Raw genomic sequence first — 57671 nt, 5'->3', positions numbered from 1 at the left:
AATATTAGCCTTACAGTCATCATATTGAACACATTCCCGTAGTATAAAAATTACTTATTTTCAAATTACCACATTTTCAAATTAACACCTATCTTTGCACCCACGAGAAAGTCGGCTTGTTGATCTTTGTTTCGACAGAGGTAGGAAAGTCCGGACACCATAGAGCAGCAAAGCGGATAACATCCGTCACCCGTGAGGGTAGGACAAGTGCAACAGAAAGCAAGTACAGTTCGGCTGTAGTGAAACCAGGTAAACTCTTTGCGGTGCAATGATAAGTATATCGGTTCTTTTCAGAAATGAGAATAGGAGTTGCTCGCTCTGAAAGCCGAGGGGTAATCAGCAAAAGTTTTGCAGCAATGTAAGACGCAGATAAATAACAGGCACTTCTTTGAAGTACAAAATCCGGCTTATAGATTTTCTCGTGATTTTTTTTGTTTAGATTTTAAAATTACATTGCCACCATCCACTCCTAACTTCCATTACGATATTTTTTATTCCTTTTCTAAAATCTTTTTAGATTCTTCTAAAGCTTTTACATCTTTTTCAGAGGGTTGAGGATATTTGAGATCCATTTTTTCTAAGGTATCAATGATAATCTGAATAGCGGCTACTCTTGCAAACCACTTGTTATCTGCCGGAAGTACATACCATGGTGCATACTCTTTTGAAGTTTCATTAATAGCTGTTTCATAAGCAGTCATATATTGATCAAATAATGCTCTTTCAGGAAGATCGGCAGATGAGAACTTCCAGTTTTTTTCGGGTTCATTAATTCTGTCTAACAGTCTTTGTTTTTGTTCCTTTTTTGAAACATTCAGGAATATTTTGATAACTGTTGTTCCATTTTGAGAAAGATGCTTTTCAAAATTCCTTATACTTTCATATCTGTTTTCCCAGAATTTATTATCAAATTCTTTTACAGAATTCCATGTCTTTTCGCTAAGATTATATTCGGGGTGTACTTTACAAACTAAAACACTTTCATAATGAGAGCGGTTGAAAATACCAATCATTCCTTTTTGAGGTAAAGCCAAGTATTGGCGCCACAAAAAATCATGTGAGTATTCCTTTGAGCTGGGAGTTTTAAAGCTCGTCACATTGCATCCTTGTGGGTTTACCCCTCCAAAAACATGTTCAATTAAACTGTCTTTTCCTGCTGCATCCATTGCCTGCAGGATGACAAGAAGAGATTTACTCCCATCCGCATATAATTTTTCCTGAAGATTACGAAGTTTTTCTTTTTCTATAGATAATAATGCCTGCCCCTCTTGTTTAGTAAGTGGTCCTTGATATTCTGTTGATGTTTTTTTGATAGAAAATTTTCCTTTTATTTCAAAGTCATCCGAGAAATTGGTGTCCATAATTTGTTTATTTGAAATAAATGTAATAAAAAAACCGTCTACATGTAGACGGTTTTTATTTTTTCTGAGTAAAGCTTATTTTGCGATTGTTACTTTTTTAGCTTCCTTAGCAGCTTTTTTAGCAGCTTTAGCGTCTGCCGGAGTTTCTACTTTTGCCGGAGCAGCAGCAGTAACCTGAGGAGCGGTTCCTTGTACATCACCTTTAATGTAAATTACTGTTCTGCTGTTTGCAGGGTCATTAGAAAATACCTCGATCATTTTGTTGAATGGCGAAATAATAGTGGTGTTATATCCAACCTTGATTTTAGCAGATTTTCCCGGCATAATAGGATCTGTACTGAATTCTGGAGTTGTACATCCACAAGAAGGTTTTACATTAGAAATAACCAAAGGCTTATCACCAGTGTTAGTTACTGTAAAAAATCTTGTACCATCAGAACCTGGCTTAATAACACCATAGTCAAAAGTAGTTTTATCAAAAGTGATAGTCTGCGCAGATGCAATAGCAAATGTTCCAAATAGTGCAATTCCTGCAATTAATTTTTTCATATTCTTGAATGTTAATACGTTTGTTAGATAAATTTTGAGAAACAAAGTTAAAAATTATTTTAATTCATACTGAAAATATTTTTTCTTTAAGCTATTTTTGCAAATTGTAAGCTAAAGAAATAGAATTTATGCAGATTTCAGAAAAGTATAATCCACAGGAAACAGAACAAAAATGGTACAACTTCTGGTTGGAAAATAAATTTTTCCATTCAGAACCTAATGATAAGCCACCATATACTATTGTAATTCCTCCGCCAAACGTTACGGGGATCTTACACATGGGTCATATGTTGAATAATACCATTCAGGATGTTCTGGTCCGCCGTGCAAGAATGCAGGGCTTTAATGCCTGCTGGGTCCCTGGAACAGATCATGCTTCGATTGCTACTGAAGCTAAAGTTGTTGCTAAATTGAAATCTGAAGGAATTAATAAATCAGATATTACCCGCGAGGAGTTTTTAACACATGCATGGGAATGGACCAACAAATATGGTGGGACTATTCTTGAGCAGTTAAAAAAATTAGGTTGTTCTTGTGATTGGGACAGAACCAGATTTACCATGGAGGACAAGCTTTCTGCACAGGTTATCAAAAGCTTTGTTGATCTTTATAATAAAGGTTTGATCTACAGAGGATACAGAATGGTTAACTGGGATCCGGAGGCGAAAACGAATATTTCTGATGAAGAAGTAATATTCAAAGAACAAAACGGAAAATTATATTTCCTTAAATATAAAATTGAAGGCTCAGAAGAATTTCTTTCTGTAGCAACAACACGTCCTGAAACTATTTTTGGGGATACTGCCGTTTGTATCAATCCGAATGATGAAAGATACGCTCATCTGAAAGGTAAGAATGTAATTGTACCAATCGTTAACAGAGTAGTTCCAATTATTGAAGATGAGTATGTAGATATCGAATTTGGTACAGGTGCATTGAAAATTACGCCGGCTCATGATACCAATGACTACGAAATCGGACAAAAACATCAGTTAAAAATGATTGATGCTTTGGATGATGATGGAAATCTTAACGAGCATGGATTACATTATGCAGGGAAGAACAGATTTGAAGTTAGAAAACAAATCGCAAAAGAATTACAGGAAAATGACCTTTTGCTAAAAGCAGAAGATTACGTAAATAAAGTGGGAACTTCCGAAAGAACAGGTGCTGTGATTGAACCTAAAATTTCTGTTCAGTGGTTCTTGAAAATGTCTGAACTTGCTCAGCCAGCATTGGATGTGGTAATGGATGATGAGATCAAATTCTATCCTGAGAAGTTTAAAAATACTTATAAGCACTGGATGGAAAACATCCGTGATTGGAATATTTCCCGTCAGCTGTGGTGGGGACAACAAATTCCCGCTTATTATTATGGCACTGGAGACGAGGATTTCGTAGTTGCTGAAACAAAAGAAGAAGCTTTAGAGCTAGCAAAACAAAAAACAGGGAATCAAGAGCTGACAGCTGACAGCTTAACACAGGATCAGGATGCTTTAGATACATGGTTCTCTTCTTGGCTATGGCCTATGTCTGTGTTTGATGGGCTATTGGATCCTGAAAATAAGGATATTCAATATTATTATCCTACCTCAGATCTGGTTACCGGTCCGGATATTATTTTCTTCTGGGTAGCCAGAATGATTATGGCAGGATTGGAATACAAAAAGACAGTTCCTTTCAAAAATGTTTATTTTACGGGTATTGTAAGGGATAAGCAAAGAAGAAAAATGTCAAAATCTCTTGGGAACTCACCGGATCCTTTAGAATTAATTGAAAAATATGGTGCTGATGGTGTTCGTGTAGGAGTATTATTAAGTTCTGCTGCAGGGAATGATCTTCTTTTTGATGAAGATTTAATGCTTCAGGGAAGAAATTTCATGACGAAAATATGGAGCGCCTTCCGATTGATCAATATGTGGGATCATGAAGACAAACCAGCTAATGAAGCCGAAACTAAGACTATAGAATGGTTTGAAAACAAGTTGAACAAAGTTATTGTTGAAATTAATGATCAGTTTGAAAAGTTCAGAATCTCTGATGCTTTACATTTAATTTATAAATTAATTTGGGACGATTTCTGTGGTTGGTATCTGGAAGCGATAAAACCGAATTATGGGGAGGGTATTTCTAAAGAAGTTTATCTGAAAACAGTTGCTTTCTTTGAAGAACTAATGAAGCTTTTACATCCATTTATGCCGTTTCAATCAGAAGAAATATGGCAATTAATTTCTGAAAGAAGTATAGATGAAGCTTTGGTGGTTGCCCAACAAAAAAACGCAGGAGAATTTAATGAAACCATCATTAAAAACTTTGAAACAGCTCAGGAATTAATTTCGGGAGTTAGAAACTATCGTCAGACAAAAGGGATCTCTCCTAAAGAAACGGCTGAAGTTTATACCAATGCAACTCATTTTGTCAATGAAGCAGTAATTAAAAAACTGGCTAATATCTCAGAAATTCATTTTGGAGAAAAAACGGAGAAACCAAGCTTTACTTTCCTTGTTGGATCAACAGAGATTTCCATTCCATTAAGTGAAAACCTTGATCTTGGTGAAGAGAAAACGAAAACTGAAGAAGAAGTAAAATACTTAAAAGGGTTTTTAATTTCTGTTGAAAAGAAACTTTCGAATGAAAAGTTCGTAGCCAATGCTAAAGCTGAAGTGGTAGAAGCAGAACGCAAGAAGCAGAAAGATGCCCAGGATAAAATTGCAATTTTAGAAGAGAAGCTAAAGAGCTTATAGATCTTTAGGTACTATTATTGTTTTATTTACTCTTTTCGGCTGAGTATAAATTTATACTCAACCGAAAAGAGTAAACAATTATAAAAGAAATGACACACATAGAAAATATAAAAAAACTATTCTCAAGGGATTTTGTAGAAAGTCCTGTGCTGGAAAGTTTTGAAGTTGGAAAGATCTATCTTTCCAGTGGGAAATTAGTGGCTTGTGATCCTTTGATCACAAATGATATGCAACCTTTTTCTACAGAATTTCCAAAAGGAGATTTTTCTGTCTTATTACACAAAGAAAGAGAAAGCAATTGTGTGGCATATGCTGAAATCATTTTCAGTAATTCCGAAATCACGGAATGGAAATTAGCCACTACTGCCGGTCAAAATATAAAAGATCTTGCTGAAGAGGAAATTTTTGGTTATCCTGTGGAAAGTGGGATGGGGTGTTTTATGGATGTAGATACCCAGGAGAAACTTAATGATCTTGAAAAAAGATTATACCATAGTAAAGGGGTTGATTTTATGGGGATCTATGAAGAGTTTTTTCATGAATATTTCTTTGATGAAAACGGAGCAATTGACCAATATGCCTTCTTAAAACCTGCTGAAGAACATCCCGGAACTATTTTTGCTTTTGAGACAGGATATGGAGAAGGTTTCTATGCCAGCTATATCGCATATGATAAAAATAATGCTCCAGTAAAGGTAGTTACAGAATTTATTGAAATAAGTTAATTATTCTTATATTAGTATTCCTATTTTTATATTTTTGTATAAATCAATTTAAGCACAATGAACTTCTCTTCAGTACAACCCAAAATTATAGTTGTTGGCAGCTCTTCTATCGACTTAGTCTTAGAAACTGAAAAGCTTCCAGCTCCTAACGATACTGTTTTAGCCATTAATTCAGATAGTTATTTTGGAGGAAAAGGGGCAAATCAGGCGGTGGGAACTGCACGATTGGGGGCAAGTGTTTATTTTATAGGATGCGTAGGAATGGATCCTCTGGGACAGCAGATCATGCGAAATCTTGTAAACGAGAATGTAAATGTTGGATTTGTTGCAGAAACGGATAGAGAAGCAACAGGAACTGCTTATGTAACGACATCTGAAGGTAATGCTGCAATCGTAGTGGTACCAGCTGCCAATAAACTTTTAAGTACAAAACATGTTGAGGATGCTGATCGATATTTTCAGACAGTTGATCTTATTCTAGTACAGCTTGAGGTTTCCTTAGAAGTGGTGGAGTATACCATAAAAAAAGCTAAGAAATACGGAAAAAAAGTTGGTCTTTACGCGTCACCAGCAATGAAGGTAAGCGAAGAGATCTTAGAAAATGTAGACTTTGTAGTTGCAAAAAGCAGTGAATTGTATATCGTTTTTGGTGAAGAACAAAAGGAGCAGGTTCTTGAAAAATACTTAAATAAAGTTTTTGTAAGAGACGATACCAATTCCACCATTTATTTTGATGGTACAGAAATGAAATACTTTAGAAATCATAATGACAACAAAACGGCACACAAAATGGGAATGGGAGATGCATTTACCTCTGGATTTGCCATTGCTTTATGTCATAACAATTCCATAGAGGAATGTGTAAAGTTCGGTAATGAAGTTTCTTTAAGAGTTTCTACTATGCAAGGATCACAGACGGGATTACCAAGAATGTCAGATTACTTTGCTTAAAGCTATTTACTACATATCGAAAGTATATCAATTAACATATAGATGAACAGTAAAATTTCCACTTTTGAGTGGATTTTTTTCTTTTAAAATATGGAAAAGCTAGTTCTTACAACAACAGATCATATCTCTATTGTAGCACACCTTTTTATGCCAGAGAATAGTAATGAAAAATTGTTACTGATCAATTCTGCGACGGGTGTAAAACAACATGTTTACTTTTCTTTTGCAAAATATTTTTCTGAAAAAGGCTTTACGGTAATCACATATGATTACCGTGGAATCGGACTTTCAAAACCTGATCATATGAAAGGGTTCAACGCATCCATGCGTATCTGGGGAACTGAAGATTATAAAACAGTAACGACGTATATCAGAACACGCTTTGCAAAATATGAGAAATTTTGTCTTGGACATTCTGTAGGTGCATTGATCCTTGGAATGAATAAAGATTCTGAAATTTTTAAAGAACTGTTTTTTGTCGGGACTCAAAATGCTTTCGTCGGTAACTTAAAATTTAAAACCAAAATAGAAGCTTATCTGGGCTTTGGGATCGCACAGCCACTGGCTACACAGCTGTTGGGTTATTTTCCAGCACATTGGTTTGGTTTAGGAGAAAGTCTCCCTAAAAATTGTGCTTATGACTGGAGAACCTTAATTTTGAATAAAAAATCAACCAACGGTTTGTTGGAAAAAATTGATGATTATTCTAAGAAATTAACGCAGAAAGTTTTTGTGATCTGGGCAGAGGATGATGTTTGGCTTACGGATAAAGGAGTAAAGAGTTTATTGAACGATACTTATCCTAACCTCAGTCCAACATATAGGCTTGTACGGGCATCCGAATCAGAAAAAGGAGAAATAGGCCACGTTAATTTTTTTAGAAACTATAACAAGAAGCTTTGGAATATTATTTTAAATGAATTAATAAAGAATGAGTAATACAATTGAAAACACAATAGTGTTTGTAAAAGAAAAGTTAGAAGGTGCAGAAGCCGGACACGATTGGTTTCATATTGAAAGGGTGTGGAAGCTTTCAAAAAAGATCGCAGAAAGTGAAAATTGTAATGATGAGGTTGTAGAATTGGCAGCATTACTTCATGATATTGCTGATCCTAAATTTCATAATGGTGATGAGACTATTGCTTTAAAAGTTTCACGCGAATTTTTAGAAAGTGAGAATGTTTCAGAAGATATCATAGGGCAGGTTTTATTTATTATTAAAAATATTTCGTTTAAAAATAGAGGTGAAGCACCAAAGGATCTTCCGATTGAGCTGAAAATTGTTCAGGATGCAGATCGACTGGATGCTATTGGAGCGATAGGCATTGCAAGAACATTTAATTTCGGAGGCTTTAAGAATAATTTAATGTACCATCCCGATATCGAGCCGAAACTGAATATGTCCAAAGAAGAATACAAAAAATCCAACGGAACAACGATCAATCATTTTTATGAGAAATTATTGCTTTTAAAAGATCTCATGAATACTGAAAAAGGAAAAGAACTTGCTCAGGAAAGGCATGATGTCATGCTGAAATTTCTGGATCAATTCTATAAAGAATGGAATGTTGATTAACATTCCTTCTGAAAATTCTTAAAACAGTATATTTGCAATATGGGATTAATCATCTTTGTTATCTTTCTCTGCTCTATTATTTCTCTTATTTTATCTAAAGTAAAATCGGGAAAAGGTGCTGAATGGGCAAAATTATTTCGTATTGCTACACTTATTTTTTCAATATCAGTTTTTAGCTATTGGTTTATAAAAAAAAGTGCTGTAGGTGTTGTGAACAACTCTGTAGGTTTGCAGGTTGTCAATAAACTTCCACAGACATTAGATTTTTATGTCATTAATGTGAATAATCCGGAAAAAAATGTGAAGCACGAAGCCAAACATATCGGAAAAATCCGCCCGGAATATTACAGAATTGAATACCTTAAAATGGATAAGTCCGATGAATATTGGATTATCGGATATTTAGGAAAAAAGAATCTGGTTTATTTTTCTCAGCACTCAGTTCCTAACAAGAATATTGATCAGATTGTGGAAGTAAAGAACTATATCAACCAAAGCGCAAAGTTATCTGAAGTGGCTAAAAAACAAATTGATGCTTATAATTATGAAAATGTAAAGCTTGGAATTTGGGTAACTCTGGATTTTCTATTGCTATTTCTCAATTTGGTACTACTCCTTAGAATAAAGAAATAAGAAAAGTATCTTTCGAAACATACAATAAAAAAAATGATCTGCTTATTGAGCAGGTCATTTTTTTATGAATTATTATTTTTAAAATCTTAGCAAATCATGGATAATTTAAGATCAGCATGATTTTTTCTTTAAGTTCTTCAGGACAGTTTTTAACAAGTTTGTCTTTACTTTGGCTACTTATCTGATCATTCGTCAGCCACTCTGTAATATCTAAATGTTTATTGTTGCTGTCGTAAATTCTTTTAATGGTTTGATTTTCATAGAAAGTGTAATTATCACCAAGCGAATTGTTTGCGATACTTATCGTACATATTTCTTTTTCCATAGTTTTAATTTTTTACAATTTAATATAACGGGTTGTGTTCTACAATATATCATTTATTAGTGAAAAAATTAGCTTTTGTAAATAAACTTTTTTTTCACACTAAACAGTGAAATAAATTTTGTAAAAAATTAAAAATTTCTATAAAATCTCAAAAAAATGATCAAATAACTGGTGATTTTTTTGGTGTTAAAATAAAGTTCCATTATTTTCAGTAGCCATTTTTGGAACTTGCAGATCAGTTTTCCAATCGTCGTTCATATTTTTTATCAAATAGGCAGATAATAATGGTGATGCTTTTTCAATATTCTGGTGAACGAAAAAATACAGATTCTGAAGACCCTCTTTTTTCCATTCGGTGGCGCGCTTTAACCAATCGTCTAATCTTTCGTAGTCACTTTCTGCATTAGCTCCTACGTAACGGATGAAAGCATTTGGAGTGGTGAGCCTCATATGAAGCATATCTCTTCTTCCTGCCGTGTCTACAATAATATTGGTAATATGATGAGCCTCAAAAAGATCGCAGGTGGTATTAAAGATCTCTTCGTCCGTAAACCATTCAGTGTTTCTGAGTTCTATGGCTAAAGGAACCTCTTTTGGCCACTCTTTAACGAATTTCTCCAGCCTGTCATAATCTTTAGGTTTAAAGTTATCATGTAACTGTAGAAACACCATTCCGAGTTTCTCATTGAAGTTAAGAACTGAAGTTGCAAATTGAGTAACCGGTTCAGTGACATCAATTAATCTTCTGAAATGCGAAACCGTATTGGTAATTTTCGGAAAGAATTTAAAACCTGCCGGTGTTTTCTCTTTCCATGTCAATACCTGATCCGGCGTAGGCATTCCATAGAATGTTGCGTTGAGTTCGATAGAATTAAATTGAGTAGCATAGTAGGTCAATTCATCCTTTGTTCCTTTGGGATAAAATCCTTTAAGATCAGTTTTATTCCATTTAGCACATCCAATAGAGATATTTTCCAATCCCTTTTTATTTTTCTTAAGAATTTCTTTAGTTCTGCTGTGATCTTTTGGTAATGTAAAATCTATTTTTGAAGGATCTTCTACTTGTCCGAATTTCATATTTGAAGTTTTTATGATTGATACTATTATAACAAATATAAAACAAAAAGCAGACAAATATTTTATGATTTCAGATGAAAATGATGAGTTTAAAAAGTGACTAATCTTTCAGTATCTTTTTTGAGATTTCTGTTTTTTCTGTTTTTATTTTTACGATATAAATTCCCTTTGTGTAATTTGAAATATCAATTTTGAAGACTTTTTTATTGAAGTTCCGATCCAGTAATAATCTTCCCAGGCCGTCAACTATTTTTACATTCTTAACCAGATCTGATGATTTTATTTGAAATGTATCTTTTACAGGATTGGGAAAAATATTGGTATTCGTGATCATGTTATCCAGTTTGGAACTCTGTGTCTTTATTGTATTGGGACAATTGGCAGTAAAGCTAATGTCAGGATATTCAGCTTCCAGATTAGTAAGTTGATCAGGATCAACGCATATTGTTAAATTGCTGCCATAACCGAAGAATTCGCATCCTTCCAAAGAACTGTTTTTAATATTTACATGAGTTAGTCCCGACATATTATAAAAACCTACACCTTCTAAAATACTACTGTTTGAAAAATCTAAGTTGGTAACAAGGGGGCAACTTCGAAGTGTCACATACTTTAACATGCTGTTTTGTGAGGTGTTTATACTTGCCAATGAAGAATTATACTCAAAATCTATAGATTCAAGTTGTGGACATTGGGAGAGCTCTAGATTAGGAACTTTTGTATAGGTAAGACCTAAATCTCTCAGTGCTGTACATTGATTTATGTTCAAAGTATTTAATTCTGAGAAATTGTCAAAAGGTGAATTTCCAGGTAAGTTAGAACCGAGATTCAAAGTCTGTATGCCGGAACAGTTTTGAAGATTTAAGCTTTTTAGATCTCTGTTTCCATTTATGCTAAGGTTGGTTAAAGCAGTACAGTTTTGTGCCATGATCTGCTGTAGGTCAAAATGAGCGTTTGATGAATTTAAATCATTGGGAATATCTGCCTTCAGAGTGTTTAGATTTGATAAATTGCTTACATTCAGAATAGCCATATAGCCAGAGGAGTTTGTAATATCTATGTTTTCTAATGCAGTTGCATCACTGAAGTTAACCGTATTTGTGATCGGCTGATTGAATACTTTTAATAGTTTAAGATGGGGAAGACCTGAGAGGTTTAATGATGTCACATTTCCGAAATAAACTCCTGATGTTGTATTATAACCATATCTGTTGTAGAATGATGCATCGAGTTCTTCAAGATTGATTAATCCAGTATTTGAAAAATCAATAGTGGGTACATTAAGACCTTTGACTTTTTTTAATGAAGAACAGCCATTTAGATTTACTGATGTAAAATAAGCTCCCGTTGTATCATAATGATCAGTATCTGCTATGATTTCCTGTAAATTTGTACAATTATTAGCAACAAGATTTATGTCCTGATTTGTATTGGTAAGGGTTATTCCATTTGAACCTAAAACGGATATTTTTGTTAATGAATTTATATTAGGTACGATTATTTTATCTAAACGATTACATGAGGTAAAAGTTAGTGTTTTGATATTACAGCTTTCAATATGGAGCTCTTTAATATTTTTATTATTTAAAATAATATCATCTTTAATCTGAGGACAGTTTTTAAATCTCAGGATTGTAGCTGGATCATAGGGAGCCAAATTAATGTTGGCTACAAAATCATTAACGTCCTTTACTGAGGAGCAATTATTAAATGAAAAGTCAATCGGAACAATATGACTCATTCCCGAATTGTCTATAAATCCTCCTGATCCTTCATAAAGTACTTTTTTAATCACATTATTATTGGTAAAGTTGATCACAGCAGATTTAGAATCCCTAATGTATAATTCCTCTAAATTTTGAAAAAGAAGCGCATCTGCTACAGAACCTGGAAGATTATTAAATGCAGGAATTCCTATTGATTTTATATTTAAAATTTTTACCTGCTGTGCCTCGGATATTTGTATTTCTCCATCACCATTTGAATCTACAGCCATAGGATTTCCATTTAGGTCCTTAGCTATCTCGTTGGAAGGTGTAGAATTTACTATTAAAGCTTTAAACTTTGAATCAGTAAAATTAAGATTTTGTGACTGAGCTATAAAAGAAAAGCTTACACAAAGAGTGAATAAGATTTTGTACATATTGTGTTTTTTAAAACGGTTTTAATTCTTATCAGATTTATTGAGGGAATAATAAATTCTGACATCACAAAAGTAATATTTTTTTACAACCAGTAACTTAGAATTAGTACTATAGTAATTATACTATATTTTTTAACCGTAGTAATACTTAACGACTCATTTCAAATGTTCTCCTATTTTTTAAATGGACATTAATTTAATAAAACTGAAGTCGTTCATATTTGGTTCATTTACAATAAAATATTATTAATTGAATAAAGTGCTTATTTTCAGGAGAATTAACAAAGGACGATATAGTGAATTATGAGAAAGTAATTAAGTTTTTTTTAAGGAAATATTAAACATTATGTGATGTAATGTTAATTGTATGTTACCGCAGTTGCTGTTTGTTGCTTCTAATTTTGCCATACAATTTAGAAGTATAAAAAATATGAAGCGAAAAATAATCTGTGCTTTTGCTCTTCTGTCATTTGGCTTGGCATTTTCACAGGAAACCAGCTCTAAAATTTTCGGAAGATTAAAAGGAATTAATTCTGAAGTTACTGTAAAAGTAATTCATGTTCCTACCAACAGTACCTTTGAAACAAAAAGTAATAACAAAGGACAATTCAGTTTGGATAATCTACAGCCCGGAGGACCTTATACAATAGAAATTTCCGATGGTTCACAAGTTATCTATTCGAATACAAATGTGCAACTTTCACTGGGAAGTAATGACTTACCGGTTGTAGAGATTAAAGACAGAGAAAAAGTAATAGATGAGGTAAAGCTCACTTCTAAAAGAACAACTGTAAAAAATGGTGTTGGAATTACCCAGGCACAAATTTCTGGACTTCCAAATATAAACCGTGGAATTCAGGACGTTACCAAGCTTGTTCCACAAAGTGCCAATAACTCTTTTAACGGAACTAACTTCCGTTATAACAACGTTACGATAGATGGATCAATTAATAATGATGCCATTGGTTTCAGTCCATCATTAGGAGGACAAACCGGAACATCGGGGATGCCGGGAAGTAGTACCCGTTCCAATTCAATAAGTTTGGATGCCATTCAGGACGTACAGGTATATATTGCTCCTTATGATGTTAAATTAGGAAACTTTCTTGGAGGAAGTATTAATGCTGTTACCCGCAGTGGTAGTAATAATGTAGAGGGATCTTTTTATGTGTATGGGCGTAACGCATCTATCACAGGAAGAAACAGAGCAGGTGATAATTCAAAAATGCCAAGTTCTTTTGAAGATTTTATTTATGGGGGTAGAGTAGGTTTGCCTATCGTAAAAGATAAAGTATTTTTATTCACCAATCTTGAATATACCAAAAGAACAGACCCTGTTTTCTATAATGCAAATGATCCCAACGGACTGGTTAATGACGCGGTTGCCCAGCAAATTTCTGATTTTGTACGTACCAAATATGGCTTTAATACAGGAAGCTTTAACCAGTATAATAACTTTTCAGAAAGTGCTAAGCTTTTTAATAAAATCGATTGGAAGATCAATGATAAACACACGTTATCAATTAAGAATAATACGGTGTTTTCACAAGCTTCAAACCTTGAAAGAGATGGTGCTAATTTCAGATTTTCAAGCATGGACTTTATTCAGAAAAACAATGCTTCTACCACTACTTTAGAGCTGAAGAGCCGTTTTAATGATAAATGGAATAATAATTTGGTGCTAGGATACTCTTCTATAAATGATTACAGAGACCCTACTTCTTCCAATGCGATGTTCCCACAGGTGGAAATAGGATATAATGGCGGAACTATTTTATTAGGAAACGACAGAGAGGCTACGGTTTTCAATATGAAACAAAAAACGTTTGAAATTACCGATAACCTAACTTATAAAACAGGTAATCATACTTTCTTATTAGGAACACACAATGAATTATATAATATCGATTATGGTTTTGTAAATGCTCTTAATGGCAGGATTTCTTATAAGAGCCTTGCAGATTTCTACAATTCAAATCCTGCAAGAATAAGAGGAACCTATCCATTTAATGGAGACAGCAGAGAAACGATTTTCAATAACCCATACGCTTCATATAAAGTTAATCTTCTTTCATTATACTTTCAGGATGAGATCAACTGGGGAAGATTACGTTTGTCTCCTGGTGTAAGAGTAGATTATACTGATCTTCCAAATAAACCACTTTTAAGTACAAAGGTTAATAATTCTCCACAGGATCCTAATATCGGAAATACCTATAATTATACACCTTTAAGCCAGCTTACAAATAAATATCTTAATAAACCGACATTGTCTCCAAGATTAGGATTTACGTATGATCTTACAGAAGATAGATCTGTAGTATTAAGAGGAGGTTCTGGTATTTTTGTGGGAAGAATTCCCTTTGCATGGTTAGGATATGCTTATTATAATGATGGGGTAGGTTTTGGAAGCTATGATTATAATGCACCAACTACAGCACAGCTTGCAGCTAATGGTGATCCATTGGTAAGTGATAATTTTGCTAATTGGCAAAACTCTTCAAAAGTTCAGGTAGACCTTATTGATAATAATTTTAAAATGCCAAAAGTTTGGAGAAGCTCATTGGGCGTAGATTATACTGTTGGAGGATATAAACTGACATTAGAAGGTATCTATACTAAAGTACTTTATGATCTGAAATTCCAGCAGGTTAATAAAACAGATAATGTAACGTATTATAGCTATGATGTGAATCATCAGATGCCAATCTATACCACAAATATCAATAGTAATTTTTCTAATGCCTATCTTTTATCCAATACCAAGGAAGGGTATCGATATAACGTAACAGCACAGATTTCCAAGTCTTATAATTTCGGGTTTAACTTCTTTGCAGCATATACGTATGGAGATGCAAAAGATATTACAAATGGTATCAGAAACTCTATGGAAAGTAACTGGCAGATGAATCAGTCTCTGACTCCTAATGATCCTCAGTTAACGACCTCTAATTTTGCCATTAAAAATAGAATTGTAGCAAATCTTGGCTATGGTTTAAATCTTTCTCAATCAAATAAATTATCAGCTAATGTATATTTCAATGCTCAATCGGGGAATCCTTTCTCTTGGGGCTTTGTGAACAGTACCATTGCTAATACAGGACAGGCTGCGGGATTGGCATATATCTTCAAAGATGCTACTGAAGCAGCTAAGTATATAGTTCCTATAAAAGATGCAGGAGGAACTGTTTTAGTAACGGCTCAACAGCAGATTGCTGATTATGAGAATTTTGTTAATAGTAATAAATATCTAAGCAGTAGAAGAGGAACATTTACTCAAAGAAATGGAGACGTTACACCATGGAACATACAGGCTGATATCAGAATTATGGATGAGATCAGATTGAGTGAAAAGTCTAAAAATACCTTACAGATTTCTTTAAGCATTATCAACTTTACAAATCTTTTAAATAAAGATTGGGGTAAAGTGTATTTTGTACCTAACACCTTCAACTCAACAGCCAGTGTGGGTCTTACGAAAGTTGGAAATGTAGCGACAGGGCAACCTGGGGCTGGAGATCCTACTTACAATTTTAAATCTCCGGGTTTACCTTATACCATTGATCAGTTTGCATCAAGGTTTCAGGCACAAGTGGGGGTTCGATATAATTTTTAATTTTTACTTTATATATTCTTTCAAGAGTCCAGATTTTCTTTCTGGGCTTTTTTATTTTATATAACCCTGTATTAAAGAATTTAATAAAAATAAAAAAAGCACGCTTTTAAACGTGCTTCATATATAAATGTTTATTATTTGTGGTCTAAGCTTCGCAGCTTGAACATGATACAAAGTTCACCATCATTTCTTTAGATACAGATGAGCTTCTTTGATAATATAATGTTTTTACTCCTTTTTTCCATGCTTCGATATATAGATAGTTTACATCTTTTACAGGCATTGTGGATGGAATTTGTAAATTCAATGATTGAGCCTGATCGATATACTGCTGTCTTTGAGCAGCCTGAGAAATAATCTCCATTGGAGAGATCTCCTTGAATGTTTTAAATACCGCTTTTTCTTCCTCTGTTAATTCAGTTAAATGCTGAACAGAACCATGATTCAACATGATCGTTCTCCATGTTTCTTCATTATCTAATCCTTTTTCTTCTAATAATTTTGCTAGATACTTGTTCTTACGCATAAAGTTTCCTTTAGCCAAACCAGCTTTATAATAATTAGACGCAAAAGGCTCAATTCCAGGAGAAGTTTGACCTAAAATAGCAGAACTTGAAGTCGTAGGAGCAATAGCCATTGTGGTTGTATTCCTCAATCCGTAACCTTTCAACAATTCAGGTTCTCCATAGATATTAGCTAATTCTCTTGAAGCTTGTTCTGATTGTTCTTTAATATGTTTGAAAGCTCTTGCATTGAATTGAGTTGCCTCAAAGCTTTCAAAAGGGATCATATTTTTTTGTAAATAAGAATGATATCCTAAAACTCCTAATCCAAGAGCTCTGTGGCGCATTGCAAAGTTTCTTGCTCCCTGTAGGTAATAGTTTCCTTCTGTTTTGTCAATAAATTCAGTTAAAACAGCATCCAGGAAATAAACAGCAAGTTTTACAGCATCAGTATCTTTCCATTCGTCATATAGTTCCAGGTTCATGGAAGATAAACAACAAATAAATGATTCTTCTCTTGTAGAAGGAAGCATGATTTCAGAACAAAGGTTACTTGCATTTACTGTTAATCCTAAATCCTTATAAACCTGTGGCTTGTTTCTGTTAACGTTATCTGTAAAGAAAATATAAGGAAGCCCTTTTTGTTGACGGCTTTCTAAAACTCTCGCCCATATTTTACGCTTATCCATATCACCATCGATCATATCCTGCATCCAGTAATCAGGAACGCAGATTCCCGTAAATAAATTCTGGATAGGACTTCCGATGTCTTTAATAGATAAAAATTCTTCAATGTCACCGTGGTCAATATCCAGGTAAGCTGCAAAAGCACCCCTTCTCACACCTCCTTGAGATACTACATCCATTGCTGTATCAAACAATTTCATGAAAGAAACAGCTCCCGAAGATTTTCCATTGTCAGTTACAGCAGTTCCTCTGTTACGAAGTTCTCCGAAATATCCTGAAGTTCCACCTCCAATTTTTGTCTGCATGATCACCTCACCCATTTTATGAGTAATTCCTTCAATACTATCTGGAATATGAACGTTGAAGCAAGAAATAGGAAGGCCTCTCTGAGTTCCCATATTTGCCCAAACCGGAGAAGAGAAACTGATCCAACCCTTAGTGATCATTTCTTTAAAAGCCGGTTGTAATTCTGGTTTATATAATTTTTTGGCAGCCGCAGTGGTAATTCTGTCGATAGCCCCGTCTACAGTTTCCCCTTTTAACAGATATCCTCTGTTTAGCATTTGCTCAGACTCCTCGTTGAGCCACCATATATTGGTACTTTGTTCCTCCATAGTTGTTATATTTTCGAATTCCAGGATGCCTATATCGTATATCCAGAAATTTTGTGTTATTAAATTGTTTGTAAGAATTCTACTTTGTGGGAATCATTCAGCCCACTCTCATCTCTTCGTTTTTGGAACTCTTTAAAAGATGGTGTATTCAAAACCTCATGTTGTACTTCTTCATTGATGTAATTGGAATAATGCAAAAATGTTACACCATCCTCTTTTACATATACTTTGTATTCAAATGTTGACTGATCCAATTGCTTGAAATCATCCAGAAACTTTTGAACATTCACTTTATTTTCTGAAACAAATTCAGGTTTTACAGTATAAGATACAATTACGTTGATCATCGTTTGTGCTTTGGTTATTATTACTCGGAATAACAGATTGCTAATAAAGTTTTTGTAAGGAACCTGTTTTCAATTAAAACAAATCGTTTGCTGTAATACTCTTATCGTGTTTTGTGTAATCTACGGGTCTTTTAGCAAAGAAATCATCCATAGAGTTAGCGAAAACTTCTTCTTCAAACCATTTCATTGGTCGATACTGTTCAGGAGAAATGTTGTAACGAGTGTCCATATTGATTTTCTTTAAGCTGTCATCAACACGGTATTTCATGAAGTTTAACAAATCTTCTTTTGAGAAGACAGTTAATTCCCCTAATTCGAAGATCCAGTCTACAATTTCCCCTTCTAATTCTACAGATTGATCTACCAATGTATAGATATCTTCAATATCAGAATCCGTTAATAATTCCGGTTGTTCCTCACGGATTTTATTGATTAAATAAATTCCTGCATTAGCATGAATTTGTTCATCTATTGAAGTCCAAGCGATGATATTCGAAACATTTTTCATATACCCTTTAAATCTTGTGAAAGAAAGGATGATCGCAAATTGCGAGAAAAGAGATACGTTTTCGATCAGTATACTGAACAATAAAAGTGAAGAAACATATTCTTTCGGTGTTGAAGAATTAGCATGCTTAAGAACGTTTGACAAGAAGTCAATTCTCTTCTTCACAGCAGGAACTTCTATTACATTTGTGAATTCTTCATTATATCCTAGTACCTCTACTAGACGGGAATAAGCTTCAGAATGGCGAAATTCGCATTCTGCAAAAGTAGCTCCAAGACCGTTCAATTCAGGCTTTGGTAAGTGGTTGTATAGGTTTCCCCAGAATGTCTTTACAGACACCTCTATCTGTGCAATTGCTAAAAGTGCATTTTTCACAGCATTTTTTTCGTGCGGTTCTAACTGCGAATGAAAATCCTGAACATCTGCAGTAAAATCCACTTCCGAATGCACCCAAAACGATTTATTAATCGCTTCTACAAATTGAAGAACCTCAGGGTATTCAAATGGCTTGTAACTTACTCTCTTATCAAAAATTCCCATATTAAAATGTCTTTAAATTAAAATAATTAGATCACTGTGGATAAAAATCAAAGAATAAATAACGGCTTGATTTGTTGGAACTTATATTTAAAAGTTTTTCACAAGAAAAGTGTTTTTATTATTTGCTAGTGCGAAGCACAAAGTTCGAAAAAAAGAACTGATTTTGAAAGGGGTAAATACTAATTGGCTGACTTTTAACCGTAAAAGTTTTCCACATTTACATGAAACAAGCACTGATATTGGTTTACATAGAATAATACACCTGAAATAAATATTTTTGATAAGTTACAGTTAAACACATGTTCTTAAACATCTATTAATAAAGCTTTAATATATTAAACAGTAAAATATTATAATAAATTTTTATTCTTGTAACAAAATCAAAATATCTTCTACTTATTGAGTATAAAACATAGATCACTTAATGTTAGTAATTCAGGATTTAAATAAATCATACGATACAGGCAAAAGTAAACTGCACGTTCTCAAGGGTATTAATCTTAATATCGCTGAAGGTGAGTTTGTTTCCATCATGGGAAGTTCAGGTTCCGGAAAGTCCACACTCCTTAATATTATAGGTATTCTGGATGAAAAGGATTCAGGTACTTATGAGCTGGATGGAGTTCCAATCGAACATTTATCTGAAATAAAGGCTGCTGAATACAGAAGTAAATTCCTGGGGTTTATTTTTCAGTCTTTTAACTTGATCGGATATAAAACAGCTTTAGATAATGTTGCCCTTCCTTTATATTACCAAAATGTACCAAGGAAAGAGCGTAACCAGAAAGCAATGGAATATTTGGAAAAAGTAGGTCTTGCTCAATGGGCGACCCACCTTCCAAACGAACTTTCAGGAGGACAGAAACAAAGAGTAGCTATTGCAAGAGCTTTGATTACCAATCCTAAAATTGTATTGGCAGATGAGCCTACGGGTGCTTTGGATTCAAAGACCACACATGATATTATGAAGCTGCTTCAGGATATTAATGATGAGGGAAAAACCATCATTGTGGTTACTCACGAACCAGACGTTGCGGCACAAACCAAAAGAAACGTTATTTTAAAAGATGGAATCATTGAAAGTGATGAGTTTATAAAGCAGGTTGTTTTGTAAATAGTGAATACTAAGGAGACTTTAAAAAAGTAAAAAAAGTAAAATTATGTTTGACCTGGATCGGTGGCAGGAAATATTCAGTTCTATTCGCAGTAATGTATTGCGAACGGTACTTTCTGGATTTACGGTAGCGTTGGGGTTATTTATCTTTATCGTTCTTTTTGGAATTGGTAAAGGTTTGCAAAATGCTTTTACAGAGGGTTTTGCACGAGATGCTCAAAACCTGATTTCCATTTTTACAGGAAAAACCACAGTTGCTTATAAAGGACTACAGTCTGATCGTACCGTTACGATGAATAATGATGACTATGATTTCCTGGTTAATGAGGATAAAGAAAAAGTAGGCTATTCTACTCCGAGATATCAGACTAGTTTATTAGTGAAGTATGGTAAGGAAAGTGGCAACTACCAGGTTAATGGAGGAGATCCTGAAGAAAAATTTATAGAGAACAGAAAGATTCTTGAGGGTCGTTACCTTAATCCTTCAGATCTTGACAGGAAACAAAATGTCGCTGTAATAGGGAGAATGGTGCAACGTGACTTGATCAAAAATGGAAGTCCTATAGGAAAAGACTTGAATATTAATGGAACCATGTTCAAGGTAGTTGGTGTATTTTCTGATGATGGTGGAGACTGGGATGAAAGACATATTTCGGTACCTATTACGACTTTACAGCAAATGAAGAAAGGGTCGGATACCGTAAGTACTGTGTATATTGCCTATAATGAGAAACTAAATCCTCAGGAAGCCATAAAATATGGTAATGAGCTTAAAGATAGATTAAAAGCCAGAAAAAGTGTTTCGCCAGATGATGAAAACGGAGTCCGGGTATGGAATAATGCCGAGAATATGAATGATACATTCATGTTTATGGCTGTACTTACAGGGATTGTAGGTTTTATTGGAATGGGAACCCTGATTGCCGGAATTATCGGAATCAGTAATATTATGGTTTACATTGTTAAAGAAAGAACCAAAGAAATTGGCGTGAGAAAAGCTATTGGTGCAAAACCCAGAAGTATTGTTGCTTTAATTGTTCAGGAAAGTGTAGTGATTACAGTAATTTCAGGACTTGTTGGAGTTGGCTTAGGAATATTGGCACTCAGCTTAATGGGAGACCGACTTGAGGAATATTTTATAAAAAACCCAAGTGTAGGAGGGACTGAGATCTTCATGGCATTTTTAGCTTTGGTATTTTCAGGGCTTATAGCAGGCTTTGTTCCCGCCTATAGAGCATCGAAAATTAAACCTATAGAAGCATTGCGATCAGAATAAAATCTGACAACTTATTTGATAATAATATAAAACGTATAATTCAAACTCATAACTAGCATCAATGAACATCTTATTTAAAAAGGATACCTGGCAGGAAATTTATTATTCATTGAGAAATAATAAACTTCGGACATTCCTTACCATGATCGGTGTGGGTTGGGGTATGTTTTTATATGTAAGTCTGCTTGGAGCAGCAAAAGGAATGGAGAATGGTTTTGATAAATTATTCTCAGGCTTTGCTACAAATTCTATTTTTCTATGGGCTCAGAAAACTTCCATTCCTTATGAAGGTTTTCCAAAAGGAAGAGAGATGAAACTACATCTGCCTGATATGGAAATGTTGAAGAGAAAAGTTCCTGAAATAGATTATATATCGCCACAAAATGCAAGAGGAAGTTTTACAGGAACACCTGGAGAAGCGATGTCAAAAAATGGTAAGAGTGCTACCTATTCACTTACTGGAGATTATCCTGTAGGAAATAAAATTTCTGAGAAAAAACTTATTTTCGGACGCTATATTAACGATGCCGATTTATCAGGAAATAAAAATGTAGCTGTAATTGGTGAGGAAGTGTATAAAAACTTTTTTGACTCTAAAAAGAAAGAAAATCCGATCGGAAAATCAATAAATATCAAAGGACTCTTTTTTAATATCATTGGTGTTTTCAGAGTGAAAAAGGGAGGCGGTTTTGAAAATGACCGTACCGTGTTTATTCCACTTTCTACCTACACGAAAATGTATAATGCCGGAGATAATATAGATATGTTTGCGATTGTAGGAAGGTCGGAAGCAGATCTAAAAGTGGTAGAGGAAAAAGTAAAACAAGTTTTAAAGCTTAAAAATAAAGTTTCACCAGAAGATACTAATGCTTTCGGAAGTTTCAATCTCGGAAAAGAATTTGGAAAATTAACCGGATTTTTAACAGGTATGCAGCTTTTGACGATTATTGTAGGAACATTAACGATTCTTGCAGGCGTTATTGCGATTTCAAATATCCTATTGATCACGGTAAAAGAAAGAACTAAGGAGATAGGAATCAGGAGAGCTTTAGGAGCAAAGCCTTCTGAGGTAAGAAATCAGATTTTGCTGGAAAGTGTTGTTATAACACTGTCTTCGGGATTACTCGGGTTTATGTCTGGAATATTTGTGCTTATGATTCTGAATATGATAACGCAGAATCAGGATGCCTTTCCATTTTATAATCCCACGGTAAATTATGGGAATGTATTTGCCGCGATGGCGGTGATGGTGATTTTGGGACTTATTATTGGAATGATCCCTGCCCAGAGAGCTGTAAAAATAAGACCTATCGAGGCATTAAGATCTGAATAATTTGAAATTAATAATTGCAAGATTATCTTAAAATTTTAAACCATTTAAATAAAAAATAAACTAGATATATGAAAAAGAAATTCACTTGGAAAAAAGCCATTTATATACTGTTTGGGCTTTTATTTGCAGTGGCATTATTCTCAGGAATTGGTTATCTTATAAAATCTAATTCTAAAGAGAGTGAGGCTTTCCTTACGCGGAAACCAACGATCCAGAATATGGATGATAAAGTAATGGCGACAGGAAAAATTATCCCAAAAGAAGAAATTGAAATCAAACCGAACATTGCAGGTATCATTGATAAGATTTTAGTAGATGAAGGAGATAAAGTGGTCGCTGGACAATTGGTTGCTACAGTAAGGATTATTCCAAATATTGCTGATGTAAATAATGCGCAACAAGAAGTTGAAAACTCTCAGCTTCAGATCAATAATGCTAAGATGAATGTAGAAAATATGCAGAAGCAATTTGATATGCAGCAGAAATTATATAGTCAGGGAGTGATCTCAAAACAGGATTTTTTAAACTCTCAGCAGCAATTATATTCTCAGCAACAATCTCTTAAAAATGCAAATCAGCAATTTCAGACAGCACAAAAAAGATTGCAGATCGTGAAAACAGGTGCTACACCGGAATTGCAAGGTTTTGCGACAACTCAGATCCGTTCTAAAGCAGCAGGAACTGTTCTTGAGGTTCCTGTAAAAGTAGGAAGTCAGGTAATTGAGGCTAACTCTTTCAATGCCGGAACTACGATTTGTTCTATTGCAGATCTTAATTTGTTAATCTTCCAAGGGGAAATTGATGAAGCTCAGGCAGGAAAACTAAAGCAGGGAATGAATATGAATATCGTTATCGGTGCTCTGCAAAATAAAACATTCCCAGGGAAATTAACGATGATCGCTCCTAAAGGAAAAGACAATCTGGGTACCATAAAATTCCCGGTTGAAGGTGATGTATTTAATCCAAATAATGAGTATATCAGAGCAGGTTTTTCAGCCAATGGAGAGATCGTATTGAATTCTCAGAAAAATGCTTTACTATTGGATGAGTCACTTGTTCAATATGAAAAGAGTAATGGTAAGGACAAATCTTTTGTTGAAGTAAAACAGGCAGATGGAAAATTCAAAAAAGTATATGTGAAATTAGGTGCTAGCGATGGTATCAATGTACAGGTGCTTTCAGGAATCGATAAAAATTCTGAAGTCAAAGTTTGGAACCCTTCTGATAAAGACAAAGAAGAGCTTAAAGAAAAGAAAAAATAATAAACTAATCAGATAAATTTTATCTTGTCCCGGGAATTCTTTTCCGGGATTTTTTATGAGAAGTATTCCAGGGAGTATTCTTAAAATAATTATCTTAGATTTTAAAGGTTTTAGTAATGAAATTGAATTTTGAAATGTTTTACAAGAAAGGATTTTATAAATTTGAATTATTCATAATAACATAATTATGTGTAGATACGCAGGAAAAACATATAAATCTAATTACGCCTGTTTTAAATGTAGAAAATCCTTTAAACAAGTGAATCCTAATGATATTCTATTGAGAATAAAGAAGGATAAAGTCTTTCATGAGCTTAATGGAAAATCGATAAGGAAGGTCGGGCAAATTTTCACAAAAGCAGAAAGAAGTAAATTATTAGAATTGATTAATGAAATAGAGTCAAGACCAATAAAATGTCCCCAATGTGGAAGTCTTATGGCGGATTTAGGGAAGGATTTTAGAGTGCCTAGAAAAGCGGCAATTAAAGAATGGGAAATTGTAGAAGGGCTTTTTAGAACAGGTAGGTACTTTTATAGTTGTGGTTGTAATGGAATTGGATATATCCCACAAAATTTAAATGATTATAAGGATTATTTAAAAAAAGCATTGAATAAATATCAGGGTTGTATTATATATTATGAAGGTAAAACTGAGATTGAATATCCAGATAAAATGGAAAGGATAGATTATTGGAATCAGAAAATACACAATGTTAAAGATGAAATGATAAAACAGAAATTTGATATGAATTAATTTAGTGAATGATGAAAAAAAATATCCTCATTCTTTTTCTTTTTGTTGTGATTAAGTTTGTTCTTCAATATTCTTTGATAGGACCAGAATATGAACTGCATCGCGATGAATATTTGCATCTTGATCAGGCCAACCATTTGGCTTGGGGTTATTTATCAGTGCCGCCTCTCAATTCATGGTTAGCTTGGCTGGTTCAGCTTTTTGGAAATTCTGTTTTCTGGGTTAAATTTTTTCCCGCTCTGTTTGGTGCTTTAACGATTGTTGTGGTTTGGCAGATTATAGAAGAATTGAAGGGTAGTTTATACGCTCAGATTTTAGCTGCAACAGGGATTTTACTCTCCGTACTTCTTCGGTTAAATATGCTTTTTCAACCTACTTCTTTAGAAGTATTACTGTGGATATTAATGTATTATGTTCTTATTAGATATTTTAATACTGAAAAAGTGAAATGGCTTTATATTGGGGCTGTTATTTTTGGTCTGGGCTTTCTAAATAAATATAATATTGCATTCCTGCTCCTTGGTATTATTCCTGCTTTACTGATAAGTAAGCAAAGGAAGATATTTCTGAATCCTCACCTTTATTCAGCCAGTTTCCTTGCATTGCTTGTTATTTTGCCTAATCTATTATGGCAGTATCATAATGATTTTCCTGTGATTCATCACATGAAGGAGCTTTCAGAGAGACAGCTGGCCCATGTTGATCGGTTTGATTTTCTAAAGTCTCAGATTTTATTTTTTATAGGTTCTGTTTTTATCATTTTTGCGGGATTCTACGCATTGCTTTTTTATAAACCTTTTGAAAGATTCAGGTTTTTCTTTTGGAATTATGTATTTGTAATTGCATTATTCCTGTTTTTTAAAGCTAAAGACTATTATGCAATTGGTTTGTATCCTATTTATATTGCTTTTGGCTCTGTATATTTAGGCTGTCTTTTTGAAAAAGGCCGGACAAGAATTTTGCGGGCGATAGCGATAATGTTGCCAATACTGTTGTTCCTACCATTATATCAGGTGGCTTTTCCAAACAAAAGTCCTCGATATATTCTTGACCATCAGGAAAAGTATAAAAGATTTGGACTGCTACGTTGGGAGGATGGGAAAGATCATTCATTGCCACAAGATTTTGCAGATATGCAGGGGTGGAAAGAATTAGCTCAAAAAGTAGATAAAGAATATTCCAAATTATCAAAGACAGGAAAAACGCTAGTTCTATGCGACAATTATGGCCAGGCTGGATCTATTAATTACTATTCAAAGATGGGAATAAAAGCTGTCTCGTTTAATGCCGATTATATCAACTGGTTTAATCTGGACCAAAAATATTCTAACCTGATAAGAATAAAAGACAATGATCATAATGATGAATTAAAAGAGACTGGTCCATATTTTGAAATTTCAAAAAAGGTAGATTCGATTACCAATCCTTTTGCCAGAGAAAAAGGTACTCTTATTTTTAGTTTCAAAGGAGCGAAAATAGATATCAGGATGAAAATAAAAAAAGAAATTGATGATACTAAAAGTGAGTATTAAAAGTTTTATTTTTACTGAAAAGAAGTAAAAATGAAAGCATTTTTTAAAGTCCTGTGTTTATTCGTAATAACTGTTTTAAGTTGTAGTTTTCAGAAAGCCAAATCAATAGATCCTAAAGTTGTTTATGAGTCTGAAAATCTGGTTGTCAGACAGTTATCTAAAAATGTTTATCAACATATTTCATATCTTAATACTGAAACATATGGGAAAGTTCCTTGTAACGGGATGGTTGTGAAAGATGGAAATGAAGCTGTCATTTTCGATACTCCGTCCGATGATACAAGTTCTGCAGAATTGATCAAATGGATTAAAGGTAGTCTGAATGTTAAAATTAATGCTGTCATAGCAACTCATTTTCATAATGACTGTGTAGGAGGTTTAAAAGAGTTTAAGAAGAATAATATCCCTTCTTATGGCAGTAATAAGACTATAGCATTGGCAAAAAAGAATAAATTTAATGTTCCTGATCGTGGATTTGATAAGACTTTAACTTTACATGTTGGCAAGCAAAAAGTATATGCAACATTTTTTGGTGAAGGACACACCAGAGATAATGTGGTGGGATATTTTCCTAATGAGAATGTGATGTTTGGTGGGTGTTTAGTTAAAGAAGTTGATGCGACTAAAGGATATCTTGAAGATTCTAATGTAAAAGCATGGTCTGAAACTGTTGAAAAAGTAAAAAAAGCATATCCGGATGTAAAAATAGTAATTCCCGGGCACGGAGAAGTTGGAGGACAGGAATTACTGGATTATACCATCAAGTTGTTTAAAGTAGAGTAGTTCTGCTAATCGGGATATGAGAAGTTTACGATTTTAACTGATTGAATGCAATCAGTTTTTTTTGTGATTATTTTATTATTGCAATTTAGTTGCATTATTTAAAATTTATTCTATCTTTGTCATTGTAATTTTATTTAAAAACATGGAAAACGACAACTTTGATGTTATTATAATTGGAGGAAGTTATGCTGGGCTTTCTGCGGGAATGGCTCTGGGAAGATCCCTAAGAAATGTTTTAATTATTGATAGTGGAAGACCGTGTAATGAGCAAACGCCACATTCTCATAATTTTCTGACTCAGGATGGTAAAACACCACAAGAGATTAGTAAGGAAGCAAGAAGACAGGTTGAAAAATATAATTCAGTACAATTTGACGATGATATCGTGGTAAGCGCAAAAAAAGCCACAAAAGGTTTTGAAGTGAAGACGTTGTCAGGAAAAAGATTTAAATCTAAGAAGCTAGTTATTGCTACGGGAATTAGAGACGTAAAACCCGATATTCCAGGTTTTAATGAATGTTGGGGGATTTCTGTTCTGCATTGTCCGTATTGCCATGGATTTGAAGTTAAAAATGAAACCACAGGAATTATAGCCAATGGAGATTTTGCTTTTGAGTTTTCAAAAATGATCATTCACTGGACTAAGGATCTCAGTTTATTCACTAATGGAAAATCAGAGCTTACAGAAGATCAAATAAGACAATTGACCAGGAAAGATATTCAGATCAATGAAAATAAAATTGATCAATTAGAACATACGAATGGGAAAATTAAAAATATACTTTTTAAGGATGGAAGTAAACACCCATTAAAAGCTATTTATGCGAAAGTTCCTTTTGAACAAAACCTAAACGTTTCAGACGATTTAGGAGTTGAACTCACTGAATTTGGCCATATCAAAACAGATCCATTTTATAAAACAAATGTTTTCGGAGTGTATGCTTGTGGTGACAACTCATCCATGATGCGTTCTGTAGCTAATGCTGTGGGATCAGGAAATACAGTGGGTGCTATGGTAAATAAGGAACTAATTGAAGAAGAATTTTAATTAAATTTTAAGTGTTTTAGTAATTCCCTGTTGGACTAATACAACAGGGAATTTTTTTGAAAAAATACATAAAATGATATTGAAATTAAAGATATTTTATGAAATTTTATTCCAAAAATCATATTTAACCGTACTAAATTCTTGGAGGAAATTCCGTACATTTGGGGTGAAAAATCTCAAAAACTTAAAGTAAAATGGATATTATTTTCGACCTGATTGAAAAAGAAAGACAAAGACAAACCCATGGATTGGAGCTGATAGCATCGGAAAATTTTGTTTCTGATGATGTAATGAAGGCAATGGGTAGCGTATTGACTAACAAATATGCAGAGGGATACCCTGGTAAAAGGTACTACGGTGGATGTGAAGTAGTAGATGAGGTCGAAACTTTAGCAATAAACAGAGCAAAAGAACTTTTTGGAGTTGATTATGTAAATGTTCAGCCTCATTCCGGTTCACAAGCTAATGCTGCAATTTATCTTGCAGTTTTAAAACCTGGAGATAAAATTATGGGGATGGATCTTTCTATGGGTGGACACTTAACTCATGGATCAGCCGTTAATTTTTCAGGAATTCAATATAATGTTGTTTCTTATGGTGTACAACAGGAAACTGGTTTGATTGATTATGATCAAATGAGAGAAGTTGCTTTAAGAGAAAGACCAAAAATGCTTATCGCTGGTTTTTCAGCGTATTCCAGAGATTTAGATTATGCAAAATTTAGAGAAGTTGCCGATGAGATCGGAGCTACTCTTTGGGCTGATATTGCACATCCTGCAGGTTTAGTTGCAAAAGGATTGCTGAATTCTCCTTTTGAACATTGTCATGTTGTAACAACAACTACTCATAAAACACTAAGAGGTCCTAGAGGTGGAATGATCATGATGGGGAAAGATTTCGAAAATACCTATGGACACAAGACTCCAAAAGGGGAGACCAAAATGATGAGCCAGGTTTTAGATGGTGCTGTTTTCCCTGGAATTCAAGGGGGACCGCTTGAGCATGTTATTGCAGGTAAAGCTATTGCTTTTGGAGAAGCTCTAGATGTGAAGTTTGAAATATACGCTAAACAGGTTCAGTCGAATGCTCAGGCTTTAGCAAAAGCCATGATCAGTAGAGGTTTTGATATTGTAAGTGGTGGAACGGATAATCACTTAATGTTAGTAGATCTTAGAAACAAGGGAGTAAATGGGAAAGAGACAGAAAAAGCGTTAGTACTGGCTGACATTACCTGTAATAAGAATATGGTTCCTTTTGATGACAAATCACCGTTTACTACATCTGGTATTAGATTAGGTACTGCTGCTATCGCGACAAGAGGACTGAAAGAACAAGATATGGAGACTATTTCAGAATTGATTTCTGAAGTTGTTGATAATATTAAAAATGAAGAAGTTCTTACATCTGTAAGAAAGAAAGTAAATGAATTAATGGAAGGAAAAGCTTTGTTTAATTACTAATTCTTACCTGAACCAAATATAAAGAATGAGCGATTGCTCATTCTTTTTTTGTAAATATATGGAGAAGAAGTCTTATACTTTTGAGGAGATTAAACAGAAACTGGTAAACTATTGTGTTTATCAGGATCGCTGTCATGCCGAAGTGGAGCAGAAGATGAGGGAATTTTTATTGATTCCTGAAGCTAAGGAAGAAATTTTTTTATATCTGCTAAAAGAAAATTACTTAAATGAGGAAAGGTTTACCAGAAGTTATATCAGAGGGAAGTTTTATATAAAACATTGGGGGCGAAATAAGATCAAGATCAACTTAAAACAAAAACAGATCTCTGAAAAATTGATCAGTTCATGTTTTGATGAGATAGATGAGGCAGATTATCATAAAGCTCTTAAGAAGGCATTTGAAGATTACTACTCTAAACAGAAAGGCTTAAAAGAATATCAAAAAAAATCTAAGACCATAAAATATCTGATGAGTAAAGGTTTTGAATATGAAATTATTCTTGAAATATTAGAAAATTAATAAATAAATAATTTACTAAAAGATTGTTTTTAGTTAAAAAAAAAATAGTTTTGCTAGAATTTTAAATATACTATTTATATAATAAAGATGACTATATTACTTACTGCGTTTTTAGATTAAATAATTGGGGTTGAAATTATAAGCCTTTTATATGTAATATCTTACATGATTTTATTAAAAAAAAATTAAATTTTTAAAGAGAAGATACCATAAGTGGCACGAAAAATGCATGTGGTTTGCAATATTTGTATTTTGGGATTTGTATCTGGAAAAGAATAAAAATAAAATATAAATTAGACTAAAAAAATGTGGATTATATATAATATTACTATTATATGTAATAATATTAGAAAGAAGATGTTTTAATAGGAATAGATGATGAAAAAAAAAGAATTTAATTATTGTGTTTAGAATTATGAATATTATCTATTACCTTTGCCAAGCTAATAAAATCACTTAATGTTGAATGAAAAAGTTGCATGACGCTTTTAATGCTCTTTACAATGGCGATAACATTGTGAAAATCACCAAATTGAGATATATACCGAGGTGGTTGGTTATTCTTATTGATATCCTGATTGTTTTGATTTCCATACTGCTTTCACGCCTTTTCTTAAGAAATTTGGATGTGAAGGTTAATTTTCCGGAATATACAGTTCAAAAAAGGTTTTTACTGATCGGAACGAATATTTTATTTATGTATGTTTATAAAACGTACGCTGGGATTATTAGACATTCCACTTTTTTCGATTTCTTTAAAATTATTTTATCTTCTGGAAGTACACTGGTTTCTCTTTTAGTGATTAACTATTTGTGGCAATTAGGAGTGGGGAGATCATTATTTTTATATCCTAATCTGTTTTTGTATTTCCTTATCTCGGTTTCTATAATGTTCTTTTTTAGAATGGTAACAAAACAGTTCTTTAATATTCTTATTGATATTAAGGGGGCATCTTCTAAAGTTAGAATAGCTGTTGTTGGTGTTGGTGAAGCTTCTGTAGCTTTAGCACGAGCAATTATGCATAATCCAAATTATCCATATCGACTACAAGGATTTCTTACGGGAAGATCTGATTCCAATCGAGCCTTATTATTAGGATATAAGATATATAATAAAAGTCAGTTCTTTACTAGTGAAAAGCTTATAAAACAATTTGATGCTGTCTTACTGATTAAAGAAATTATGACAAAGCAGGAGATTGAAGAATGGATGACACTGGCTTTAGATAATGGACTTAAAGTACTAAAAGCACCTACGCTTAGCAAAATGCGAGATAGTGACTTAGTGGGTGGTATTAGTCAACTTCAGATTGAAGATTTACTAAATCGTAAACCTATTAAAATAGAAAGTGAGGATGTTACAAAAAGACATTTTGAAAAAAATGTATTGGTAACTGGAGGAGCGGGTTCTATTGGTAGCGAAATCGTAAGACAGGTAGCACAGTTTAATCCTTCATTGATTGTTGTGCTGGATCAAGCTGAATCACCCTTATATGAGCTGGAATTGGAACTTTTGGAAAAATTCCCAGATCAAAGGTTTAAGTTTGTATTGGCTGATATATCTAATAGTTACAGATTAGAAAAAGTATTTGAAGATTATCAGTTTTCTATGGTTTATCATGCAGCGGCATATAAACATGTGCCACTAATAGAAGAAAATCCTCATGAAGCTATTTTTGTGAATATTCTAGGAACTAAGAACCTATCCTTACTATCCAAAAAATATAAAGTAAATCGTTTTGTAATGGTTTCTACAGATAAGGCGGTAAACCCAACTAATGTAATGGGTGCTTCAAAAAGAGCTGCGGAATTATTTGTGCAATCTCTACAAAACTCACCTGGAAATACCACAAAATTTATTACAACTCGTTTTGGAAATGTATTGGGATCCAATGGTTCAGTAATTCCACACTTTAGAAAGCAAATTGAAAAAGGAGGTCCCGTAACTATTACACATCCTGATATCATTCGATATTTTATGACAATTCCAGAAGCTTGCGAGTTAGTACTTCAAGCTGGAACAATGGGGAATGGTGGAGAAATTTATGTATTCGATATGGGTGAACCCGTTAAGATCTTAGATTTAGCAAAAAGAATGATAAGATTATCAGGCTATACTCCTGATGTAGATATTAAAATTACGTTTATTGGATTGAGACCTGGTGAAAAACTATATGAAGAGCTTTTAAGCAATAATACAGTTACAATTCCTACCCACCACGAGAAAATTTTAATTTCAAGAGATCCTTTAATGGAATTTGATGAAGTAGATGTCTTAAGTAAACAGATTATTCTGGCTGCTGTAAAAAGAGATAAGTTACAGGTGGTTAGGATACTTAAAACGATTGTTCCTGAATTTATAAGTAATAATTCGGAATTTGAGATTTTGGATAAAGAACCTGAGGTTAACAGCTCAATATAATATATTATTTGTAATAAGAAATCATAGCAAATTTTGCTTAAAAATTAATTATCCTATTTTTGTGGAAAAATTATAAAGAATGAGTTTGAAATATTTTATTTATGGAGCTGTGAGTTTGGTGATATTTTCTTGTGCAGCTAAACAAGACATTAATTATATGAAAGATATTGATGGTATTGTGCTGGAAAATTCAATAAAAAATAGCAGGGTTGATTTCCAACCTGGAGACCAGTTGATTATAACTGTTACCGCAAAGGATCTGGATGTTGTAAAACCTTTTAATCAAAATTATTCTTCAGGGACTACGGTTTCACAATATTCAATACCAAGTTCTAATAATCTTGCACAGCAAGTTCCTGTATCAGGACCAACTTATACTATAGATACTAATGGAGATATTATTTTTCCTCAAATCGGACAGGTAAGTACTAAAAATGAAAATATCGAAACATTAAGGATGAAATTAAGTAATCTTATTAAAGATTATGTGAAAAATCCTATAGTTGATATTAGACTTATTAATTTTAAAGTTTCTGTTTTGGGAGAAGTTACAAAACCGGGAACTTATGTGATACCTGATGGAAATACTACATTGTTAAGTGCATTAGGTCTGGCAGGAGATCTTACACCTTATGGAGTTAGAAACAATATTTTAATTGTTCGGAATAATGATGGACAAATTAACAAGGAAAGAGTAGATCTTACAAGCGCTAATTTCATCAATTCTCCTTATTACTATCTTAAACAAAATGATGTTGTTTATGTTCAGCCGAATTCAAATAGAGAGAAGGCTGCAAGAGTGGATCCAAATACAGGACTTTATATTTCAGTAGCCTCTGTAATCGCTTCAATTACTGTGGGAATATTGGCTTTAATTAAAAACTAGAAATTATTTTAGATAAATAAAAACATCACCATTTTGGTGGATACTATATCACAGTTTAATAGAAAAGTAGTTTATTCAATCATAATATTTTTATAACATATTGAGAACCTACTTACAGTAGACTTAAATAACATTATGAATAAAAAAATTATTACATACCTTGTAATACTGTTGGTGGTTTTGGCATCGTGCAAACCAAAACAGAATATGGTATATATGTCGCAGCAGAATATGGAGGAGGAAATTGCCAAGGCTAAATTTGAGGGGTTACATATCCAACAAGGGGATGTTCTCTTAATACTGGTTTCTGCACTTGATGAGACGGCTGTAAAACCCTTTAACCTTAATACTGCAAATCGTGTGGGAAGTGAAGCTCCTAATGGAGTTAACCAATTTGTACAACCAAGTGAATATATGGTGAACGAAGATGGGAATATTAACTTTCCTGTATTGGGGAATGTATATACTAAAGGTATGACACAAGTACAATTAAAAAATGATCTTGAATCCCGATTAAAGAGATATCTTACAGATCCTTTGGTTACTATTACTTTAAAGAATTTTAATGTAAGTGTTTTAGGAGAAGTTAAAGCTCCAGGTCAAAAGGAAAGCAGTACGCAGAAGCTCAATATTTTTCAAGCACTTAGTCTTGCTGGGGATATGACCGATTTTGGGGATCGTACAAAAGTAAAACTGATTCGTACCGGAGATGATGGTATTGATCAGGTTGTAAACTTAGATATGTCGAGGTCAGATATCGTTAATTCACCTTATTATTACATGAAACAAAATGATGTTTTATATATACAACCTGACAAAAATAAGCAGGTACAAGCTAATTCTAATCCGAACAGAGCCCTTACTTTTCAGATTCTCGCTTCAGCGTTGGGGGTAGCAACTCTTATCATTTCTTTAACACGATAAATCACAGTATGCAGCAGACAGAATTTCAGGAAAAGGAAGAAATATTAGATTTGAGAAAAATTATTGGGAAGTATTTGCATAAATGGCCATGGTTTGTCATATCTATCCTAATCTTTTTAATTGGAGGCTTTATGTATTTAAGATATGCAGTGCCTCAATATCAATCCATTACAACTCTTAAATTTGATAAAAAACAAACGGATATTACTGGTGCACTGGCAGATTTAGATAACCTCGGTTTAGGCCTGGGTAATGCTGATGAATTGAAAAGTGAAGCTGCAGTTGTTAATTCAAGACCGATTCTTATGAAGGTCGTGAAAAATCTAAATCTTAATGTACAATATTTTAGTAAAGGAGAAATTAAAGATTCAGAACTTTTCACAAATGTACCTATCATAGCTAAAGTCATAAGTTCTGATTATGATAAGAATTTTATTTCCTCTGAATATTTGGTGACAAAAATTGATGGAATTCAATTCACTTTATGGGAAGAGAAAAAAGGTGAAGTAAAAGGAGTATTTAATAAACCTCTAAAGCTCGATTTTGGAACAGTGATTCTACAAAAGAATGCTCAGTTACCTTCGAATACCAAATATAAAATCGTTTTTTGGAATCCGTTGGAAAGATTGAAAAAACTTGAAAAGAATATAACAGTAGACTTGCCCGACGAAAAAGCATTACTGATGGATATAAGTATTATTGGTGCTGTTCCGGAGAAGTCAGAAGCTATTCTTAATGAAGTTACAAGGCAATATAATCTGGATGGGCTAAGAGATAAGAACTTACAAGCACAAAATACCCAGGAGTTCATCGATAAAAGACTTGAGGTAATAACCCGTGATCTTTCCGGTGTAGAAAGCCAAAAAGAAGATTTTCAGAACCGCAATCGTATCGTTGATTTGGAAGCACAGGCTCAGCTGGCACTTCAAAATACGAGTGAAAATACAAAATCTCTCCTTCTCCAACAGACCCAATTGGATTTATTAAATTCTTTGGCTGAAGAAGCTTCAAAAGGAGGAAACCAACTTATGCCTTCCAATTTAGGCCTTAATCCATCATTGGAGCAAACTATTTCTCAATATAATACTTTGCTTATCAGTAGAAATAAAACATTAAAACAGGCCACAAATGAAAACCCAGCAGTGGTAGAAATGAATAAGGAGATTTTGGCATTGAAAGAAATTGTTCGTGATAATATTCGTCAACAAAAAGAAACAGTACAAGCTTCTATTAATCAATTGAATGGACAAATTTCAGTAAATAACGGACTCATTGAGAAAGTACCTGGCCAATCAAAAGTATATCGTGGTATAGAGAGACAACAAACACTTAAAGAGCAGCTTTTTCTCTTTTTGCTACAGAAAAGAGAGGAAAATGCAATTAATTTATCAATTAATTTACCAAAAGCTAAAATAGTTAATCCTGCTTTTACTCAGGACATTGCTGTATCACCTAAAAAAATTATAATTCTTTTAGGAGCAATTTTATTAGGTGGATTACTCCCGTTTGGATTATTATATGTATTCTTTTTATGGGATGATAAAATATATAGCAGAGCTGACATTACAGAACGTTCTTCTCTAGGTGTTCTGGCGGAGATACCATCATTGAAAGATAATGAGATCCACCTGGTGCAGAAAAATGATTTTTCAGAGTTGGCAGAAGCATTTAGGGTATTGATATCTAATCTTAAATTTGTATTGCCTGTTAAGGATTCAGCAAGGATTATTATGGTTACATCTTCGATAAAAGGAGAAGGAAAAACATTAACTTCGGTTAACCTGGCTCTTACTCTTGCAAATAAAAATGGTCGCTCACTTTTAGTTGGTTCAGATATTCGAAATCCTCAGATTCAGCGTTATGATAGTGAACCAATTAAAAGAAAAGGTCTTACAGAATATTTATATGATGAAACGGTAAATGTTGATGAACTAATACATACTTCAGACACAAATCCATTTTGTGATGTTATCTATGCAGGAAGTATCCCTCCAAATCCTCAGGAGCTTCTTTCTAATGGAAGATATCAAAAGCTTATAAAGGATCTGGCTTCACAGTATGCTTATATTGTAATTGACTCTGCACCACTTATGTTGGTTTCAGATACCCTTAATTTCACGGATATTGCAGATGCTACTTTATATGTTGTGAGATCTGGAGTATCAAAAAATATTTTGATTGATTTTGCTAATAATTTGGTTAATGATTCAAAGTTGAAGAATGTATCTTTTGTTATTAATGATGTTGCTAAAAATGTAGGTGGCTATGGTTATGGATATAATTATGGATATGGATATGGCTACAACAGTGATAAAAAAGAAGTTTGGTGGCGAAGGATATTTAGGAAATAATTTATTAGATAAATAAATTTAAAGGAATCAATAATCATTAAGGAGATAAAATATACTACAATGAATAAACACACTAAGATCGGTATAATAGGACTAGGTTACGTAGGTTTACCTTTAGCGCGCTTATTTGCTACAAAATATCCGGTGTTAGGTTTTGATATCAATAAGGAAAGAATTGTAGAATTAAATCAAGGTGTTGATCATACATTGGAGGTTGATAATGATATTTTGAAATCTGTTTTAGCTGAAACTAATCTTTTTAGACAAGTTGATTACTCAGAAAATTTACGGACTGGATTGTATTGCTCTTCAGATTTAGATGATCTTAAAGATGCTAATGTATATATTATTACAGTGCCTACACCAGTGAATAAGCATAATCATCCTGATCTGACGCCATTATATAAGGCTTCAGAAATGGTTGGGAAAGTACTTAATAGGGGAGATATAGTAATTTATGAATCCACAGTATATCCAGGTGTAACTGAAGAAGAATGTGTACCGGTCTTGGAGAAAGTATCAGGCTTAAAGTTTAATGAAGATTTTTTTGCCGGATATTCTCCAGAAAGAATTAACCCAGGAGATAAAGAACATACAGTTGATAAAATCTTAAAAGTAACCTCGGGTTCTACTCCTGAAATAGGAAAAGTGGTAGATGATTTATACAAATCGATTATTACGGCAGGAACACATCTGGCACCTACCATTAAAGTGGCGGAAGCATCTAAAGTGATTGAAAATTCACAACGTGATGTGAATATCGCATTCGTGAATGAATTGGCAAAGATTTTTTCATTAATGAATATTGATACACATGATGTATTGGAAGCTGCTGGGACAAAATGGAACTTTCTTCCTTTTAAACCAGGATTGGTAGGTGGACATTGTATTGGAGTAGATCCTTTTTATTTGGCTCAGAAAGCACAGGAAATTGGATATTATTCTGAATTAATTCTAAGTGCAAGAAGGCTGAATGATTCTATGGGGGCTTTTGTAGCTTCTCAAGTAATTAAACTCATGATCCAGAAGAATATTATGGTTAAAGGAGCTAAAGTATTGAATCTGGGAATTACATTCAAAGAAAATTGTCCAGATATAAGGAACTCTAAAGCTATTGATGTAATTACAAATTTGGAGGAGTATGGAGTGGAGGTTACCACTTACGACCCATGGGCAAATCCTGAAGAAGTGATGAAAGAGTACGGAATTGTATGTTATTCTGGACTTAATCCAGGCATTGTGACCGGAATAGAAACCCCTATTGGCAACAATATATCTGATAATGGTAAGCAAGCTAATAGTGTAATTGCTGCTCTTAGAGACAAGTTTGATGCTATCATCTTAACTGTAGCTCATACAGAATTTCTTAATCTCAATCTTACCCTTAACCTTAAAGAAAATGGAGTGGTATATGATGTAAAAGGTATTTTGTCTAAAACCTTTGCCGATAAAAGATTATAACAAATATTTTTTGAACAATAATAGTTTGAATTAAACAAGTAAATACAAAAAGAAATTAATGAAAATTACGGTAGTAGGAACAGGATATGTAGGTTTATCAAATGCAATATTATTGGCTCAGCATAATGAAGTACTTGCTTTGGATATTATGCCTGAAAAAATTGAAATATTAAATAATAGAAAATCTCCGATTGAAGATAAAGAAATTATTGATTTTTTAACAAATAAGGATCTTAATTTTAAAGCGACTTTAGATAAAAAAGAAGCTTATCAGGATGCAGATTATGTTATTGTATCCACTCCTACGGATTATGATCCTAAAACTAATTATTTTAATACGAGTAGTGTAGAGACAGTGATACTCGATGTGAAAGAATACAGCCCCAATGCTGTTGTTATCATAAAATCGACGGTACCTGTAGGGTTTACAGAAGATTTAAAAAATAAATTGGAATTCCAGAATATTATATTTTCTCCAGAATTTTTAAGGGAGGGTAAAGCTTTATATGATAATTTATATCCATCCCGTATTATCATTGGTGAACAAAGTGAAAGAGCAAAAGTATTTGCAGACCTTCTAAAAGAAGGAGCAATAAAGAAAGAAATTCCTACTTTATTTACAGACTCTACTGAAGCAGAGGCAATAAAGTTATTTTCCAACACATATCTTGCTTTGCGTGTGGCATACTTTAATGAATTGGACAGTTATGCTCAGATGTATCACCTGGATAGTCGTCAGATTATAGAAGGAATAGGTCTTGACCCCCGAATAGGTTCACACTATAACAATCCTTCGTTTGGATATGGAGGATATTGTCTTCCTAAAGATACTAAACAGCTTTTGGCTAACTACGATGCTGTTCCAAATAATATTATTCAGGCAATCGTAGATGCTAATAGAACACGAAAAGATTTTATTGCCGATTCTATTATAGCTAAAAAACCTACTAAAGTTGGTGTGTATCGTTTAATTATGAAGTCTGGTTCAGATAATTTCAGAGCATCTGCCATACAAGGAGTGATGAAACGAATTAAAGCAAAAGGAATTGAAGTAGAAGTATATGAACCAGTTTTGAAAGAAGATCATTTTTTTGGATCTAAAGTAGTAAGTGATTTAGAGCAGTTTAAAAAAGAATGTGATATCATTATTTCTAATCGTAACGCTCCTGAATTATCTGATGTTAAAGATAAAGTATACACAAGAGATCTATTTGGAAATGATTAACAGAACAAACCAACATGTAAAATACAGCTCATGGGTAAAGATACTAGGGCTAAGGGATACTTAATTTGTTTATAGAAGAATTCAAGTAAATTCAGAAAGAAAATATTACCTAAGGTGAAGCTATCATAGATGATTGGAATTTTTTATAGATCTGAATTACTACTGCAATAACAAATATTGTGGAGACAAAAATGGGTTGAAAAATCTTAATGTTACCTTGATTTTTTGGTAACAATTATATTACATATTGAATTGTAAATTATTAAGAATTTTAACGCATAACATACATTTTTAAAGAAGTGAACTGAACAAGTTGAAATATTATTTTGGAAAAAAACAAGAACAGTAGCCTTGCCTACCTTACGATTATTTATATGATTGGGAACTTCAGTTCAAAAGTTCTATCATTTGTATTAGTTTTTTTTATGACATATTTTCTAACTAAAGAAGAAGTTGGAGAGTATGATTTGATTTTAACGTCCATTTCATTTTTGGTACCCTGTATAAGTTTGCAAATTGACTCCTCTTTACTAAGATGGCTGCTAGATAAGAACCAGTCTGAAAAGAAAGATGAAATCTTTGAAAATGTCTTTGGCTTACTTTTTAGAAATATAGCCATTTATACTGTTCTTTATTGGATTTTAAGCTTTTTTATAGATTGGAATCATCAACTGTATCTCTATATATTTTCAGTACTAATGATGATTTTTCCAACACTTCAACAAGGAACTAGAGGTATTGGGAAAAACAGATTATATGCTTCTACTAGTGTTGTATATTCATTGTTTTTTGTCTTCAATACAGGAATTGCCTTATATTTTTTTAAGAGCTCAGTAGATGGTGTATTGCTAGCAAATATAATTGCCCTTAGTGGTGTAATTATCTGGCTGTTTATCAAAAATGATTGGTGGAAATATCTGAGAGCAAAGAAAATTGATTCTAAATTAATCAAGGAATTATGTGAATATTCATTGCCTTTGTTACCAAATACATTGAGCTGGTGGCTGATTTCGGCTTCTACAAGATATGTAATTTTAGGATATCTAGGTAAAGAATATAATGGGTTGTTTGCAATCTCATATAAAATCCCAACTATAGTATTAGTTATCACAAACGTATTTACATTGGCTTGGCAGGAAAAAGTAATAAAAACCTCAAACCAAGAAGAAGCGGAAACTCAATTTACAAATATTCTTTCTGGATATGTGAACTTAGTTATGGGAGTCATCATCATTCTGGTAAGTTGTTCAAAATTTATGATGCAATTTATAGGTAAAGGATATTATGAATCGTGGAAATATATTCCGATTTTATTATTTGCTGTTTTTCTACAAGCTATTTCTGCTTTTTATGGAGCCGCTTATTTAAGAGCTAAGCAAACCAAAGGGATTTTATATTCTTCAATTTTAGGTGGAGTTATTACAATTTCGACCTCATTCTTTTTTGTTCAGTATATGGGATTGTATGGGATTAGTTTATCCATTATGCTTGGTTATCTTGTCCTTTTAATTTTCAGAGGAATTCATGTACAACATTTTTTAAAAATTAAATTCCCAATTATAAACACTATAATTTTAACTATAATTTTTATAGTACTTACAAGTTTACTGTATGTGGAAAACAAATGGATTTTCCCTTTATCAGTGTTAATATCATTAATAGTATTTACCATATTTAATTACAAATATATTATATCATTAAAATCAAAAGTTATTTCAAAATGGAAGAAATCAAAAAGTATGGCTTAATGGGTTGTTCAAGGAAACAAACAAATGTTGGAGACTATGTACAAGCACTTGCCGCAAAGCAATATTTACCCCAGGTAGATATTTACAGAGATAGAGAAGAATTAAATACTTATGAGGGTGATGATATCAAAATGATCATGAACGGTTGGTATATGCACAATCCTAAAAATTGGCCCCCTTCTGAGAAAATAAATCCGTTATTTGTTTCAATGCATATCAATTCTTCAGTTTATGAAGGAATGACGGAAGAAAAAAGTATTAATTATTTTAAAAAACATCAACCAATTGGTTGTAGAGATAAAGCTACCGCTAAATTGTTAAGCGATCATGGTGTAGATGCTTATTATTCGGGTTGTTTGACACTTACTTTAGGCAGAACCTATATAAGAAAACCAGAAGAAATTTCAGATGAAATTTTATTCATTGATCCTCTTTTTCATTACTTTTCTCTTAAAGAAATGCTAAACTCAAGAATTAAATTATTGAGTAGAATTAAAAGAAGAAGGTTTTTTGAATTTATGCTAAAAAAGAAAGTGTTTAAAACTCAATTTTCTGATGACATATTAAAAAAAGCAAAATTCATTACACAAGTCATTCCTGAAACTACAATAGAAAATAACTTCAAGATTGCCGATGAGTATCTAAAGAGATTAAGTAAGGCAAAGTTAGTAGTCACTTCAAGAATTCATTGTGCACTTCCATGTTTAGCAATGGGGACTCCCGTTGTATTTTTAAATGGAGGTTTTGAAGGATTTGGAAATAGATTCAATAGCCGTTTTGATGGATTAATAGACTTCTTCAATAGAGTAGATATCTCACTTGATGGTAAAATCACAAGGAATTTTGATTTTGATGGTAAAATTGGGTTTAATAATCTTCCTGTTAATAAGTCCCTTCATATTCCTTTTGCCAATGATTTGATGGCTAAATGTGAGGGTTTTGTCGCTAAAAACTAATTCAGGTATGAAGGCTAGAAAAGTAATTTTATTTACCCGAAGGTTTCCTTATTTTAAAACTGAAGCATTTTTAGAGGCAGAAATCAATATTCTGGCTGAAGCATTTGATGAAGTGGTGATTTTTCCAACTGAAATTAGTGATGAGATTAGACAGGTTCCTGCAAACGTAAAAATTGAAAAAGATTTTTCTAAGCACTTTCAGAATAAAAATAAGAGAATTCTACAAACTGCTGTCAGTTCTTTTTTTTGGAACGCTTTATGGAAATATAAATCGAAAATCAATTCAGTAGGTTCACTTAAACATATATTTCAATTTTCCTCTAGTGTAATTGCTTACAAATCGTATTTCAAAAATTATAAATTTTCTGATTCAGATTTATTATATACTTATTGGTTTACAGAAGCAACTAAAGCATTTATAGATCTTAAAAAGACAAAGAAATTTAAAGTAATTTCCAGGGCACATAGATATGATATTTATGAAGGAATTCCCTCGACTCCGGCATTTTGGCCTTTTAGAAAAGATGTTTTAGAGAAAATAGATAGATTGTATTCGATTTCAGAAAATGGTAAAGACTACTTAGAAGGGAAATATAAAGTTAACAACAAAATAAAAGTTTCAAAACTCGGTGTTTTCGATAAGGGGAAAATTGCACCCCAAAACTTAGAAAATGAAGTAAGTATCGTTTCTGTTTCCAGGATTGATCCTATGAAAAGAGTTCAATTAATCGCCGATTCTATTATAGAGTTTGCAAAATTAAACCCTGAAAAAAAGATTACCTGGACTCATTTTGGAGATGGTAAAGAAAGAGTAAATATAAAAAATAGTATTCCAGAATTATCCAATCTAAAAGCTCAATTGAACGGAGGTGTTCCGAATACCCAAATTTATAAGTATTACGAAGAAAATCCAGTTTCCATCTTCATCAACCTAAGTAGTTCTGAAGGCATTCCAGTTTCTATTATGGAAGCACAATCTTTTGGTATACCGGTAATTGCTACCAATGTTGGGGGAAGTGGAGAAATTGTTCAGAAAGAAACAGGAAAGCTATTAAATGCGGATCCACTCATTTCAGATGTAAATTTGGCAATAAATCAGATATTGGGTGAAAATTTAAGTAGAGAAGAAGTAAAAAAATTCTGGAGTTTGAATTTTAATGCCCAAGTCAATTATGAAAATTTTGTAAATGATTTAAAATCTGAATTTTTTTAAATGAAAAATAAAATAGTATACATAGTTGCTACACAATATGATAATGTAGGTGATTTACTGATTAATAAGTGCTTGATTGATCAGATTTCCAGATTTGGACAGGTTTACCTAGATACCAGAAATGTGCCGGAACGATTTAAAAAAGAGCTTTTAAAAGATACCCAAAACGTAAAAGAATTATCAGAAATTACCAATAAAAGTTTTAAAGGAAAGAGTGTAGTTCCGTTATATTTTTCAAATTTGGGCATTACACATATTTTTAAAAGCCCTGGTCCTTTTGGAAGTGCAGGGAACAAGAAAGTGTTTCTGAAGAATATGCTGATCGGAGTAATTTTTAAGATATTTAAATCTAAAGGTGTAAAATCTTACTTGGTAGGCAATGACGTTCATTACAAAAATGAACTAGACAAAAGGTCGGTGAACTTTTTTTCTAAAAATACCGAAAAAATACTTTGTAGAAGTTATACTAATGTAAATGCATTAAAAGGACTAGGATTCAAAAATATTGATTATATCCCAGATATGTGTTTTGGATATTCTCCAAAAGATATTGTTGAATCTGAATCTAATGAAATTGGTGTTTCTTTTCGAAGATTAAATGATGAAAATTATCATCGGAAAATAGTAGATGCAATCCAAAATATTTTAGATAATACGGATAAAAAAGTAACCTTCTTTTATCAAGTTAATCACGATTTTGAATACAATAATGAATTATTTACCCATTTCAAAAATAATCAAAATGTAAGTTTTCACAAGGATTGTTTACAATGGGACAGTTTGTCTTTCTACAATAAATTCTCTTTTACACTTAGTAACAGGTTACATGTTTTGCTATTAGGAATGGTATATAATGTAATTCCAATTGGGCTATTGAATAATGATTTAAAAACTCAGAAGATAATTGATATTTTTGATGGAGTGGATTTAAATGATTTCTTAGTCAGTGAACTAACTAAAGAGGCAATAGAAGCATTGATTTTAAAAGAACAAGAATTAAAACAATTAATAAAAGAAGTCACCTTAGAGCAAAAAACATTGATTGAAAATAAAATTTTTGAATTAATAGAAAAGTAAATGGAAATTTATTTAATGATTATACTAATTGTATTATTTTTTCTTGGTTTAAGGATTAAGAATACAATTATTGTTGTATTTTTTTTAATAATAATTGCTACATTTAGGGCATATACTGTCGGAATTGATACCAATAATTATTTATTAAACTACAAGTATGAAATCGATTTACATAAAATTCCTCAATTAATAAAAAAAATTGAAATAGGCTGGCTTTACTTAAATGTATTTGTAAAAGAATATTTTCAAGAATTTAGAATTATATTATTTGTATCAAGTGTTTTAACTCTTCTTCCTCTAAATTATGTTTTTAGAAAAGAAACTAAGTCACCTTTATTAACATTTTTGTTTTATATTTTTCTTTTTTATTATTTCTTTTCATTCAGTATTGTTAGACAAGCTATTGCAGTATCGTTATTTATGTTATCCATTCACTTTTTAGTGAAAGGGAAACAGCTTAAGTTCTTTTTTTATATTGGTTTAGGTGCATTGTTTCATTATTCAATTCTAGCTTTGATTCCCATTATATTTGTTTTAAAAAGAATTAACCTTTCTTATTTCTGGTATTCTGCGATCTTAGTTATAACATTTTTTATTGGATTTTCAGGAGTTTTAGATTTGGCAAAATCTTATTTAGCATTATTGCCATTTGAAAAATATGCCAATTATGAAGATTATAATGCTGGTAGTGCTTTTAATAGAATTGCAAACTATATCTTCATCGTGCCTAAAACGCTTTTGTTTATGTATATTTATTTTTATACAAAAAAATACAACCTGTATAACAATGTGATCCAGATGAAACTTTTTTGGGTAGGAATTATTGTATTGAACTTGTTTTTAGCCGTTCCACAGGTTTCTAGATTTACTTATTATTTAACTATTTTTGAAGTGATAATTATGTCAAACTTCATATTTAATATTCCAAAGAGAAAAAAATTAGAAGTATTAATAGTTTGTTTTTCATATTGTTTGGTTTATTTTATTTACTATTCAATTACCAATCGTTTTGGTGTAATTCCTTATAAAATATGATTGATCAAAGAAAAAAAATTTGCTTGATTTATAACTATGCTCAGCACTATAGATTGGGTGTATTTAAATTAATGGATAAGCATTTAGATTGTGACTTTTATTTTGGAGACAAAATGGGGGATGTAAAAAAATTAGATTATAATGAATTACATGGATTTAAAGGAGAATTAAAAAATGTTCCGTTATTTTCTAATTTTTACTGGCAATCAGGCGCTATTTCTTTATTTTTTAAGAATTACAGCAATTATATTATTTTAGGTGAGTACTATTGCCTATCAACATGGCTCATCTTATTTCTTTCTATATTTTCATCTAAAAAGGTGTATTTATGGACTCATGGCTGGTATGGAAAAGAATCATTTATAATTAAAATTATTAAAAAAATATTCTTTTCAATGGGAACCGGAATTTTTCTATATGGAGAATATGCCAAAAAATTGATGATAAAAGAAGGCTTTAGTTCATCTAAATTACATGTTATTTATAATTCTTTAAATTATGAAGAGCAAATTGTCATTAGGAAGAAATTGATAAAGTCAGATGTATATTTGAATCATTTTGGAAATAAAGCACCTATACTTATTTTCATTGGCAGGCTTACTAAAGTAAAAAAACTACATTACATCTTAGAAGCTCAAAAGAAATTAAAAGACCAGAATATTCCATTAAATTTAGTTATAATCGGAGATGGTGAGGAACGAGAATTTCTAAATTCTAAAGTTTCAGAGTATGATCTTAAAGATTGTGTTTGGTTCGTAGGGCAGTTGTATGATGAAAATGCAATTGCAAATTATATTTTTAACGCTGATCTTTGTGTATCCCCTGGCAATGTTGGACTTACGGCAATGCATACTTTAATGTATGGAACTCCAGTAATAACACACAATAATTTTGCATTACAAATGCCTGAATTTGAAGCTTTAGAAATTGGTAAGACAGGTGATTTTTTCGAACATGAAAACGTTAATTCATTGACGGATAAAATTTATCAGTGGTTTCAAAAAGACGTATCGAGAGAGGAGATTCGAAAAAATTGCTATCAAGTAATTGATGAAAAATTTAATCCTGAATTTCAGGTTTCTAAAATAAAAAGTGTGGTTTATGAAAATTAAACAAAGAATTAGAAAGGTTTTCAGAGAGATGAAAACGTTTGTTTATAGAAATTTTTTGGGATATAAAAATTTAGATTCAACATTTTATTTTGGTGGTAAATCAAATGTGTCAAAAGATTTACAAGCTGGGAAATGGTCATACATTGGCCCAAATTGTATAATTTATCCAAAAGTAACAATTGGTGATTATACCATGATTGCCCATGATGTTTCAATTCTAGGAGGTGATCATAAATATAATATGCCTGGAGTTCCCTGTATTTTTACTGGACGTGATTTTTTAGGTGAAACCAAAATTGGAAAAGATGTTTGGATTGGTGCATATTCCAAAATCATTGCAGGTGTCACAATCGGAGATGGAGCCATTATCGCATTAGGCTCAATTGTAACAAAGGATGTAGAGCCATATTCAATTTATGCAGGAATTCCTGCTAAAAAAATAAAAAATAGGTTTCAAAATTCCCAAGATATAGAGAAACATGAAAAAATGCTTAACTCGAAGGTTTCTGTATTTGGATTTGAAGATCTTTGTAAATAATCTATAGTTTTGTTAATATAGAATAAGTGATTTAAGTCCCTAAGAATTATAAAGAAAGATAATTTTATTATAAGATAGGAACATTCGAACGCGAACTTTAAGTCCATAGTAGTTCAGTTTTTTAATTTATTTGGCATGCAAATTGTGAGAACTTTTAATTAATTCATAAGAAACTATATTTATTACTAAATAAAGTTATGTTTCTGTTTTAAAGTTCCTTTTTTACACGAATAATATGAATTAAAAACAATTAATTAGTTCTGAATGTTGATAATATAAAGTTTTGAGATAGGGGTGATTATACGTATTCTGTTCTCAACTTAGGGATTATTTATTCCTTTAACAATAATAATTTAAGATATTCTGGTTATCACCAAATTATAGTATTTACCAGAACCTCTCTAGTTTAGTTAAAAATAGAAGATTGAATTATATTAATGAATAAAAATTTGAATTATGCGTTTTTTATGTATGTTTTTATTGATCTTTAATTTATTATTTAGTGTTTTTTTACCTAATCAGAAAAATAACCTAGATGTTAAACAAGCGAAAAATTTAGATTTGTTATTCTTGGTCGAGCCGGATTCAGATAGTCAATTGAAATTTTCTAAGGATAATAATTTAAAAACCTATATGATTTTTTATCAGCAATTTTTTGTCAAAGATGAAAAATTTAATGAAGAAATGCTTAGAAACCAAATCGAGACTAAATTTCCTGATGTAAATTCAACAGGGTTTGCCGTTTTAGATTGGGAAGGAAAAGCTCTAAAATCATTTCAACAGCAGAAGGATCCAGGAATGGTTGATTATTACAAAGGAGAATTTCTGAAAGCCATAAGATTTGCTAAAAAGCTTAGGCCAAATGTAAAGTGGGGATTTTATCACTTGAATTATTTAAATTATTCAGGAACCATTCAAACATTTAAATCACAAAATGATAATTTAATTCCTCTTATTAAAGAAGTAGATTTTCTGGCACCATCACTTTATGTTTACAATCCAGGTTTATTACATAATAGAGGGAATCAAAATTATATAAAGAATAAATTGATTCAAGCTTTACAATATGGAGATCAATATAATAAGCCAGTTTATCCTTTTATTTGGAATAGAACAACATCAAAAGATGAAGGCGCAAATTTCAGTTTGATTCCAGTCGAATATTTCGCACAAGTAGTAGAGCTTATAAGCGAAACATCATATAAAAATCAAAAAGCTAAAGGTGTTTTTTGGTGGCATTCTGAAGGTTATTCTTATAGAAATATAAACAAACTAAAAGCAGTAAAAATGGAATATTCAAAAGTAAATAATACTAAGGATTACCAGTATCAAATGTTCAATGAATATTTTCAAAGTATAAAGAAATATGTAAAATAATACTGAGTATCTGTATTATAATATCGTTTCAATTTTGGATTAGTTTTTGAACAATGGCCCGATTCAAATCTTTTTTAGACCAATTGGATTTTCCCCAAAATTACTATCAACAGAAAGTTAACGGTATATTATGCAAATTTAAAACAAAAGTTTAATGAGAATATTTTACTAATAAAAATATCTTTTGAGACCGCTCAATTATTTTCGATATAATGATATTCACCTGGAAACCTTATAACTATGTTGTTTTTATGATCATTGCTCTAAAGTAATTTTGTAAGAATAATAAATTTTAAATGACCTCACTCACTTAAATAACTTTAAAAACAAAAACCTATTTTAATTGGCATAATATAAAAGTTATTAACTTTGGGCCTGCCAATTTTATTTTAGAAATTTTAATATGCAAATAAAAGATAAAACACTCCTAATAACAGGAGGCACTGGTTCATTCGGAACAGCTGTACTAAACAGATTTTTACAAACCGACCACTTTAAAGAAATACGCATTTTTTCTCGTGATGAGAAAAAACAGGATGATATGCGTAACCTGTATAAAAATGAAAAAATTAAATACTATATAGGCGATGTAAGAGATTATAATTCGGTTGAACCAGCGACAAGAGGGGTAGATTATATTTTCCATGCAGCTGCCCTAAAACAGGTTCCTTCGTGCGAATTTTTTCCTATGCAGGCTGTAAAAACAAATGTGGAAGGGACACAAAATGTCATTCTTGCTGCTGCTGCAAATAAAGTTTTAAAGGTAATTTGTTTATCAACAGATAAAGCTGCTTATCCTATCAATGCTATGGGGATTTCCAAAGCAATGATGGAAAAGGTAGCAGTAGCAGAAGCCCGTAATTTAAAAGACACAACAGTTTGTTTGACCCGTTATGGAAATGTAATGGCTTCCAGAGGATCTGTTATCCCGCTATTTTTAAATCAGATTCAAAAAGGAGAACCTATTACGATTACGGATCCTAATATGTCTCGCTTTTTTATGTCTTTAGAAGATGCAGTAGACTTAGTTCTGTTTGCTTTTGAAAACGGAAATCCTGGGGACTTATTTGTAAATAAAGCTCCTGCAGGAAGCATTGGAGATTTAGCTCAAGCTTTAATTGAATTGACTGGTAAAAAGGTCCCTGTTAAGATTATCGGAACTCGTCATGGCGAAAAATTATATGAAACACTTTGTACGCGCGAGGAAATGATAAAAGCAGAAGATATGGGTGATTTTTATCGTATCCCTGCTGATAACCGTGATTTGAACTACGCTAAATACTTTTCTGAAGGAGAAGAAGATATCTCAAAAATAGAAGATTATCATTCACATAATACGGAACAACAAGGTGTAGAAGGTCTAAAGCAGTTAATATCAACTCTGCCACTAATACGAAAAGAGGTGTTTGGTGAGGATGTAATGCAATATTCTTAGTAATATCTGATAAGGAAATTGTTCTTAGATAATTATTCAAACTATAAACTGGTGATATTAAAAGGAAACAGGCATGAAGACTTAAGGGGTGTTATAACTTATAATAATGAGTTTGATGCTTCTATAATTAAACGTATTTACACAATAGAGAATCACTCAACTGAATTTATAAGAGGTTGGCAGGGACATAAAATAGAAACACGTTGGTTTGCATGTATCAATGGAAGCTTTGAAATAGACGTCATAGAAGTGGATAATTTTAAGAACCCTTCAAAAGATTTAACGATAAATAAATATATACTTTCTTCAGAAACTTTAACTTACCTCCATGTAAGAGGTGGTTGCCTAACCGCGATAAAAAGTCTTGAAGAAGGAAGTAAATTACTTGTTTTAGCTGATTATGGACTGGGAGAAATAGATGATGAATATCGGTTTGAGTTAAATTATTTTACGCAAAAAAATGATTTGTAACCACTCTTTAAAGTATAATCAAATATTTGTTTTAAAAACAATTAAATGAAAAAAATAGGAATAACCGGCCAAAATGGATTTGTTGGCCGTCATTTATATAATACACTGGGCTTATTTCCAGAAGAATTTGAACATGTTGAATTTAAGAAAGAGTTTTTCGACAATCAACAGCAATTAGATGAATTTGTTTCAAAATGTGATGTTATTGTCCATTTGGCAGCCATGAATCGTCATGAGAGCGAGCAGTTTATTTATGAAACTAATGTAGCTTTAGCTCAGAATTTAGTTGAGTCTTTAAAACGCACAGTCTCCAAAGCGCACGTCATGATTTCATCTTCAACCCAGGAAGAAAGGGATAATTTATATGGAAGGTCAAAACGTGAGGGGCGTGAAATAATAGTTAATTGGGCCAGCGAAAATGGTGGGAAAGTTACGGGTTTAATTATTCCGAATGTTTTTGGAGCGTTTGGTAAGCCTTTCTATAATTCTTTTGTCGCTACATTTTGTTATCAGTTAACGCATGGCGAAACTCCAAGTATTGCCAATGATGGTGAAGTAAAGCTAATTTATGTGCAAGAATTGGTAGATCGAATTATTAGTGAGATTCGTTCGGAAGAAAGTAAGAATGAGTTATTTGTTGAGCCTACAGCCTGTAAGAAAGTTTCTGAAGTTTTGTCATTATTAAACCAATTCAAAACCAAATATTTTGATAATGGTGAGATCCCGGCTATTAACGATTCTTTTGAACATAATTTATTTAATACCTACCGTTCTTATATAGATCATAAGAATCATTATCCAGTTAAATTTACTCAACATACAGATCCACGGGGTGCTTTCGTTGAAATCATCCGTTTAGGTATTGGTGGACAATGTTCATTTTCAACTACAGTTCCGGACATAACAAGAGGGAATCATTTTCATACAAGAAAAATAGAACGTTTCGCTGTTATTAAAGGAAAAGCATTAATCCAACTGAGAAAAATTGATTCTGATGAAGTTCTTGATTTTTATCTGGACGGGACAGAACCTTCTTATGTAGATATGCCGATCTGGTATACTCATAATATTAAGAATATAGGAGAGGAAGAATTATATACTATTTTTTGGATTAATGAAGCATATAATCCTGAAGATGCAGATACTTATTTTGTAGAAGTTTAAAATATTAATTAATGAAAAAGTTAAAAGTAATGACGGTTGTCGGAACACGACCGGAGATTATTAGATTGTCAAGAGTATTATCCGCTTTGGATGCATCTGAAGCCATAGAACATATCATTGTTCATACAGGTCAAAACTATGACTATGAACTTAATCAGATCTTTTTTGATGATCTGGGACTTAGAAAGCCTGATTATTTTCTGGAGGCAGCTGGAAAAACTGCTACAGAGACGATAGGAAATATCTTAATAAAAATAGATCCGCTATTGGAAGAATTAAATCCGGAGGCATTTTTGGTTCTTGGAGATACCAATTCTTGTTTATGTGCAATTCCTGCAAAAAAGAGACATATTCCTATTTTCCATATGGAAGCAGGTAACCGATGTTTTGATCAAAGAGTACCGGAAGAAACCAACCGTAAAATTGTAGATCATACTGCAGATGTAAATCTTACGTATTCGGATATCGCAAGAGAATATTTACTTCGTGAAGGATTACCCGCTGACAGAATTATCAAAACAGGTTCGCCGATGTTTGAGGTTCTGAACCATTACTTACCAGAAATTAATGCATCTGATGTACTCAAGAAACTAAACTTAGAAGAAGGGAAGTTTTTCGTAGTATCTTCTCATCGAGAAGAAAATATTAATTCAGAAAAAAACTTTAGAGGTTTAATAGATTCTCTAAATGCTATAGCAGAGAAATATCAATATCCTATTATTGTTTCCACGCATCCAAGAACAAGAAATATGATCGATAAAATGAGAGTGGAAGTACGTCCTGAAATCCAATTTCTTAAACCTTTAGGATTTCATGATTATAATGCGCTTCAGAAACGCTCTTATGCAGTATTATCAGATTCAGGAACTATTTCTGAAGAATCCTCTATACTTAACTTTAGAGCTCTTAATATACGCCAGGCTCATGAGAGACCAGAGGCAATGGAAGAATCTAGTGTAATGATGGTAGGTTTATCACCGGAACGTATTCTACAAGGATTGGTGCAGGTTCAGCGACAGAAGATTGGAGATGAACGGAACTTCAGACAGGTTGCAGATTATTCTATGCCAAACGTATCCGAAAAAGTCGTAAGAATCATCATTTCTTATACCGATTATATTAAAAGAGTGGTCTGGAGCGAACAATAGATATATGAATGTTCTTATAATAACACAGTATTTTTATCCGGAAAATTTCAAAAGTAATGATCTTGCTTTTGAACTACAGAAGAGGGGTTATGATGTGACAGTACTGACAGGTCTTCCTAATTATCCCGAAGGCAAAATTTATGATGGATATAGTATTTTCAAAAATAGAAAGCAGGTTGTAAATGGGGTAAAAGTAATAAGGTCGTTGCTTCTTCCAAGGGGTAAAGGAGGAGGTATACGTTTATTTATAAATTATTATAGCTTTGCATTCTTTGCATCCATTAAAGCTTTTTTTATGGGCTTTAATACTAAATTTGATGCTGTCATCGTACATGAACCTTCCCCAATAACGCAATATTATCCAGCTCTCTTAATGAATAAAATATGGAAAACACCAGTTTATTTTTGGGTAATGGATTTATGGCCCGAAAGTTTATCTATTGCAGGAGGTGTGAAAAATAAATGGATTCTGGGATATTATGAAAGGGTTATAAAAAAGTTCTATACAAATTCAGAAAAAATTTTGATTACTTCTAAAGGGTTTAGAAAATCAATCAATCAAAAAGGAAATTTTGATGATAAGATTGTTTATTTTCCAAACTGGGCGGAAGATACCATATCTGAAGGAAATAAAGATTTTTCTATTCCAAAACTACCTGAAGGATTCAAAGTGATGTTTGCCGGGAATATTGGTGAAGCTCAGGATTTAGAGAATATAATGCAGGCTGCTTTGGAGCTTAAAGAAAACAAAGGAATCAAATTTATTTTAGTTGGAGATGGCAGGAAGATGCCGTATGTCAAAGAATTTATCGAAGAACATCAGTTGCAGGAAACCGTATTTACTATGGGAAGATATCCTGTGGAAGCGATGTCCAGTTTTTTTGATAAGGCTGATGTTATGCTTGTAACTTTAAAAGATGATCCTATTTTTAATCTTACCGTACCCGCAAAGCTACAAGCTTATATGAGTGCTTCAAAACCAATCATTGCAATGCTGAACGGAGAAGGAGCAGATAATGTTTTAGAGGCAGATTGTGGTTTTACAGTTTCTGCGGGTGATTATAAGTCACTGGCAAATACAATCCTTAAAGCTTCAGACCTATCTACAGATGTGCTTAATCAGCTAGGAGAGAATAGCAGAAAATATTATGAAAATAATTTTAGAATGTCTACCTGTATTTCAAATTTAGAAAATATTATTAAAAGGAAGTTATAGCCTGTTTTTTCAGATTTAAAATTTAATTTATGAATGTAATTATCACCGGAGCATCTGGATTTGTAGGTAAAAATCTTACAGAATATTTAAGACAGAAAGACAATCAAATTATTTCCTTATCTCTTAGAAATGAAGATTGGAAGAGTGATTTTCCAGCAAATGCTGATGCAGTTATCCATTTGGCAGGTAAAGCACACGACACATCCAACACTTCTGATGATAATGAATATTATAAAATAAATAGAGACCTCACGATTGAGTTATTTAATGAATTCTTAAAGTCAGAAATTAATCAGTTTTTTTATTTTAGCTCAGTAAAAGCTGCTGCAGATAGAGTAGAGCATATTCTGACAGAAGAAGTGGATGCTGATCCTTATACACCTTATGGTAAGTCCAAGAGAGAAGCTGAAGAATATATTCTTAATCAATCATTGCCTGCAAACAAAAAAGTATATGTGATTCGTCCATGCATGATTCATGGTCCGGGAAATAAGGGGAATTTAAATTTACTTTATAAGATTGTTAAAAAAGGATTACCCTGGCCATTAACTGCTTTTGAAAATAAAAGATCATTTCTAAGCATTGATAATTTAAATTTCCTGATAGGTCAGATGTTAATTAATGAAAATTTATCCTCAGGTATTTATAATTTTGCAGATGATAGTGCTATATCAACGAATGAGCTCATTAAAACAATTAATCATGCAGTCGGTAAAAAAGCGAAACTTTGGAACATATCAAAGACTATGATCGAGAAGGTTGCAAAGTTAGGTGATAAATTACATTTACCACTAAACTCGGAGAGATTAAAGAAACTAACTGAATCTTATATAGTTTCAAATCAGAAAATAAAAAATGAATTAAAAATAGAATCTTTACCTGTATCAGTACAGGAAGGATTAATTAAAACTGTACAAAGTTTTAACATCTAAAATATAACCTCAAACTACTAAACATTTCATAATGATACGTATACTCGATTTCTTATTCTCTTTTTTTGGAATTCTTTTTTTATGGCCAATAGGAATAATATTGTACATAATTGGTCTATTTGATACCGGATCACCTATTTTCTTTCAGGAAAGAGTGGGAAAACAAAAAAAGCCATTTAAGTTGATGAAATTTCGAACGATGCATGTCAATACAAAGTCAGTAGCCACGCATCTTTCAAGTAATTCTTCTGTGACGAAATTTGGAGGATTTTTACGTAAGTCAAAATTAGACGAGCTTCCTCAGCTTATTAATGTTTTAATTGGAGATATGAGTCTGGTTGGTCCAAGACCAAATCTTTTTAATCAAACTGATCTAATAGAAGAAAGAGATAAAAGAGGAGTTTACAATTTTCTTCCTGGGATTACTGGTTTAGCTCAAATTAATGAAATTGATATGTCAACACCTGTTGAATTAGCTGAAAAAGATGCAGAAATGCTGCGGAACTTAACAGTATCTGATTACCTAAAATATATTTTTGCTACAGTAGGTGGAAAAGGCCAGGGTGATAGAATCAAAAAATAATTGGACTTTGTTGTGTTGATCCAAATTACTCCTAATCCCTGTCATAAATTTAAAAACTAAGATCTAAATTCAATAGGAAAAGTTATATTTGCTTCTCAATAACACACGATGCAAGATAAAATTTGGCTTTCTCCTCCTCATCTATCAGGAAATGAAATACAATTCATTGAAGATGCCTTTCAGAAAAACTGGGTAACCTCTATTGGAAATAATATTGATGAATTTGAATTTGATTTAAAGAAATTTCTTGAGAATGACGTCGAAGTTTGTGCCCTGAATTCCGCTACATCAGCGATACATTTAGCACTGATATTATTAGGAATTACTAAAGGGGATGAAATACTCACATCCACTTTTTCATTTATTGCCTCAGCCAATCCCATTGTATATTGTGGCGCTCAGCCAGTTTTTATAGATAGTGAATCTGAAACTTGGAATATGTGTCCTATTGTTTTAGAGGAAGCAATCATAAATAGATTAAGAAAAGGTAAGAAACCCAAAGCTATTATCGTTGTAAATCTTTATGGGATGCCTGCTAAAATGGATGAAATTTTGTCAGTTGCTTCAAAATATGAAATACCCCTTATAGAAGATGCAGCAGAATCTCTGGGCGCAAGATATAAAGGTAAAGCATGTGGAACTTTTGGGGATTTCGGCATTTTATCTTTTAATGGAAATAAAATTATTACAACTTCAGGAGGTGGAGCTCTGATATGTCATTCGCAAGAGACTAAAAATAATGCGATCTTCTTATCTACACAAGCCAGAGATGAAGCACCACATTATCAACATTCCAATATCGGATATAATTACCGAATGAGTAATATTATCGCGGGAATAGGTCGTGGACAAATGGAAGTTTTGAATGATCGGGTAGAAGCTCGTAGAAAAATGCATGATTTTTATTTGGAGTTATGCAAAGACATTGAAGGAGTGGATGTTTTTTCAGAACCGAGTGACGATTTTTATTCCAACCACTGGTTATCAGCCATTACAATTGATACATCAAAAACAGGAAAAACCAGTACGGATCTAAGATTGGCATTTTTACAGGATAACATAGAGTCCAGACCACTTTGGAAGCCTTTGCACATGCAGCCCATTTTTTCAAATAGTCCTTATTATGGATCAAAAATTGCTGAAAATCTTTTTGAAAAAGGGTTGTGCTTACCTTCTGGATCTAATCTTACAGAAAAAGATAAAAAACGAATAGCAGAGGTATTGAAAATTTTTTTCTCAAAATAGAAAAGTAATTTAATATTTTAATAATAGAATATATTTAATAGTTCAAAATCCGATATAGACACCTTAAGTTCCTTACTTGCTGAAGATTTCTTTATTCTTACAAACATATTTTATATATTTGTAAGGAATACGAATATTGTGAAAAAATACCCTTTTTGGAAAATGATGATGGATTATAGTATAGTAATTTCTACTGTAATAATATTATTGCCCTTACTTATTCTGTTATTATTGTTGGCCTCTTTGGATACTGGTTTCCCTGGGATTTTCACTCAAAAAAGGATAGGGCGGAATGCAAAACTTTTTACTATCTACAAATTCAGAACCTTAAGTCCGAAAACATTTGAAAAATCAACCATTGGTAATTTGATGAGAAGAACTAAACTGGACGAGCTTCCTCAGTTATTTAATATTTTGAAGGGAGATATGTCTTTAGTTGGTCCTCGTCCTGATATCCCTGGGTATTATGATAAGCTAGAAGGAAAAAATCGCCTTATTCTTTTTCTTAAACCAGGAATTACCAGTGAAGCCGGAATTAAGTACCGTAATGAAGAGCAAATCTTGTCTGAACAGAAAAATCCTTTACAATATAATGATGGAGTATTGTTTCCCGATAAAGTAAGAATGAATCTGGATTATTATCATAATCTTTCTTTTAAAAACGACATTGTTATACTCCTGAAAACCCTTTTAACGCTGAGAACATAGTTATTAATAAGATAAATGTTATATACCAATGAAATTCCTGATTAAAAATTTATGTTTTACAGCAAGCTTGTTTCTTGCATCTACATTGAATGCTCAAACAGAGGTAAAAGTTAACACCCTTTTTGCCCCAATAGGCATATATAATATAGCTGTTGAAAAGCCAGTCAGTAATAAAATTTCTTTACAGGCAGAAGCATTTGTCTCACCCTGGAAATCTTTTAGTGGAAGGAATTTGCAGATCTATATGGGAACCCTGGAAGGAAGATATTATTTTGGAGAGAGAATGAAGAAATGGTATGTTGGGACCTATGTTTCAATGGCAGCCTTCAATCTTCAAAAATGGAATTATTGGAATGACAAACCAGTACGGGATGAATTGGGACAAGCTGAGATATTGCCTGACGGAAGCGTCCGTGTGACGGGGAAATATCAAAAAGGCCTTGCATTTATTTTTGGAATAAGC

At 32.5% G+C, this 57671-nt stretch carries 49 protein-coding genes and 1 other RNA gene (1 of these 50 cut by a window edge); 42 read left to right on the top strand and 8 right to left on the bottom strand.

Features of this window, described 5'->3' with window-relative positions; all coding sequences use genetic code 11:
* Positions 1-103 precede the first annotated feature (103 nt).
* Positions 104-426: RNase P RNA component class A (rnpB, locus tag AC3WRL_RS04530), an RNA gene on the top strand.
* Positions 427-491: 65 nt separating this feature from the next.
* Here rnpB and AC3WRL_RS04525 read toward each other — a convergent pair.
* Positions 492-1361, bottom strand: coding sequence for a polyphosphate kinase 2 family protein (locus AC3WRL_RS04525; protein ID WP_214832774.1), 870 nt, complete (start codon positions 1359-1361; stop codon positions 492-494).
* Between the two features lie 75 nt (positions 1362-1436).
* The gene (locus AC3WRL_RS04520) at positions 1437-1910 is read right to left on the bottom strand and encodes a DUF1573 domain-containing protein (RefSeq protein WP_214832772.1); all 474 of its coding nucleotides are present in this window, start codon (positions 1908-1910) and stop codon (positions 1437-1439) included.
* A 128-nt stretch (positions 1911-2038) separates the two neighbouring features.
* On the opposite strand from AC3WRL_RS04520, the gene AC3WRL_RS04515 reads away from it, so the two are divergent.
* From AC3WRL_RS04515 to AC3WRL_RS04490, 6 genes are all read left to right on the top strand, one after another.
* Entirely contained in the window at positions 2039-4654 is a 2616-nt protein-coding gene (locus AC3WRL_RS04515) for a valine--tRNA ligase (protein ID WP_492329813.1), read from the top strand.
* Between the two features lie 89 nt (positions 4655-4743).
* Positions 4744-5379, top strand: coding sequence for a DUF4241 domain-containing protein (locus AC3WRL_RS04510; protein ID WP_214832767.1), 636 nt, complete (start codon positions 4744-4746; stop codon positions 5377-5379).
* A gap of 57 nt (positions 5380-5436) precedes the next feature.
* Entirely contained in the window at positions 5437-6330 is an 894-nt protein-coding gene (locus AC3WRL_RS04505; RefSeq protein WP_214832765.1) for a PfkB family carbohydrate kinase, read from the top strand.
* A gap of 90 nt (positions 6331-6420) precedes the next feature.
* Entirely contained in the window at positions 6421-7269 is an 849-nt protein-coding gene (locus AC3WRL_RS04500; RefSeq protein ID WP_214832763.1) for an alpha/beta hydrolase family protein, read from the top strand.
* Positions 7262-7906 carry an HD domain-containing protein gene (locus AC3WRL_RS04495; protein WP_214832761.1) on the top strand — a complete coding sequence of 215 codons (645 nt, stop codon included), beginning with the start codon at positions 7262-7264 and terminating at the stop codon, positions 7904-7906. The genes AC3WRL_RS04500 and AC3WRL_RS04495 overlap by 8 nt, the downstream gene beginning before the upstream one ends.
* A gap of 39 nt (positions 7907-7945) precedes the next feature.
* Positions 7946-8539, top strand: coding sequence for a hypothetical protein (locus tag AC3WRL_RS04490; protein ID WP_214832759.1), 594 nt, complete (start codon positions 7946-7948; stop codon positions 8537-8539).
* A 94-nt stretch (positions 8540-8633) separates the two neighbouring features.
* Here AC3WRL_RS04490 and AC3WRL_RS04485 read toward each other — a convergent pair whose 3' ends face one another.
* The 3 genes from AC3WRL_RS04485 to AC3WRL_RS04475 all read right to left on the bottom strand — a co-directional run bounded on the left by AC3WRL_RS04485 (position 8634) and on the right by AC3WRL_RS04475 (position 12084).
* Positions 8634-8864 (bottom strand): hypothetical protein, encoded by a 231-nt coding sequence (locus AC3WRL_RS04485; protein WP_214832757.1) that lies wholly within the window; start codon positions 8862-8864, stop codon positions 8634-8636.
* Between the two features lie 186 nt (positions 8865-9050).
* On the bottom strand, positions 9051-9941 hold the full coding sequence (locus tag AC3WRL_RS04480) for a DUF72 domain-containing protein (RefSeq protein ID WP_214832755.1): 891 nt from the start codon (positions 9939-9941) through the stop codon (positions 9051-9053).
* A 100-nt stretch (positions 9942-10041) separates the two neighbouring features.
* Positions 10042-12084: a T9SS type A sorting domain-containing protein gene (locus AC3WRL_RS04475; protein ID WP_492329812.1), complete on the bottom strand. Its 2043-nt coding sequence runs from the start codon at positions 12082-12084 to the stop codon at positions 10042-10044.
* A 430-nt stretch (positions 12085-12514) separates the two neighbouring features.
* Here AC3WRL_RS04475 and AC3WRL_RS04470 point away from each other — a divergent pair, with 430 nt between their 5' ends.
* Complete coding sequence (locus tag AC3WRL_RS04470) at positions 12515-15700, top strand: TonB-dependent receptor (protein WP_492329811.1); 3186 nt, start codon at positions 12515-12517, stop codon at positions 15698-15700.
* 145 nt (positions 15701-15845) lie between these two features.
* On the opposite strand, the gene AC3WRL_RS04465 is transcribed toward AC3WRL_RS04470, so the two are convergent.
* The 3 genes from AC3WRL_RS04465 to AC3WRL_RS04455 form a co-directional block, all read right to left on the bottom strand.
* The gene (locus tag AC3WRL_RS04465; RefSeq protein ID WP_214832749.1) at positions 15846-17504 is read right to left on the bottom strand and encodes a ribonucleoside-diphosphate reductase subunit alpha; all 1659 of its coding nucleotides are present in this window, start codon (positions 17502-17504) and stop codon (positions 15846-15848) included.
* Positions 17505-17563: 59 nt separating this feature from the next.
* A complete protein-coding gene (locus AC3WRL_RS04460; RefSeq protein WP_214832746.1) occupies positions 17564-17851 on the bottom strand; it encodes a hypothetical protein in 288 nt (95 codons plus the stop codon).
* Between the two features lie 73 nt (positions 17852-17924).
* Positions 17925-18899 (bottom strand): ribonucleotide-diphosphate reductase subunit beta, encoded by a 975-nt coding sequence (locus AC3WRL_RS04455; RefSeq protein WP_214832744.1) that lies wholly within the window; start codon positions 18897-18899, stop codon positions 17925-17927.
* A 424-nt stretch (positions 18900-19323) separates the two neighbouring features.
* On the opposite strand from AC3WRL_RS04455, the gene AC3WRL_RS04450 reads away from it, so the two are divergent.
* The 34 genes from AC3WRL_RS04450 to AC3WRL_RS04285 all read left to right on the top strand — a co-directional run.
* Complete coding sequence (locus AC3WRL_RS04450) at positions 19324-20013, top strand: ABC transporter ATP-binding protein (RefSeq protein WP_214832742.1); 690 nt, start codon at positions 19324-19326, stop codon at positions 20011-20013.
* A gap of 46 nt (positions 20014-20059) precedes the next feature.
* Positions 20060-21289 (top strand): ABC transporter permease, encoded by a 1230-nt coding sequence (locus AC3WRL_RS04445; protein ID WP_214832740.1) that lies wholly within the window; start codon positions 20060-20062, stop codon positions 21287-21289.
* Between the two features lie 61 nt (positions 21290-21350).
* Positions 21351-22622, top strand: a complete 1272-nt coding sequence (locus AC3WRL_RS04440) for an ABC transporter permease (protein ID WP_214832738.1) — start codon at positions 21351-21353, stop codon at positions 22620-22622.
* 68 nt (positions 22623-22690) lie between these two features.
* Complete coding sequence (locus tag AC3WRL_RS04435; RefSeq protein WP_492329810.1) at positions 22691-23884, top strand: efflux RND transporter periplasmic adaptor subunit; 1194 nt, start codon at positions 22691-22693, stop codon at positions 23882-23884.
* A gap of 187 nt (positions 23885-24071) precedes the next feature.
* On the top strand, positions 24072-24638 hold the full coding sequence (locus AC3WRL_RS04430) for a hypothetical protein (RefSeq protein ID WP_214832734.1): 567 nt from the start codon (positions 24072-24074) through the stop codon (positions 24636-24638).
* 11 nt (positions 24639-24649) lie between these two features.
* The gene (locus AC3WRL_RS04425; protein ID WP_492329809.1) at positions 24650-26170 is read left to right on the top strand and encodes a glycosyltransferase family 39 protein; all 1521 of its coding nucleotides are present in this window, start codon (positions 24650-24652) and stop codon (positions 26168-26170) included.
* Positions 26171-26200: 30 nt separating this feature from the next.
* Positions 26201-26953 carry a subclass B1 metallo-beta-lactamase gene (gene bla / locus AC3WRL_RS04420; protein ID WP_492329808.1) on the top strand — a complete coding sequence of 251 codons (753 nt, stop codon included), beginning with the start codon at positions 26201-26203 and terminating at the stop codon, positions 26951-26953.
* Positions 26954-27095: 142 nt separating this feature from the next.
* Positions 27096-28001, top strand: a complete 906-nt coding sequence (locus AC3WRL_RS04415; RefSeq protein ID WP_492329807.1) for an NAD(P)/FAD-dependent oxidoreductase — start codon at positions 27096-27098, stop codon at positions 27999-28001.
* Positions 28002-28195: 194 nt separating this feature from the next.
* Positions 28196-29461, top strand: a complete 1266-nt coding sequence (glyA, locus tag AC3WRL_RS04410) for a serine hydroxymethyltransferase (RefSeq protein ID WP_492329806.1) — start codon at positions 28196-28198, stop codon at positions 29459-29461.
* Positions 29462-29519: 58 nt separating this feature from the next.
* Complete coding sequence (locus AC3WRL_RS04405) at positions 29520-29981, top strand: regulatory protein RecX (protein WP_214832724.1); 462 nt, start codon at positions 29520-29522, stop codon at positions 29979-29981.
* Between the two features lie 466 nt (positions 29982-30447).
* Complete coding sequence (locus tag AC3WRL_RS04400; RefSeq protein ID WP_492329805.1) at positions 30448-32403, top strand: polysaccharide biosynthesis protein; 1956 nt, start codon at positions 30448-30450, stop codon at positions 32401-32403.
* A 79-nt stretch (positions 32404-32482) separates the two neighbouring features.
* A complete protein-coding gene (locus tag AC3WRL_RS04395; RefSeq protein WP_214832720.1) occupies positions 32483-33289 on the top strand; it encodes a polysaccharide biosynthesis/export family protein in 807 nt (268 codons plus the stop codon).
* Between the two features lie 135 nt (positions 33290-33424).
* Positions 33425-34213 carry a polysaccharide biosynthesis/export family protein gene (locus tag AC3WRL_RS04390; protein WP_214832718.1) on the top strand — a complete coding sequence of 263 codons (789 nt, stop codon included), beginning with the start codon at positions 33425-33427 and terminating at the stop codon, positions 34211-34213.
* An 8-nt stretch (positions 34214-34221) separates the two neighbouring features.
* Positions 34222-36564: a GumC family protein gene (locus AC3WRL_RS04385; protein WP_214832716.1), complete on the top strand. Its 2343-nt coding sequence runs from the start codon at positions 34222-34224 to the stop codon at positions 36562-36564.
* Positions 36565-36624: 60 nt separating this feature from the next.
* The gene (locus tag AC3WRL_RS04380; protein WP_492329804.1) at positions 36625-38025 is read left to right on the top strand and encodes a nucleotide sugar dehydrogenase; all 1401 of its coding nucleotides are present in this window, start codon (positions 36625-36627) and stop codon (positions 38023-38025) included.
* A gap of 58 nt (positions 38026-38083) precedes the next feature.
* Entirely contained in the window at positions 38084-39250 is a 1167-nt protein-coding gene (locus AC3WRL_RS04375) for a nucleotide sugar dehydrogenase (RefSeq protein ID WP_261511148.1), read from the top strand.
* A 326-nt stretch (positions 39251-39576) separates the two neighbouring features.
* Positions 39577-40998, top strand: coding sequence for a lipopolysaccharide biosynthesis protein (locus tag AC3WRL_RS04370; RefSeq protein WP_214832710.1), 1422 nt, complete (start codon positions 39577-39579; stop codon positions 40996-40998).
* The gene (locus AC3WRL_RS04365; RefSeq protein ID WP_261511149.1) at positions 40971-41954 is read left to right on the top strand and encodes a polysaccharide pyruvyl transferase family protein; all 984 of its coding nucleotides are present in this window, start codon (positions 40971-40973) and stop codon (positions 41952-41954) included. The genes AC3WRL_RS04370 and AC3WRL_RS04365 overlap by 28 nt, the downstream gene beginning before the upstream one ends.
* A 7-nt stretch (positions 41955-41961) precedes the next feature.
* Complete coding sequence (locus AC3WRL_RS04360; protein ID WP_261511150.1) at positions 41962-43167, top strand: glycosyltransferase; 1206 nt, start codon at positions 41962-41964, stop codon at positions 43165-43167.
* The gene (locus AC3WRL_RS04355) at positions 43168-44244 is read left to right on the top strand and encodes a polysaccharide pyruvyl transferase family protein (RefSeq protein WP_214832704.1); all 1077 of its coding nucleotides are present in this window, start codon (positions 43168-43170) and stop codon (positions 44242-44244) included.
* Positions 44245-45279 (top strand): EpsG family protein, encoded by a 1035-nt coding sequence (locus AC3WRL_RS04350; protein WP_214832702.1) that lies wholly within the window; start codon positions 44245-44247, stop codon positions 45277-45279.
* Positions 45280-45350: 71 nt separating this feature from the next.
* A complete protein-coding gene (locus AC3WRL_RS04345; protein WP_492329803.1) occupies positions 45351-46391 on the top strand; it encodes a glycosyltransferase in 1041 nt (346 codons plus the stop codon).
* Positions 46381-46929 carry an acyltransferase gene (locus AC3WRL_RS04340; RefSeq protein WP_251040629.1) on the top strand — a complete coding sequence of 183 codons (549 nt, stop codon included), beginning with the start codon at positions 46381-46383 and terminating at the stop codon, positions 46927-46929. The genes AC3WRL_RS04345 and AC3WRL_RS04340 overlap by 11 nt, the downstream gene beginning before the upstream one ends.
* Positions 46930-47385: 456 nt before the next feature.
* Positions 47386-48306 carry a hyaluronidase gene (locus AC3WRL_RS04335; RefSeq protein ID WP_214832698.1) on the top strand — a complete coding sequence of 307 codons (921 nt, stop codon included), beginning with the start codon at positions 47386-47388 and terminating at the stop codon, positions 48304-48306.
* A gap of 403 nt (positions 48307-48709) precedes the next feature.
* Positions 48710-49741 (top strand): polysaccharide biosynthesis protein, encoded by a 1032-nt coding sequence (locus tag AC3WRL_RS04330; protein ID WP_214832696.1) that lies wholly within the window; start codon positions 48710-48712, stop codon positions 49739-49741.
* Positions 49742-49792: 51 nt separating this feature from the next.
* Positions 49793-50212, top strand: coding sequence for a WxcM-like domain-containing protein (locus AC3WRL_RS04325; protein WP_261511152.1), 420 nt, complete (start codon positions 49793-49795; stop codon positions 50210-50212).
* Positions 50213-50257: 45 nt separating this feature from the next.
* Entirely contained in the window at positions 50258-51376 is a 1119-nt protein-coding gene (locus AC3WRL_RS04320; RefSeq protein ID WP_492329802.1) for a polysaccharide biosynthesis C-terminal domain-containing protein, read from the top strand.
* 11 nt (positions 51377-51387) lie between these two features.
* Positions 51388-52524 (top strand): non-hydrolyzing UDP-N-acetylglucosamine 2-epimerase, encoded by a 1137-nt coding sequence (wecB, locus tag AC3WRL_RS04315; RefSeq protein WP_214832692.1) that lies wholly within the window; start codon positions 51388-51390, stop codon positions 52522-52524.
* A gap of 4 nt (positions 52525-52528) precedes the next feature.
* The gene (locus AC3WRL_RS04310; RefSeq protein ID WP_492329801.1) at positions 52529-53740 is read left to right on the top strand and encodes a glycosyltransferase family 4 protein; all 1212 of its coding nucleotides are present in this window, start codon (positions 52529-52531) and stop codon (positions 53738-53740) included.
* A gap of 29 nt (positions 53741-53769) precedes the next feature.
* Positions 53770-54672 carry an NAD-dependent epimerase/dehydratase family protein gene (locus AC3WRL_RS04305; RefSeq protein ID WP_261511154.1) on the top strand — a complete coding sequence of 301 codons (903 nt, stop codon included), beginning with the start codon at positions 53770-53772 and terminating at the stop codon, positions 54670-54672.
* 31 nt (positions 54673-54703) lie between these two features.
* On the top strand, positions 54704-55255 hold the full coding sequence (locus AC3WRL_RS04300; protein WP_214832686.1) for a sugar transferase: 552 nt from the start codon (positions 54704-54706) through the stop codon (positions 55253-55255).
* A 108-nt stretch (positions 55256-55363) separates the two neighbouring features.
* Positions 55364-56500 carry an aminotransferase class I/II-fold pyridoxal phosphate-dependent enzyme gene (locus AC3WRL_RS04295; RefSeq protein ID WP_261511155.1) on the top strand — a complete coding sequence of 379 codons (1137 nt, stop codon included), beginning with the start codon at positions 55364-55366 and terminating at the stop codon, positions 56498-56500.
* Positions 56501-56638: 138 nt separating this feature from the next.
* Positions 56639-57208, top strand: a complete 570-nt coding sequence (locus AC3WRL_RS04290; RefSeq protein ID WP_390882533.1) for a sugar transferase — start codon at positions 56639-56641, stop codon at positions 57206-57208.
* A 28-nt stretch (positions 57209-57236) separates the two neighbouring features.
* Positions 57237-57671, top strand: partial view of a DUF3575 domain-containing protein gene (locus tag AC3WRL_RS04285; RefSeq protein ID WP_214832682.1) — the 5' portion only. 195 nt of this gene lie beyond the right edge of the window; 435 of the gene's 630 nt are visible here — the first part of the coding sequence; the start codon lies at positions 57237-57239; its stop codon lies off the right edge, out of view.

Source organism: Chryseobacterium sp. FW101-FHT12H09 (assembly GCF_058790395.1).
The sequence above is the reverse complement of the archived record's forward strand: the minus strand, read 5'-3'. Positions and strand labels throughout refer to the sequence as shown.

Excerpts from the sequence above, each read along its gene's own strand:
- AC3WRL_RS04525 (WP_214832774.1), bottom strand. The coding sequence starts at position 1,361 with ATGGACACCAATTTCTCGGATGACTTTGAAATAAAAGGAAAATTTTCT.
- AC3WRL_RS04520 (WP_214832772.1), bottom strand. The coding sequence starts at position 1,910 with ATGAAAAAATTAATTGCAGGAATTGCACTATTTGGAACATTTGCTATT.
- AC3WRL_RS04515 (WP_492329813.1), top strand. The coding sequence starts at position 2,039 with ATGCAGATTTCAGAAAAGTATAATCCACAGGAAACAGAACAAAAATGG.
- AC3WRL_RS04510 (WP_214832767.1), top strand. The coding sequence starts at position 4,744 with ATGACACACATAGAAAATATAAAAAAACTATTCTCAAGGGATTTTGTA.
- AC3WRL_RS04505 (WP_214832765.1), top strand. The coding sequence starts at position 5,437 with ATGAACTTCTCTTCAGTACAACCCAAAATTATAGTTGTTGGCAGCTCT.
- AC3WRL_RS04500 (WP_214832763.1), top strand. The coding sequence starts at position 6,421 with ATGGAAAAGCTAGTTCTTACAACAACAGATCATATCTCTATTGTAGCA.
- AC3WRL_RS04495 (WP_214832761.1), top strand. The coding sequence starts at position 7,262 with ATGAGTAATACAATTGAAAACACAATAGTGTTTGTAAAAGAAAAGTTA.
- AC3WRL_RS04490 (WP_214832759.1), top strand. The coding sequence starts at position 7,946 with ATGGGATTAATCATCTTTGTTATCTTTCTCTGCTCTATTATTTCTCTT.
- AC3WRL_RS04485 (WP_214832757.1), bottom strand. The coding sequence starts at position 8,864 with ATGGAAAAAGAAATATGTACGATAAGTATCGCAAACAATTCGCTTGGT.
- AC3WRL_RS04480 (WP_214832755.1), bottom strand. The coding sequence starts at position 9,941 with ATGAAATTCGGACAAGTAGAAGATCCTTCAAAAATAGATTTTACATTA.
- AC3WRL_RS04475 (WP_492329812.1), bottom strand. The coding sequence starts at position 12,084 with ATGTACAAAATCTTATTCACTCTTTGTGTAAGCTTTTCTTTTATAGCT.
- AC3WRL_RS04470 (WP_492329811.1), top strand. The coding sequence starts at position 12,515 with ATGAAGCGAAAAATAATCTGTGCTTTTGCTCTTCTGTCATTTGGCTTG.
- AC3WRL_RS04465 (WP_214832749.1), bottom strand. The coding sequence starts at position 17,504 with ATGGAGGAACAAAGTACCAATATATGGTGGCTCAACGAGGAGTCTGAG.
- AC3WRL_RS04460 (WP_214832746.1), bottom strand. The coding sequence starts at position 17,851 with ATGATCAACGTAATTGTATCTTATACTGTAAAACCTGAATTTGTTTCA.
- AC3WRL_RS04455 (WP_214832744.1), bottom strand. The coding sequence starts at position 18,899 with ATGGGAATTTTTGATAAGAGAGTAAGTTACAAGCCATTTGAATACCCT.
- AC3WRL_RS04450 (WP_214832742.1), top strand. The coding sequence starts at position 19,324 with ATGTTAGTAATTCAGGATTTAAATAAATCATACGATACAGGCAAAAGT.
- AC3WRL_RS04445 (WP_214832740.1), top strand. The coding sequence starts at position 20,060 with ATGTTTGACCTGGATCGGTGGCAGGAAATATTCAGTTCTATTCGCAGT.
- AC3WRL_RS04440 (WP_214832738.1), top strand. The coding sequence starts at position 21,351 with ATGAACATCTTATTTAAAAAGGATACCTGGCAGGAAATTTATTATTCA.
- AC3WRL_RS04435 (WP_492329810.1), top strand. The coding sequence starts at position 22,691 with ATGAAAAAGAAATTCACTTGGAAAAAAGCCATTTATATACTGTTTGGG.
- AC3WRL_RS04430 (WP_214832734.1), top strand. The coding sequence starts at position 24,072 with ATGTGTAGATACGCAGGAAAAACATATAAATCTAATTACGCCTGTTTT.
- AC3WRL_RS04425 (WP_492329809.1), top strand. The coding sequence starts at position 24,650 with ATGAAAAAAAATATCCTCATTCTTTTTCTTTTTGTTGTGATTAAGTTT.
- bla (WP_492329808.1), top strand. The coding sequence starts at position 26,201 with ATGAAAGCATTTTTTAAAGTCCTGTGTTTATTCGTAATAACTGTTTTA.
- AC3WRL_RS04415 (WP_492329807.1), top strand. The coding sequence starts at position 27,096 with ATGGAAAACGACAACTTTGATGTTATTATAATTGGAGGAAGTTATGCT.
- glyA (WP_492329806.1), top strand. The coding sequence starts at position 28,196 with ATGGATATTATTTTCGACCTGATTGAAAAAGAAAGACAAAGACAAACC.
- AC3WRL_RS04405 (WP_214832724.1), top strand. The coding sequence starts at position 29,520 with ATGGAGAAGAAGTCTTATACTTTTGAGGAGATTAAACAGAAACTGGTA.
- AC3WRL_RS04400 (WP_492329805.1), top strand. The coding sequence starts at position 30,448 with ATGAAAAAGTTGCATGACGCTTTTAATGCTCTTTACAATGGCGATAAC.
- AC3WRL_RS04395 (WP_214832720.1), top strand. The coding sequence starts at position 32,483 with ATGAGTTTGAAATATTTTATTTATGGAGCTGTGAGTTTGGTGATATTT.
- AC3WRL_RS04390 (WP_214832718.1), top strand. The coding sequence starts at position 33,425 with ATGAATAAAAAAATTATTACATACCTTGTAATACTGTTGGTGGTTTTG.
- AC3WRL_RS04385 (WP_214832716.1), top strand. The coding sequence starts at position 34,222 with ATGCAGCAGACAGAATTTCAGGAAAAGGAAGAAATATTAGATTTGAGA.
- AC3WRL_RS04380 (WP_492329804.1), top strand. The coding sequence starts at position 36,625 with ATGAATAAACACACTAAGATCGGTATAATAGGACTAGGTTACGTAGGT.
- AC3WRL_RS04375 (WP_261511148.1), top strand. The coding sequence starts at position 38,084 with ATGAAAATTACGGTAGTAGGAACAGGATATGTAGGTTTATCAAATGCA.
- AC3WRL_RS04365 (WP_261511149.1), top strand. The coding sequence starts at position 40,971 with ATGGAAGAAATCAAAAAGTATGGCTTAATGGGTTGTTCAAGGAAACAA.
- AC3WRL_RS04360 (WP_261511150.1), top strand. The coding sequence starts at position 41,962 with ATGAAGGCTAGAAAAGTAATTTTATTTACCCGAAGGTTTCCTTATTTT.
- AC3WRL_RS04355 (WP_214832704.1), top strand. The coding sequence starts at position 43,168 with ATGAAAAATAAAATAGTATACATAGTTGCTACACAATATGATAATGTA.
- AC3WRL_RS04350 (WP_214832702.1), top strand. The coding sequence starts at position 44,245 with ATGGAAATTTATTTAATGATTATACTAATTGTATTATTTTTTCTTGGT.
- AC3WRL_RS04345 (WP_492329803.1), top strand. The coding sequence starts at position 45,351 with ATGGATAAGCATTTAGATTGTGACTTTTATTTTGGAGACAAAATGGGG.
- AC3WRL_RS04340 (WP_251040629.1), top strand. The coding sequence starts at position 46,381 with ATGAAAATTAAACAAAGAATTAGAAAGGTTTTCAGAGAGATGAAAACG.
- AC3WRL_RS04335 (WP_214832698.1), top strand. The coding sequence starts at position 47,386 with ATGCGTTTTTTATGTATGTTTTTATTGATCTTTAATTTATTATTTAGT.
- AC3WRL_RS04330 (WP_214832696.1), top strand. The coding sequence starts at position 48,710 with ATGCAAATAAAAGATAAAACACTCCTAATAACAGGAGGCACTGGTTCA.
- AC3WRL_RS04320 (WP_492329802.1), top strand. The coding sequence starts at position 50,258 with ATGAAAAAAATAGGAATAACCGGCCAAAATGGATTTGTTGGCCGTCAT.
- wecB (WP_214832692.1), top strand. The coding sequence starts at position 51,388 with ATGAAAAAGTTAAAAGTAATGACGGTTGTCGGAACACGACCGGAGATT.
- AC3WRL_RS04310 (WP_492329801.1), top strand. The coding sequence starts at position 52,529 with ATGAATGTTCTTATAATAACACAGTATTTTTATCCGGAAAATTTCAAA.
- AC3WRL_RS04305 (WP_261511154.1), top strand. The coding sequence starts at position 53,770 with ATGAATGTAATTATCACCGGAGCATCTGGATTTGTAGGTAAAAATCTT.
- AC3WRL_RS04300 (WP_214832686.1), top strand. The coding sequence starts at position 54,704 with ATGATACGTATACTCGATTTCTTATTCTCTTTTTTTGGAATTCTTTTT.
- AC3WRL_RS04295 (WP_261511155.1), top strand. The coding sequence starts at position 55,364 with ATGCAAGATAAAATTTGGCTTTCTCCTCCTCATCTATCAGGAAATGAA.